The following is a 57,671-nucleotide window of genomic DNA, read 5'->3' on the forward strand; positions in this document are numbered from 1 at the left end:
ACTTATAGAGAAACTCAACTGGCTTCCCCTGAGGTTGTGGCACAGGACGGATATAAAGCCCTGATGAGAGGTGAGCGCAAAATTATCTCAGGTAATAAAACTAAATTACATGTGTGGATGAATGATCTCCTTGGCGCAAAGATTTCCGCATCTAATGCACATAAGGCCAATGAGCCAAGTCATAATACAGCAGGAGAGAAACTGCCGCAGCATGAAGCATCTTTGAATGAGCGGGAGTATATTACCCAGCATAATGGGGAGAGAGATGGGGACCTGATCACAGGGCGTAAATATAGAGAAAGGCCCAATCCGAATGAGCCTGTATTGACAAAAGAGAATTTACCTGATGCAACCAATGAATCTACAGGAGTAATTGGTTCTGGCCAAAGACAAGATTCAAACTAAAATGAAAAAAGACTTTCCGGTAGAGGACGTAAGACGATTCTTAGAACCCACTCCTACGGTCCTCGTTACATCTGCTTACAAAGGCAAACACAATATTATGACGATGGGATGGTACACTGTAATGGAGTTTGTTCCATCCCTTATCGGCTGTATGATCACTGGGAGTAATTACAGTTTCGACCTGATCTATAAAAGTGGGGAATGTGTGATCAACATTCCCACTGCTGATATCGCTAAGAAAGTAGTTGCTGTGGGGAACTGTACGGGTGCAGATACAGATAAGTTTGCAGAAATAGGCTTCACTGCCGAGGCAGCCAGTATCGTAAAAGCGCCATTAATAAAGGAATGCTTCGCCAGCTTTGAATGTAAAATTCATGATCGTAAGCTCATCAATACTTATAACTTTTTCATCTTTGAAGTGGTAAAGGCACATGTAGCTACCCGGCCTAAATTTCCTGAAACTATCGCCTACAGGGGTGATAGCCAGTTTGTACTTTCGGGGAAGAATATCAAAATTCATTCAGATAAGTAATAGGTTCATTACCTGCCACAGGTGTTGACACTGGGCCAGATCTCTTACAGGAGACAGGCCCAGTATTGTTTTGCGTATATGATTAACCATATTCAAATCAGGATGTGTTACCCCCGGATGAACGACTATACAGGCGATGGCAGTTTTTAAAATAGTTGCTTTTACCCGCATGCTTTCAGGAGAATATCTTGCCGGGTGTATATGAATGTATTGACCGGGTACATTGCCTTCCAGCAGTATCCATTTAGAAGTATCAGATAATATAATTTCTCTGTATGCTCCTTGTAGCCATGCAAGGTATGCTGCTTCATCTGCTGCCGGAATATGACTCAAAACTTCTTCAAATAACCCTTCCTGTGATAAATGTCCATAATAAATATCCATCTGGGAGTTGCCCAGTTTCTTCAATAATTCAGGCAAAGTGTCTGGTGTAGCAAGTGCAATCTGTTGATGAATATACCCACGGTGGTGCTTAAGGGCGTTGAATAAGATATTTGAGAATGCAGGCATCATGCGAAATTAATTGAATCCCGGGGAAAATCGAGTAACTTTGCGCCCCGCGCACGTATAATACATCAACATGGCTTACCTGAATTTATTTGACTTTAAGCAAAAAGTCGATTACAAGAACGAAATCCTGGCTGGCCTCACTGTAGCCATGACCATGATTCCTGAATCGCTGTCCTTTGCAATTTTAGCAGGTTTCTCTCCATTAACCGGTTTATATGCCGCTTTTATCATGGGCTTAGTTACTGCCGTTTTTGGTGGGCGCCCCGGTATGGTATCGGGTGGTGCAGGAGCAACAGTGGTCGTATTGATTGCATTAATGCAATCCCATGGTATCGAATATGTATTTGCCGCTGTTATGCTGGCAGGACTTTTACAAATCTTAGTCGGGGTATTTAGATTAGGGAAGTTTATTAAACTTGTACCTCAGCCGGTGATGTATGGATTTGTAAATGGGTTAGCCATCATCATCTTCACCGCACAATTACAACAATTTAAATTAGGCAGTGGGGAGTGGTTGTCAGGGTCTCCTTTATACATCATGCTAGGGTTGGTATTATTAACCATCGCGATTGTGTTCTTCTTTCCTAAATTGACAAAAGCAGTACCTGCATCACTCGTAGCTATCATCATCGTATTTGCACTCGTATTAGGTTTTGGAATACACACCAAAACTGTAAAAGATATTGCAGCCCTCAGTGGTGGTTTCCCTCCATTCCATATCCCCGCTATTTCCTGGACTTTTGATACATTAAAACTCATCTTCCCGTACTCCCTGGTAATGGCAGGTGTAGGTTTAATAGAATCGCTCCTTACATTAAATGTAGTAGATGATATTACCGGCACCAAAGGCCGGAATAATAAAGAATGCATTGCGCAGGGTTCTGCAAATATTTTAAATGGATTCTTCACCGGCATGGGTGGATGTGCTATGATCGCGCAAACTTTCGTGAATCTCTCCGCAGGTTCCAGAGCGCGGCTCTCCGGCATTATTGCAGCCATCACCATATTGATGGTGATCTTATTTGGTGCGCCTATTATAGAAAAAGTTCCCATGGCAGCACTGGTTGGTGTGATGATGATGGTGGCTATCGGTACCTTTGAATGGATCAGTATCCGCATCATCAACAAAATGCCCCGTCACGATGTCATCATTGGTATTCTCGTGGCCCTTATCACTGTATGGCTGCACAACCTTGCCCTCGCTGTACTTGCAGGCGTGGTGATCTCAGCGCTTGTTTTCGCATGGGAAAGTGCGCATAAATTACAGGTGAAAAACTATATCGATGCAAAAGGGATCAAACATTACGAAGTAAATGGTCCGCTGTTTTTCGGTGCTATCAGCACTTTCAATGCGAGCTTCGATCTTGAAAATGATCCGGAAGAAGTCATCATTGATTTCAATGGTAGCCGTGTCACTGATATGAGTGCTATTCAGGCATTAGGTAAATTAACTGAACGGTATAAACAAGCCGGCAAGAAACTCCATCTCCGTCATCTAAGCGATGACTGCATCGCAAAACTCACAAACGCAGAAGGTGTAATCGATGTAAACATTATATAAAAAAGAGAACGGTTATTTATAAAAAAAGAACGGTATTAAAAAACCAGGTTTAGATTTTTTTGAGGAAAATCTGAACCTGGTTTTTTAATACCGTTCGCTCCTCCGAAAGAATTGAGAATTTCCCGCAGGGGAATTCTCAATTCTTTCGCTATTTACGGCACATATACCTTAGACTTTAAAGCTGTTTGTACATCCGTCGGTAAGTTACTCAACAAACTATACCCTGTAGAATCTTCAATCGCCTTCACAGTAGTGATATACTCCTTCCAGTTCGTAGATACTGTCGTATTATCATTCGGCGTATCAATCGCCACAACAGTAGCACTGCTGGTGATACGGCTCAGATCATTATCCCCAATTGGAATTACTACTACCACCTTCCAAACCTTTCTTGGCACAGTCACATTGCCACCATCAATCGTAGTCGCCGCACCCGCAGAACCAGTACCACCAGTACCATAACTACCCATGACAATAAAACACTCATTCGCACTACCCGCCAGCGTATTCCTTGTATAATCCTCAAACGTCGCCCACGCCTTCTGGTTATTATTCGGCGCCTGCGGAATCATATTACTCATCAGGAAAGTAGCTTCATTCGCATCCACAGAGCTCGTTCTATCTCCTGAAGGACAGTTATGTCCCCTGTCAAATCCTGAACTGGTGAAACTCGTACTCTGTACCTGATAAAATGTAGAAGGCAACTCTGTATCCGCCCTGAAATCATCCGTTCTGCCGGAACTTCCCACATCACTCGCCTGCAAATGCCAGCTCACCCAATTCGGTCCGCCACGTAAACTATTATACGATCCTATCCAATAATCTCTGTCAATTAAATAGTTCGCCGGAAACTCTATACAAGGCTGTGCACTTGACGGATTTCCCAATAAGATATGACTATTGTCACTTGTATTAGCAGTATAAGTTCCGCATGTATCAGCAGAAGAAGACTCTCCACCTGAATAACGAATTGTGTCTGGTGTACTTGCAGCCGGTTTTACCGCCACATCTCCCTGTTTCTCACAGGCAGCAAGGATCAATAGTACGAACGCAGCTGGCAATAATAATTTTTTCGCTTGCATCAATTAGCTTTTATAAGAGTAATGAAAGTTGGAAAGTGGTCACTAAAACCCCCCATATAGTTATCAAAATCAAAAGTGCGCTTAGGATACCCCTGATATCTGCCAGAAGTCTGGATCATATCGTCCCTCTTGAAAATATTCGCTTTGTAAAAGTGATAATGCCCATCATCTTTATTCAATAAATGCTGAGACATCACAATCTGGTCAAACAATGCCCATGAATCCTGGTATGCCAGTGTACCAATCCCTTTCTTAAAAAACGCCATCCAGGGATTAAACAATTCATTCTCTTTCAATTTCTCCGCATCACCTTTTGCTTTCAATACCCTGGTCATACTTTCATTAGTAGGATTATCATTCAGGTCACCCATCAGGACCACATTTGTATTCGGATCTATCCGGAACAGGCTATCCATAATATGTCTGCTCACGCCTGCTGCAATGGCACGTCCCGGCGCAGAAGCAGCTTCTCCATTACGACGTGAAGGCCAGTGATTCACAAATATGTGATACACTTCACCATCCAGTTTACCTGTCACCCACAATACATCACGGGTTGGGTAACCGTCCGGAAGTTGCACCGTGAGCGACTTACTACTTATAACAGTAAAGTATGCAGGGTTATATAACAATGCCACATCGATACCGCGTTTATCAGGAGAGTCATAGTGTACGATCTTGTAAGGTAGCTTGCCTGTATTGATCAGATCCTTCAAAACTCCTTCATTTTCAATCTCTGCCACACCTAAAAGCGCCACGCCATCCGGGGAAAATTGTTTGCCCATGTCAGTTATCACACTGGCCATGTGCTTTACTTTGTCCTGATATACTTCACTCGTATATCCCTTGTTTCCTGTTGGTAAAAATTCATAGTCGTTTACATGTTCCTGATGAATTGTGTCGAAAAAATTTTCAAGATTGTAAAATCCGATGTTGATCACCTTGTACTCTTTTTTCTGTGCCCATAGGGATAATAAAGGACACAAGGTTAAGATAATCAACTGGTTGATAGCTCTTCTCGATAGCATTGAGATTATTTTAGTTCACGTATTCTGATATAAAAACGGCTGCAAAGAAAGTATAAGCATTCTAGGTAGTATGCGCTAAGAATGTTAACAAATTATTAAATGCGATGAAACGAATTTAACAATATTTTGTAATTTCAAAAATCGTATACTTTTGCGACCGCTAGTAAAATAAAACATAAATAAGCTGAGGAAGCATTATGTCATGAGCTTAGAGTAACTATCAACATATGTGAACACGCTGTTGATCCATTTTTCGTGAACTAATCGCACATCGCAAATACATTTTAATAACCGGATTCATTTCCGGGTAGGGGATTCTTTTGCATTTATTTTTTAAACAAACACCATTCGTAAATCCTTATGTCTATTTACAACAGAATAGTTGCGGTGGGATGCCTTTGTATGTTCATTTCCAGTGCAAGGTCACAGGTTCGTGATTCAGCCTATGTACGGGATTCTCTGATCAGAGAGGATGTAAAGGCCAACATTCCCATCATTGCTATTGATGAAACAGACTCTGACAATGGCAATGCCGCCGGTCAGAACATCTCCTCCATTCTATATGCAGGAAGGGATCCGTATTTTTCAAACGTGGCAAATTTCAATGCTGCAAGGTTCAAAGTAAGAGGCTATAATGCCGATTATTTTGAAACATATATCAATGGCATTCCTGTAAAGAACATTACCAATGGTTTCACACCATGGAGTTTATGGGGTGGTCTGAACGATGTGATGCGTAACAGACAAAGTGCCAATGGTTTGCGCCCTGTTGATTTCGGTTTAGGCGAAATCGGTGGTGTGAACAACATTGACACACGTGCTTTTCGTCAGCGTCAGCAACTGAGCATCAGCTATGCAGCGACCCGTGGTAACTACAATCACCGTCTTATGGCCAGCTGGAGTTCAGGTATGAGCAAGAAAGGGTGGGCTTTCTCTCTCGCCGCTTCCGGTCGTTATTCCAAAGATGGTTATGTAGAAGGAACATTCTACGAAGGTGCATCCTACTTCTTCGCAGTAGACAAAAAGATCAATGCAAAGCATATGCTGTCTTTCGTGACCTTCGGTTCGCCAACTGCTGATGGTGGTCAGTCCGCCGCTACGAAAGAGATGTACGACCTCGCAGGTTCACATTATTACAACTCCTCATGGGGATGGCAGGATGGCAAAAAGCGTAGTGCAAATTATACCACTACCTATCAGCCATATGCAATCCTGAGTCATGAATGGAAGATTGACGACAAGAGCCGTCTGAACACTGCCGTTGCTTTCTCGTATGGGGAGCGTGCACGTACAGGACTTGACTGGTACAATGCACCAGATCCAAGACCTGACTATTACCGCAACCTGCCAAGCTACCAGGAAAGCACTGCTGCAGCTGAATACATTGCCAACAAATATCGTACGGATGAATCTTACCGCCAGATCAACTGGACAAAGATGTACAACATCAACCGTATCAATGAAGAGACTGTTGAAAATGCAAACGGCATCACCGGCAACAGTGTAACAGGCAACCGTTCCCTGTACATCCTGCAGGACAGGGTGGTGCAGACAACAAAATTCAACTTCAACACTATTTACAATAAGAACCTGAACAAGCATGCCGACCTCACTGCCGGTATCTACTTCAACCACCAGCGTGACCGCAACTACCAGCGTGTACACGATCTGCTGGGTGGCGACTTCTATGTGAATGTGAATAAGTTTGCACAACAGACCAATACCAGCACAGAAGATGTTGAACAGTTTGACCTGGATAATCCTAACCGCATCCTGAAAAGAAAAGATAAATACGGTTACGACTATTCCATGAACGTAAACGATGCAAAAGTGTTTTTACAGGGTATGTTCCACTACGACCATGTAGACTTCTTCGTATCCGGTGCATATAACTATACATCTATGTTCCGCGAAGGATATATCAGAAATGGTTTGTATCCAACCAACTCAAAAGGTAAATCCGAAACTTTCAACTTCAATAACTACGCTTTCAAAGCAGGTGCAACCTACAAGATCGATGGCCGTAACTATGTATTCCTGAATGCATCAGCATCCACCCGCTCTCCTTATGTAGAGAACATCTTCACCTCTCCACGTAACCACAACGGTACACAGAGCGATGTGAAAGCAGAGAAAATATATAGCGCAGAAGCCGGTTACGTCATGAATGCGGAGAAAGTAAAAGTTCGTCTGAATGCCTACTACTCCCTGTTCCAGGATGGAATGGACATCATGAGCTATTACGATGACAGCTACGCCAGCTTTGTAAACTATGCACTGTCTAATATAGACAAGGTAAACTATGGTATGGAGTTCGGTATCGAAGTCCCTGTTTATGAAGGGCTGAAGGCGACTGCGGCTGCGAACATCGGTCGTTATTTCTACGACTCCCGTCAGCATGCGGTAGTAACATCTGATAACAGCTCTGATGTGATCACATCCGAAACAGTATATACCAAGAACTATCATGTAGGTCAGACACCCCAGGAAGCCTACACAGTAGGGCTGAACTACCAGGGTAAGAAAAACTGGTTCATAAATGTGAATGCGAACTACTTCGACAAGATGTGGCTGGAAATTAACCCGGTAAGACGTACAGAGAGAGCTACAGAAGATGTTCAACACAACTCTACACAGTGGCATTCCATCCTGGATCAGGAGCAACTGCCTGCGCAGTTGACCATGGATCTGTTTGGTGGAAAGACCTGGTATACCCACGTAGGAGGGCGTTCTGCATCAATTGTATTCACACTGGGTGTAAACAATCTGCTGAACAACCGGAACCTGATCAGTGGCGGTTATGAGCAGCTACGTTTTAACTATACTGACAAAGACGCGAGCACTTTCCCTCCGAAATTCTATTACGCATATGGCGCGAATTTCTTTGCCAGCCTTGCATTCAGACTTTAATTATTAAAAATATAATCAGCTATAACAATGAGAAATTTATTGCATTCTTACCGTACCTTATTGGGGATGCTGCTTTTATTATCCCTTACTTTTGGGGCTTGTAAGCGCCAGTACGATGAACCTCCTTATGCAACTGACCCAGACATTCAGGCAACTACTACCATTGCAGAATTACAGGCAATGTATACAGGTACGCCGGTAGAAATTACCGACAGCCTGATTATAGTAGGTGTGGTGACAGGTAACGACCAGGAAGATAACCTGTATAAAAAGATCACCCTGCAGGATGCAACCGCAGGTATCGAAATCGAAATCGATCAATCTTCTTTGTATGCTTCCTATCCTGTAGGTCGTAGACTCTTTATCAACCTGAAAGGTTTGACACTGGGTACTTACAATGGTCTGCTGGAACTGGGGCTGGGTGTAAATAGCAGCAACCAGCCACAGCGTATTTCCAGCTCCGTGATTGATGACTTCATCACCGTGGGTAGCACTGGCAACGTGGTAGAGCCGGTAGAAGTAACTATCAGCGAACTGTCTTCCACTTACCAGAGCATGCTCGTAAGCATCAAGGATGTGGAGTTTGCAGACAGCTATTTGAGTTCAACTTATGCAGACAGTGTAAATTCAACAACTGCAAACGTAACCCTGCAGGATTGCTCTGCCAATACGCTCTCAGTTCGTACCAGCGGTTATGCAAGTTTTGCAAACAAAACGGTGGCACAGGGTAAAGGTACCATCACAGGTATCTACTCTTTCTATAATTCAGATAAACAGTTCTACATCCGCACACTGGATGACGTAGCTGATATGACAGGTGTTCGTTGCGATGGTACAACTGCCAGCGACAGTGTAGAACAGATCAGCATCGATAGTCTGCGTAGCCTGTATAGCAGTGCAGACATCACAGTGCCAAGAGGTCGTTATATCACTGGTTATGTGATTTCTAATAGTGCAAAGGGTAACGTGAATACACAGAATCTGTACCTCCAGGAGGGTAACGATATGTCAGGTATCCTTGTGCGTTTCACAGAAGCACATAGCTTTACACAGGGGCAGAAACTGAAGATTGCAATAGGTGGTCAGACATTGACGAGCTATTATGGTCAGCTGGAACTGAACAACATTCCTTTGGATAGTGCTACAGCCACCGGCGATACCATGAGCATCACACCAAAGGTATTGACCATTACCGAACTGAAGGCACAGGCAGCGGCACTCTCCGGTACGCTGGTGACCATTAGTACAGTGACCCTGAGCAATACAGCTGGCAGTACTTATTCAGGTACAGTAGTCGTGACAGATGCAACAGGTACAGTGAACTCCTTTGTTCGTACAGGTGCTTCTTTCGCATCATCAACATTCCCAACAGCAGCATCTTCTTACACAGGTGTATTGAACATCAATAGTTCCAGCTATGAAGTAAATATCCGTGATACTACAGACGTGATCAGATCTACATCTTCCTCCTCAGGTGGTAGTGATTCAGGTAGCGGTGGCAGCGATAGCGGTTCTGACGATGGTAGCGGAAGTGGTAGTACCACCACTGTAGTATATACTGAAAACTTCAGCAAAGGTGGTAAAACAGGCTATGCAGATGCTGCATCCACTCAGGACGTAGGTTCATGGCAGTTTAGCCAGTCATTGGTAGCGGTATCCAGTACTTCTACAGCGAAGGACGTATTCACCAGCGGTAATACAAATACAGCTCGTCTGAGAGGTGCTAACAGTAGCACTGACGATGGTTATATCATGATGAACTTTGACCTGACCGGTGTGCAGACAATTGCCATCGATCACGCAGGTGCAAGCTATGATACCGGTGATGCTGTTACTTATGGTTTCACGCTGTTTGCTTCTTATGATGCAGGTGCAACCTGGACACAGGTAGGTAGCCCAATCAGCAGCACAGTGTCAGTAATGAATACAGAGACCTTTACGATTGGTGCAGCAGCGGGTACTGCTGTGAGATTCAAAATTCTGAATACTTCCAGCAATGGTTCCAGCGCACGTGTACGTATGAATATTGGTAGAGTGGTATTTACAACTTTACAATAAAACAGCATTTCTTCTTAGAAAGGAATTTTCTAAACTTCTTAGAAAAAAATCTTCCAAACGAAAAAGCTTTTGCCAAAGGCAAAAGCTTTTTCGTTTATTTGAAATCGTATCTTCATTCTATGAAAAAGATACTTTTATTCCTCCTGTTACCCTTTGCAGCCCAGGCGCAAACCAACTATCCATTAAAGCTGGACGCTTATATGCGTGCCCAGGCCACCATCTCCCATTTCAGTGGCAGCGTACTCGTAGCGCAGAAAGGTAAAGTCATTTACAGCGGTGCTTTTGGCGAAGCTGATAAGGAATGGCATGTGAAAAACACGGTAGCCGGTAAATACCGTATCGGCTCCATTACCAAACAATTCACGGCCGCCTGTATCCTTCATTTGGAGGAACAGGGTAAACTGAACCTGGATGACAAACTGAGTAAATACATTCCTGATTATCCACAGGGCAATCAGGTCACAATACACATGCTGCTGAACCAGACGACCGGTATTACAGATTATACCTCACTGCCAGAAACCGATTTGCATGCTGATGTATTGGATGTGGCCCCTGCTGACTTTATTAAAAGTTTCCAGTCACAACCTTACTTATTCACACCCGGTTCCCGGTGGGCGTATAGCAATTCCAACTATTTCCTGTTGGGATATATAGTGGAAAAGGTAACGGGTGAGTCATTTGCGAATTACCTTAAAAAAATCACTGACAAAGCTGGTTTGAAAAATACCGGCATGGATCGTCCTGATACCCTCTTGCCTTACCGTACACATGGTTATATGGAAGACTATAATATACCTTTTTATACCATGTCAGGTCCTTATGCTGCTGGTGGTATGTATTCAACCGTAGATGATTTGCTGGCCTGGGATCAGGCATTACTGGGCAATAAGGTATTGTCCGAAGCTACTACCAGGAAAATGACCACTGCTTATATGGGCCATTACGGCTATGGTCTGATGATAGACAGTCTGGTTAACCATCCCAGGATCTGGCACAGTGGGGGCATTCCCGGTTACCGGTCAGTGATCAGCTGGTATAAAGATGGCGATTTCAATGTGATCGTATTATCCAACAATGAATCCAATGCACAATATGTAGCCGGTGGATTGGCAGGTATCATGTTAAATATGCCAGTCGTAAATCCTTATGTTCACAAGGCGGCGGCTATCAATAATGCGGTAATAGATAATTATGTAGGTACTTATTTTGTTGGAAATAAAATAGAGTTAATCAGGAAAGAAGGTAAATTATACCGTAAGATAAATGGGGTGGATGATATAGAGCTGATACCTGAATCAGAGAAGAAATTTTATTACAGTGATGGAACGGACAGGCAGATAGAGTTTGTGACAGATGCAGCGGGAAAGGTGGTGAAAGCGAGTGTGATTATGGGCGGGTTGAAATTGCCACTAGAAAGGATAGCTGAGTAAAAGAGAATTCTTAATGAAGTTCTCCTTAATAAAAATTCTCTTTATAAAAATCCCCTAAATAGCAATCCCCGCTGACTAAGCGGGGATTGCTATTTAGAGAATTATTTATTTCTTTACCTCTTTCTTTACCAACGTAGGCTGAACTAACTTCTTCCATATCTGGTACCCATCCTTATTCAAATGCAGCATATCACTCTGGAAAATCTCAGGTCTTGAATTCCCATCCTTCGTCAACATCGGTGTATACACATCTATCCATGTAATCTTATGCTGCGTTTTCAGGTATTCCTTAATCAGTGCATTTGCCTGTTTCACAGTTTCCCTGTATTTATCACGAGAAGGACTTGGCTTAATAGATATATAAATAATAGGTGTCTCCGGCAGTTTTTCCCTGATGGCAGTGAGCAGCTTTTTCGTACGCTCGAGTACTGTATCAGCAACCGCTCCATCCGGAATATCATTTTCTCCTACATACAACACGATCTCGCGTGGATGATATGCAAATACCAGATCGTCCAGGTAAAAGGTGATATCATTCACCACAGCCCCCCCAATACCTCTGTTCATCACATCATAGGAGGCAAAGGTTCGTTCTGCATCTTCCCATTTACGGATAGAAGAGCTTCCGACAAAAAGGATCGGGTTAGCAGGCGGAGCGTACATTTGGTCATAGTGTTTAATCGTCTGTACATCATCCCAGAAACGTGGTTTATCCTGTGCTTTGCTGACCTGTATAACGGTCATGCCTATCAGCAGCAGGAGCATGGCTTTCTTCATAACATTCGGTTTAAAATGCCAAGGTAATAATTCTATACGGATAACAGTACTGCTACGTAGTGGCAAATAGCAGCTGCGAGCACAAAGAAATGCCATACGGCGTGGGTATAAGTCCTTTTCTCGCGAAGGTAAAAGTACACACCGATAGAATACAAAACACCGCCAATAGCGATCATGGTGATTACAGGCACCGGCAGGGAAGTGAAAAATGTTTTACCACCTACAATCATAATCCATCCCATAATGAGATAGATGATCGTGCTCAGGATATTGAACCGTCCTGTAAAGAAGGATTTAAAAATGACACCAACGGCGGTCAGTCCCCACAAAATACAGAGCAGTGTAATCCCGAATGCATTGTTCATAAACACCAGTAAAAATGGCGTGTACGTACCGGCAATGAGGAAATAGATACTGATATGATCCAGTACCACAAAGAGCTTTTTTACCTGTTGGTCCTGGGCCAGGTGGTATACCGTAGAGCAGGTGAAAAGCAGAATAAAACAAAAGCTGTAAATACCGGCGCCTACGATACCACGGGTATTTCCATGAGTAGCGGCAATACCGGTCAGAACAGGGAGAGCGCTGAGCCCAAAGAGGATGCCTACGGCGTGGATAATGCCGTGCACGATCTCCTGTTTACGGTTGTAGAATGAGTCTAAAACAATCATTGGTTAATCTTTTCGTCTGGGTGCAAAATTAACGAGAATAGCCGGGGAAGATTGTTAAAATAGCGTAAAAAAAGCTTACTCCTTCAGCAGCATCAGATCCGGTTGGGCATACTTGTAGACCTTAAAATAGATAGTCGTATTGGTCTGGTACACCCCCTCAATCTCTGACAATTGGTTGACGAACTGTACTAAATGATCATTATCTCTACACATAACATTGACTTCCAGGTCATATGCACCTGATGTCATAGCCAGAAAACTCACCTCCGGTAATTGTACAATCTGCTTCGCCACTTGCTCCTTAAAGGTGGCCGGCCGGATATACACTGCGATATGTGCATAAGACCTGAATCCTACCTTATCAGGGTCCACTCTGCCGATAATATTGATGGTACCTTCTTCAATCAATCTGTTAAACCGGGTCCTGATGGTACCAATGGATACATTCAGTTTCTCAGCAATCACGGTAAACGACACCCTTCCATCCTGTTGGAGGAATGATAAAATTGAAAAATCGAGATCATCCAGTTGAGTTGGTAACTTCTCGGGTATTTTATGCTTCGCCATAGTAAGGGTTATAATGCAAAAATGCAGAAATTTCAGAAAGTATGTATTAAATGTACATTTTTTTCAGTAAATTGATCTTATCGTATTAAAAATGTCAATGGCTGACCACCCACTCACAACTTTTTACCCAAACACCCCCAAGGCAAATGAAATACGACCAATTGCAGAATTTTGTAAACGGAAGTTTTACCAAAATCGCTTCCGACCGTACAATTCCCGTCATCTCTCCAATTGACGGTACATTATTGTCAGAACTGCCCTGCTCTACGGCCGCGGATCTGGACATCGCTGTACAGGCAGCAAAAAAGGCATTTCCGGGCTGGAGCCGCACACCTATTAAAGAACGGGTGCAGGTTTTTTTCAGGTACAAATTCCTGTTGGAGAAGAATCTGGATACACTCGCCAGTGTGATCAGTGCTGAAAATGGGAAGACGTATGGAGAAGCTGTACAGGAAGTAGAGAAATGTATAGAGTTGACAGAGTTCGCCACCTCACTACCACAGCTCATAGCAGGTGAAGTACTCGAGGTATCCAGTGGAGTGGAATGTCGTACATCCCATGTTCCTATTGGGGTAGTGGCATCTATCGTACCATTTAATTTCCCGGCCATGGTACCCAATTGGACGATTCCCAATGCGCTGGCTTTGGGCAATTGCATGGTCATCAAGCCATCGGAAAAGGTGCCATTGAGTGTGGGCCTGATCGCTTCTTTATTAAAAGAAGCCGGGTTGCCGGATGGGGTCTTTAACATCGTGAATGGCGATAGTGAAATCGTGAATGCCATCTGTGATCATCCTGACATTCAGGCTGTTTCTTTTGTAGGTTCTACCAAAGTGGCGAAGATCGTGTACCAGCGTGCTACACAAAGTCTGAAGCGCTGTCTGGCATTGGGTGGTGCAAAGAATCACCTGCTGGTACTACCGGATGCCAAACCGGATATGACCGCACAAAACATTGCTGCATCTATGAGTGGCTGCGCCGGACAACGATGTATGGCGGCATCTGCCATGGTGGGCGTAGGGAATGTAGATCACATCATCGCAATTCTTTGCGAGGAAGTGAAGAAAATCATTCCCGGAAAAAATTTAGGGGCGGTGATTAATAAAGATGCAAAAAACAGAATAGAGCAGTATATTACAGAAGCAGAAAAGAATGGCGCCCGCATATTAGTAGATGGCAGAGGCGCAGCAGTACCGGGTAAGGAAAACGGTACTTATGTAGGACCCACCATCATTGATTATGTTACCCCTGACATGTCCGTAGCGAAGGAGGAAATATTTGGACCTGTGATCAGTATACTTCGCACTTCCACCGTAGATGAAGCACTTGATATAGAAAATGCAAGCCCTTATGGCAATGCCGCGTCTGTGTTTACCCAGAATGGTAGCATGGCCCGTTATGTGGCGGAGAGGGCAAGTGCTGGTATGATCGGTGTGAATGTAGGCGTGCCCGTACCCCGTGAGCCATTCTCATTTGGAGGTTGGAATGAAAGTAAATTCGGCGTAGGCGATATCACGGGAAAAAGTTCAATTGAATTCTGGACCAGGCTAAAGAAAAGTACGACCAAATGGAACCCGGAAGAAGGGATTAACTGGATGAGCTAGGAGTATTTCAAGTCTGATAAAAATTATTGTATGTCAGCTATTGTTGACCTGTCAACCGCACAGGAGATTATTCAGGATAATCTCGACTATACACTATTTTCATGGAGTAGGCAGAAAGGCCTGCAACCTATTGCTGTAAAGCATGCGGAGGGAGTGTACCTGTATGATTATGATGATAAGCGATATCTGGATTTTTCGTCCGGATTGATAAATGTAAATATTGGCCATGGTAATCAGCGGGTCACTGAAGCGGTGATACGGCAGATGCAGGCGGTGAGTTATGTAACACCCGGTTGTGTGACGGCGGCGAGGGGGGAATTAGGGAAGAAGTTAGCCGCAATTTCTCCGGGTAATCTCACTAAAACGCTCTTTACAGTATGTGGAGCAAGTGCCATTGAAAATGCAGTGAAACTAGCCAGACTCTATACGGGCAGACATAAGATCATTACCCGCTACCGTGCCTTTCATGGCGCTTCTTATGTGGCGATGAGTGCCGGGGGGGATCCCCGAAAACTGGCAGCAGATGCCCAACAGGCCCCGAACTTTGTGCATGTGGAAGATCCTTATTGTTATCGATGTCCATGGGGGAAGGAGATGAGTTCCTGTTCAAGGGAATGTGTGAGTCATGTGGAAAGGGTGATTGAATTTGAAGGACCCGAAAATGTTGCGGCTATATTGATGGAAGGGGAAAGTGGGAGTTCTGGTTGTATTAAATATCCGCCTGATTATTTGCAAAAGATAAGAGCACTCTGTGATAAGCATGGTATCCTGCTTATAGCTGATGAGGTGATGAGTGGATTTGGGAGAACCGGTAAATGGTTTGCCTGCGATGTACACGGGGTAGTGCCTGATATGATCGCGACAGCAAAAGGGATTACAGCCGGGTATCTGCCATTGGGTGCATTGATCGTGAGTGATCAGATAGCGGCGCATTTTGATGAAAGGACTTTGTGGCTGGGATTGACTTATTCTGCACATCCGGTATGTTGTGCAGCAGGTGTGGAGGTGCTGAAGATATATGAAGATGAACACCTGTTGGAAAATGCGGCGTACATGGGTAAATATGTGACAGAACAGGTAGAACTGATGAAAGCACAACACCCTTGTATTGGAGATTTCAGAACGACTGGGTTATTAGGTTGTATAGAGCTGGTGAAGAATAGAGATACGAAAGAGCCGATGGCGCCATTTAATGCAAAGCCGGAGGAGATGATGGTGATGAATAAGGTGGCGGCACGGATAAAACAACTGGGGATGTATGCATTTGTACGGTGGAATTATGTGTTTATAGCACCGCCGTTGAGTATAACGAAGGAACAGATGGATGAGGGATTGGCGATAATTGATGATGCGCTGTGTATAGCTGATGAGTATGTGAGCTGAGAGCAATCAGGTCGATTAAGACAATTTAATAACCTGAGGACGAAAGACTAACCAGCGGATTTATTTTTTCTAAAAAAGAAGCCTCTCTAACCTGCTACTACTTTTTACACCACTAACCAATACGTAATCTGAGAACTAACTACTATTCATATGCCTACCAATTTGTACAGTGAAGACCTGGCCCCCGTAACTGCAGGCAGCAGGACCTGGAACACCTGGAATTATGCAGCTCTCTGGATCAGTATGAGCCTGTGTATTCCCACCTACATGCTGGCCAGTTCGCTGATAGAAGGAGGCATGAACTGGTGGCAGGCGATCCTCACCATTTTCGCAGGCAATACAGTCGTATTGATACCAATGATCTTAAACGGCCATGCCGGCGCCAAATACGGCATTCCTTTCCCTGTATTTGCCCGCGCCAGCTTCGGCACCAAAGGAGCGAATGTCCCTGCTTTATTACGCGCCATTGTAGCCTGTGGCTGGTTTGGCATACAAACATGGATTGGCGGCTTTGCTATCTATCAGATGCTAAGACTTTGGATACCGGCATTGGAGCAATTGCCTGCTATATTCCCTGCTTCATGGGGACTGGCCACAGGTCCGGCTATTTGCTTTATTCTCTTCTGGATATTGAATATGTATGTCGTGTATTTAGGCATTGACAGCATCAAAAAACTATTAGTATTCAAAGCGATCTTCCTACCTGTTGCAGCACTGGCTTTATTATACTGGGCCATCCACGCAGTGAACGGCGGATTAGGACCTATTCTCACCCAGCCTTCCCGTTTTCAAAATGCAGGTGCCTTCTGGGCATTCTTTATACCTGCACTCACGGGTATGGTAGGGTTCTGGGCCACACTCTCATTGAATATCCCTGACTTCACACGCTATGCACGTAGTCAGCAGGCACAGGTAAAAGGGCAGGCATTGGGATTACCAACATCCATGACGTTGTTTTCATTTATAGGAGTAGTAGTTACATCAGCTACGACTATAGTATATGGTACCACAATCTGGGACCCGGTAGTGCTGGCTGGTAAGTTTGATAATAAAATACTGGTGAGCATCGCCATGATAGCGGTCGCTATCTCCACATTGGCTACAAATATTGCCGCAAATATTGTAAGCCCGGCCAATGACTTTGCACACCTGAATCCAGCGAAGATCAGTTTCCGTACAGGAGGTTTCATTACAGGGATAATTGGTATTCTCATTTTCCCATGGAAGCTGGTAGCTGATCCCGGTGGATATATATTTACCTGGCTGGTGGGGTATTCAAGTTTGTTAGGCCCTGTAGGAGGAATAATGATTGCTGATTACTACCTCCTGCGCAGGCAACACCTGGAACTGGATGAATTGTACCAGCATGATGGCCGGTATAGTTACGCAAATGGGTACAACAGATATGCGCTACTTGCATTGTTATTAGGTGTTGCGCCGAATATTCCCGGTTTCCTGGCCACCATACATGTCATTGCTGCAGATGCATTACCTGCATGGATAACAGGCATATATAGCTATGCATGGTTTGTGGGTTTCTTTGTCTCAGGAATTGGTTATACACTGATGATGCGTTCAATAAAATCTATCGAATATGTCACTGCTGATTAAAAACGGAAGAATCATAACAGCTGCTGATGATTACGTGGCTGATATTTTTATAGAAGGAGAAGTGATCACTGCAATCGGAAAGAACCTACCTGTCACAGCTACCCGGGAAATAGACGCCAGCGGCAAACTTATATTCCCCGGTGGTATCGATCCGCATGTCCATCTGGCTATGCCTTTCATGGGTACATTTTCCAGCGACACCCATGAAACCGGTACCCGGGCGGCTTTATTTGGCGGCACCACTACCGTCATTGATTTTGTATTACAAACCCAGGGCCATTCACTCAAAGAAGCCCTCGATGACTGGAACAGCCGCGCACGCGGCAACGCCGTAGGTGATTATAGTTTCCACATGGCAGTTACTGATTTCAATGAAAATACAAAAGCCGAAATAAAAACCATGATCGAGGAAGAAGGCATCACCTCCTTCAAAACCTTCATGGCCTACAAAGGTGCTTTAATGATAGACGACCGGCAGATGGTCGCACTCATGCAGGAAGTAAAAAAATATGGAGGCATGGTAACCGTGCACGCCACCAATGGGGATATGATCGATTATCTCGTAGCACAGAACAGGGCGAATGGCAATCTATCTCCAAGATATCATTACATCTCACAACCAGAAGTAACAGAAGCAGAGGCTTCCGGCCGCTTTGCAGATATAGCTAATTATACCGGTTGCCCTGGATATATTGTACATCTTACCTGCGAAGGCGCTTTGAATGCAGTACGCAATGCAACCCGACGTAACCAGCATGTATTTGTAGAAACCTGTATTCAATATTTATTATTGGATAGATCATATTATGAAAGAGGATTTGAAAGTGCGAAGTGGGTAATGAGTCCTCCCCTGAGAGAACCCAAGGATCAGGCAACCCTGTGGGCGGGTATCAACCAGGGCCTGGTAAATGTAGTAGCAACAGATCATTGCCCATTTATGTGGAATCAAAAGCTCATGGGCAAAGATGATTTCTCAAAGATCCCCAATGGTCACCCGGCGATAGAGAACAGGATGGAATTATTATACAGTGAAGGTGTGCATGCAAAAAAAATCACCCTGAACAAATTTGTAGAAGTAGCCTGTACAAATCCCGCTAAGATCTTTGGGATGTTTCCCCGCAAAGGAACGATTGGTATAGGCAGCGATGCTGATATCGTCATCTTCGACCCAACTGAAGAACACGTATTATCAGTCAGCACCCACCACATGAATGTGGATTACTCCGGTTACGAAGGCTGGCCTGTTACGGGCAAAGTAAAGACAGTATTACTACGTGGCCAGGTCGCTATAGAGAATGGCGAGTGTTTGTTACCCAAAGGTGCCGGGCAGTTTATCCACCGAAATAAAGTTAATGGCATTATTTAACCAAAATCATAGAATCGCATGTCACGTATTATTAAATCAGGGTTAATCCAGATGAGTTTACCGAAAACGGAAGGCGAAGGTACGATTGAAGAAATCAAAGAGGCGATGTTTCAAAAGCATGTGCCGCTGATAGAAGCTGCGGGAGAGCAGGGAGTACAGATCCTTTGTTTGCAGGAGATATTTAATACACCTTATTTCTGTCCGGGACAGAACAGTGATTGGTATCAATCTGCCGAACCAGTACCTGGTCCGACTACCGAGCGAATGTCAGCCTATGCAGCAAAATATAATATGGTGATCATTGTGCCGGTGTATGAAAAGGAGCAGGCAGGCGTACTATACAACACCGCAGCGATCATAGATGCAGATGGGAAATATTTAGGGAAATATAGAAAGAATCATATACCACATACATCTGGTTTTTGGGAGAAGTTCTTCTTCAAGCCTGGAAATTTAGGATATCCTGTGTTTCAGACACGCTATGCGAAGGTGGGGATCTACATCTGTTATGATCGTCATTTCCCGGATGGGGCAAGGGTATTGGGGTTGAATGGGGCAGAGATCGTATACAATCCATCTGCAACGGTAGCAGGGCTTTCTCAATACCTCTGGAAACTGGAACAGCCTGCACATGCAGCGGCCAATGGGTATTTTATGGGATGTATCAATAGGGTAGGGGAAGAGAAGCCGTGGAATTTAGGAAGGTTTTATGGGTCTTCTTATTTCGTGGATCCTCGTGGACAGATATTTGCACAGGCTTCAGAAGATAAGGATGAATTGCTGGTGGCAGAGTTTGATTTGGGGATGATTGATGAGGTACGGAGTGTATGGCAGTTTTTCAGGGATAGAAGACCGGAGACGTATGGCAAGCTTACAGAGTTGTAGATCATAGTTATGGCTTTTTGAAATACCGGTTGAGGCATATGGTGAGCTTACAGAGTTTTAAATCATATTAATGGCTTTTCGTAATACCGTCTGAGACATGTGTCAATCCTTCAGAACTATAAATTATTCTTATGTCCCTTCGTAATAACAGGTTGACCACCGAAGAATACAATGCGCATTTCAGCGACATCCACCCTCCATTTGAAATCCACAGTGCTGCGCTGGTAGAGGCAAACCGCTGCCTGTTCTGCTATGATGCGCCGTGTACGAAAAGTTGCCCAACCAGTATCGATGTGCCCAAATTTATAAAACAGATTACAACAGAAAATCTGAAAGGAGCGGCATATACTATCCTATCTGCCAATATCATGGGTGGAGGATGCTCAAAAGTATGTCCTGTAGAAAAGTTGTGCGAAGGTGCCTGTGTATACAATCTCCTGGAAGAAGAAGCCATTCCGATTGCAAAACTGCAACGCTATGCCACAGAACGGGCTATCCGGGAGAAATGGCCATTATTTACCCGCCAGCCCTCCAATGGGAAAAAAGTAGCAGTAATTGGCGCGGGTCCTGCGGGATTGAGTTGTGCACATGCTTTGTCGAGAGAGGGGGTAGATGTAACAATTTATGAAAAGGAAAGCAAGGGTGGAGGGCTGATGACGTACGGGATTGCGGCTTATAAAGTGACACCACAGTTCTGTCAGGAGGAAGTAGATTATATCATTTCATTAGGCGGCATCAATGTGCTATACAATATGCAACTTGGCAAAGATGTATTGTTAGAAATATTACAACAACAATATGACGCTGTATACCTCGCATATGGTGTAGGGCTGGCAAGACAGTTATCTATAGCTGGTGAGCAATTAAATGGTGTGGTAGATGCGATTCATTTCATCTATGAGATTCGTACAAAGGGTTATCCTGAAGTGCCGGTAGGTGAGTCTGTAGCCGTGATTGGTATGGGCATGACAGCTATTGATGCGGCTACGCAGGCGAAAAGATTAGGTGCAAAAGATGTGACCCTCGTATATAGAAGAACCGAAGCAGAAATGCCTTGTACAGAGACAGAATTAAATATCGCAAAACTGGATGGATGCAAAATTATCTGGCTGGCAGCGCCGAAAGAAATTACAGGAGAGAATGGGCAGGTGAAACAATTAGTATGTGAAATGATGCGGTTAGATGAAAGGAAATCACCGGTGGGTATAGGAGAGTTGATTACACTGAATGTAGATATGGTGATTAAGGCAACGGGACAGTTACCCTATACAATGGCATCTCCGCAGATAGATAACGATCATGGTAAAGTATTGATTAATGAACATGCGGCGACTAGTTTGCCTGGGGTGTTTGCAGGAGGGGATTGTGTGAATGGGGGGAAGGAGGTGGTAGATGCGGTGCAGGCCGGGAAGGAAGGCGCGAAGGCAATATTGCAATACCTGATTGGTGAATAGCTTATTGTTTTATCTATTCTGAATGACAAACCATGATTGCTGGTAAGCAAAACTCCTTATTATTTTACCTGTTCTAAACAATAAACCATGATTGCTGGTAAGCAAAACTCTTTATTGTTTTACCTGTTCTAAACAACAAACCATGATTGCTGGTAAGCAAAATTTCTTATTGTTTTACCTGTTCTAAACAACAAACCATGATTGCTGGTAAGCAAAACTCCTTATTATTTTACCTGTTCTAAACAATAAACCATGATTACCTGTAAGAAAAACGCCTTATTATTTTACCTGTTTCAAAATTAACTTATGGCAGACCTTTCAACCAATTTTTTAGGCATCAAATCCCCCAACCCTTTCTGGCTGGCAAGCGCGCCCCCAACAGATAAACAGGTAAATGTGCTCCGCGCCTTTGAAGCCGGCTGGGGTGGTGTCGTATGGAAAACCCTCGGCAGCCAGGTAAAAAACGTCTCCTCCCGATATTCCTCCATAGATTACAATGGCAACCGTATAATGGGCATGAATAACATTGAACTGATCAGTGACCGCCCGCTGGACCTCAATCTAAAAGAAATTAAAGAATGCATCCGCTTATTCCCCGACAGGGCTATGGTTGTATCTCTCATGGCAGACAACAACAAAGAAAGCTGGCATGAATTAATCAAAAAAGTTGAAGACACCGGCGCCCACGGATTAGAATTAAACTTTGGCTGTCCTCACGGCATGACAGAACGTGGTATGGGAGCTGCCGTAGGGCAAGACCCTGAAATAGCAAAAATGGTATTAGAGTGGGTGATGGAAGCCGCTCATATACCCGTAATAACAAAACTTACTCCCAATGTACATTCAGTCGTACCCACAGGAAAAGCAGCAATCGCCGGCGGTACGAATGCATTGTCACTCATCAATACCATTCAGTCTGTAACAGGTGTAGACTTAAACACCTTCGTACCCAATCCAAATGTAGGCGGCCGATCTACTTTCGGAGGTTATTGTGGCCCGGCGGTGAAACCAATCGCATTAAAGTTTTTAACGACCATCAGTCAGGATCCGATTACTTCAAAAGTACCCATTTCAGGTATTGGTGGTATCAGTACCTGGAGGGATGCAGTAGAGTTTATGCTCCTGGGCGCCACCAGCTTACAGGTGTGCACAGCCGCTATGCGGTATGGATTTAGAATTATAGAGGACTTCTGTGAAGGATTAAATAACTGGATGGATGAAAAAGGATTTGCCACTATTTATGATTTTATCGGAAAGTCAGTACCAACCTTGACTCAGTGGGAAGAACTGGATATCAATTATCATATTGTAGCGAATATCAATCAGGATAAATGTATCCATTGTGGATTGTGCTATATCAGTTGTGAAGATGGTTCGCATCAGGCGATTAGTTTATCATATGGCAATCCGTATAATACATACGCTATTAAAGAAGATGAATGTGTGGGCTGTAATCTGTGTAAGTTGGTATGTCCGGTAGATGACTGTATCACGATGAAAGAACAGCGCCGGGGCGATGAGTATCTTAATTGGAAAGAGTTTCAGCGCCGGGGTCTACCATTGAATGATCATTGATAAATAATTCTACCTGATGCAAACCGGCCTCGATTCATTTTTATCCGGCAAATGGGAGTAGTTTGAAACCTTCGCCCACGACCTTATTCAGTAATGCGATTCCTTCAACTACGCCCTTATTTGGTAGATGGAGTTAATGTGATTCCTTCAACTATGCCCTTATCTGCTAGATGCAATAATGAAACTCCTTCAACTACGCCCTTATTTGGTAGATGCAATTAATGCAACTACTTCACCTACGCCACCTGTTTATTACCCTTTACCAATCCACAACCTAAATTGTTGCGCTGACCTGATAAGATGGAAGATCTGTCCCTAAAAAATAAGATTTCCCTTTAAAAAATAGATTTTACTATTTTTAAGCCGAACAATCAGCCAAAAAGGAGTTGTCATTCTGCATGGTGCAAAATGAGTTACATAACGAACAGGAACTTCTAAAGTTGGTAGTAGCGGGGGATACGGAGGCTTACAAAGTAATCTATACACATTACTGGGATCGGATCTATACTACTGCACTAGCTTTTACCAAATCGCCGGAACTATCGGAGGATGTGGCGCAGGAGGTATTTGCCCAAATCTGGGTAAAACGCGCGATGTTAAAAGAGGTAGAGCGGTTTGATGGGTTCTTATATATCACCACACGCAACCTTCTCTTAGATCGCTTACGCAGGAAAGTCTTTACTGGCAGCTTAGATGATTATTTTACTGAATATTTTGCAGATGTAAATGGCACACCCGCCCAACAGCTGGAATTTAAAGAATTTGATTCCCATATCCAGCGGGCCATTAGTCAATTGACTACCCAGCAGCAAACGGTGTTTAAACTAAGCCGGTTTGAGGGCCTCACCCATGAGGAAATTGCTAAAAGAACTGGTTTAGCCAAGCGAACAGTGAAAAACCATATGGTGAATTCAATTCTTTATTTAAGAAAATATTTGAAAGTACATGCTGGTAATTATTTGATTTTCATATGGATAACCTTTTTTTTATAAAGAATGGTTATCTCCCAGGTAGGAATCCTCGATGCTCGATGGTGTTCCCATTTTCATCCTTTTGGTATCCCGTTTTCATCCCCATTCGTGTCCCCGTAGGTGAATTCCCTCTTTCATAAATGTTTTTTATAAAAAATATTCCCACCACCCGGGTCCTATCATCTTCCAATCCCGTCTTTAATTATACCACCAATAAATTCCTCCAACATGCAAGACTTTTCATTGCTTTTGGAAAAATTCCTGTATGAATCTCTCAGCTCTGATGAGCTGAGGCTATTCCTTTCCCAGGCCCAAAAACCTGAAAACCAGGAAGCAATAGCCCGTGCCATACAGGAAAAACTGTCAAACAGGGCGTTCAACGGCCAATCAGGTGACAAAGACACCGACCAGCTCTTTCTGCAAATGATGCAGCGGGCAGCTGACCTGGAGTTCCCATCCCCGAAAGTCCGTCACCTCAACCGTCAGCAGGTATGGTGGGCTGCAGCCGCCATCTTCCTGCTTGTAGGTACAGGTGCCTGGCTGTGGTCTCACAGACCAACTCAGCCAGCGGTAAAAGAGATCGCCCGGATAAGTGGAGACGTGTTCCCTGGTACAAACAAAGCCGTCCTCACCCTTGCAGATGGAACTACAGTGGCTTTAGATAGTATTGCTCACCAACAGATCCGGCAAAACGGCGTCGCCATCAATCAACAGGGTGGCCGCCTCCAATACGTTGCTACCGGCACAGAAACAGTGGGGTATAACACCCTCTCCGTGCCCAGAGGCGGGCTATATGAAATCATATTGCCCGATGGCTCTCACGTATGGCTTAATTCCGCCTCTTCCCTCCGGTACCCTACTGCTTTCACGGGTACGGATAGAGTGGTAGAGCTGCAAGGGCAGGGATACTTTGAAATCGCCAGCAACAGCCGTCAGCCGTTCAAGGTAAAAGTGAACCAGCTGGAAGTACAGGTGCTGGGTACCAACTTCGACATTATGGCCTATACCGACGAAAACAGTGTGAATGCGACCCTTGTACAAGGTGCGGTGAAAATCGTGAAAGGGTCGGATTCACAGCTGTTACAACCCGGTGAACAGGCTGTATGTGACAAGGATAGTGCCCGCATCGCTGTGAAGAATGTAGATGTCAATAGTGTCATTGCCTGGAAAAATGGACTGTTCTTATTTAATCATGCCAAACTGGATGTATTGCTCAGGGAGATTTCCCGGTGGTATGATATTGAAGTTGTAAATGAAGTGAAAGGAGATAACCGCAGGTATAGTGGCGGTATCGGCCGCAACCAGCCGCTTGCAGATGTACTGGAATTGCTGGAAGCAAATGGCATCAATCATTTTAAAATTACAGGCAGGAAAGTCACCGTTTTACCATAAGTCTGGCAACAAGAGATGCGCAGATCAGCAACTACGTATCAATCAGGTCAATAAAAGGATCACAGAACAGACACCACGCATCACTCAGTAAAGTACTTAAAATTCACGTTCATGTACACCTAGTTCGGTTCCACGTTCAAGTCCATATGCCGAAAAAAAACAGGGAGAGAAGCAACACTTCGTTCAATAAAATCCAGCAGGAGCTACCAACACCTCTGGCAATTTTTAAACGGAATCTGTTAGGAACACCTTCGTTCAATAAAAACCAGAAACATACGCTCTGGCAATTAAAGAACGAACCTTTCCGGCGAATAAAAAACCAGAAATATACCTCTGGCAAATAAAAAACCGGTCGGTGCTACCAACACCTCCCGGTTATAACATCTGGACTTACTCACTTATCCGCTTAAAGATTTAATCAGCAATTCCAAACTCCACTAAGTTATGAAATTATTTATCACGGGCAGACGCCTGTTGAGAGGAAGGCTATTTACTCCTCCCTCTGTATTGAATGATGCAAAAATTAAACTTTTCCGGGTTATGAAATTAACCGCGCTTATCGCACTCATAGCCTGCATGCACGTAAGTGCCAATAGTTTCTCGCAGACAATTTCATTATCTGTCAGAAAAGTGCCGCTGGAGTCTATCCTGACCGAAATCATGCGTCAGGCAGGCGTGTCCATTATATATAATGACACCCTGTTGAACAACAAGCCTGCTGTATCCCTGCATGTTAAAGATGCTACCCTACAGGAAGCGCTGGATAAATGTCTCGCCAACCTTGACCTCGCTTTTACCGTAAAAGGTAGAAATATCATCTTACGACAAAAAGATCATAACATGCCCGCTCCACCAAAACCCGCAGCAGATACCGCTGCCCCTGTCATCATCACCGGCTCGGTGCTGAATGAAAAGGGTGAACCCATGCCGGGTATTACCGTTCGCCTCAAAGGAACTTCCCGTGGCGCTATCAGTGATACTTCCGGCAGGTTCAATATCCCTGTAAGTAATAAAGAAGACTCTCTCATCTTCACCTTCCTCGGATATAAACCCAAAGTGGTCTCCGCCGGCAATGCAAAAAATACGATCATCAGACTTGAACCTGACGATAACAGCAAAATGAGAGAAGTTGTCGTAGTCGGTTACGGCACACAGAAAAAGGTAAGTCTTACGAGTGCGGTTGGTATCATCAGTGCTGAAGACCTTTCTAAACGGGTTGTGAACAACACCCAGCAATCCCTGCAAGGCCTCAGCCCCGGCATGACTGTATTAGATCAGGGTGGTGCACCGGGTCGTGCCAGTGTCACTATGCGTATCCGGGGTATCACTACGCTCAGTGGCAATAATCCCCTCATCCTTGTAGATGGTATCGAACAGGGCATCAATAACCTGAACCCCGATGATATTGAAAACGTCTCTATCCTGAAAGATGCCGCCGCCACCTCTATCTATGGTTCCCGTGCCGCCACCGGCGTTGTGCTCATCACCACCAGGCGTGCAAAGGAAGGCCAGATCAATGTAGCTTACAATGGCTATTATGCCATTCAGCAACTGGGTAATCATCCTCAGGGTATGACGACCGAACAATATATGCGTCAGCAAAATGTAGCTTATGTAAACGCGGGGCAGGCTGCTCCTTATACAGAAGATTATATCAAAGAGTACATCAGCAGCTCCGATAAAATTAAGTATCCGGAAGCCAACGTATGGTACGATGTACTGTACAAAAAAGCACCTCAATACAATAATAACTTCACCCTGAGCGGCGGTAGCAAACAGTTCAAAGCCCTCATGGACATCCGCTATATGAAGCAGGAGGGTATCACCGACAAGTTCAGCAACGATGTGCGTGAAGTAAGACTGAATACAGACTTCATCCCTTCTGATAAATTTAAATTCAGCGTGGATGCAGACTATCGTATGCTCTACAGCACACAACCACAGGATGCCGCAAACGTGTTTTACAACACTCTGCATGGTGCACAGTTCGTAACTCCCCGCTATCCAGATGGTGGCTACGGCGTAAGTGCACAGGGCAATAACCCGTTAATCAGCCGCGATTTGTCTGGCTACGATAACGATTACTATAACCAGTTCACCGCGAATCTGCAAGGTTCATGGAATATTGTAAAAGGATTAACCTTCTCTACACAATATGGTGTTGTATCTACTAATGACAGGACCAAAGTATTCAAAGCCGCTTATGCGGTCGTAGATGAAAACTATCCTTCCCGTACAAAGACAGTTGCTACGAATAGCTTAACTGAAGGGCGCAGCAATGGTTATACGGAAACGCTGAACAGTTTGCTGCAATACAAACTCACATTAGGCAAACATAATTTCAGTCTGCTGGGAGGCTATTCACAAATTTATACTAATACCAACTCCCTGACTGGTTTTAGAAATACTTTCTACAACAACGACATCCAGGCTTTAAGCGCCGGTGCGGCCAGCTCAAAAGACAACAGTGGTAGCGATGCGATAGCTGGTTTGCGTTCTTATTTTACCCGTTTCAATTACAACTTTAATGACAAATACCTGCTGGAATTGAATGGCCGGTATGATGGTTCATCCAACTTCACAGGTGATAATCTCTATAGTTTCTTCCCGTCTTTCTCAGCAGGATGGCGGTTATCACAGGAAAAATTCTGGCGTCCGCTGAGTTACCTGATCCCTGAATTCAAACTCCGTGGTAGCTATGGCCGTACTGGTAACCAGACCGTGAGTGCTTACAGTTTCTACGAGTCACTGACCACATTGAACTACAACTTCAATGGCACTGCTGCTACAGGTTATGCACTGCTGGATTATGCGAACACCGCGATTGCATGGGAAACCACGACACAGACAGACCTTGGTTTTGATGCGACCATCCTCCATAATAAACTGGATGTGGTATTCGATTATTACAATAAAAAGACTACCGGCATCTTGTTAAGTCTGGCGATCCCCGGGGCTATCGGTCTGAATACACCCGTGCAGAATGCAGGTGTGGTATCTAACAAAGGATGGGAACTGGGGTTGAACTATCATGATCATTCACATCCTGTGCAGTATGCGATCAACTTCAACATTTCTAACAATATCAATAAGGTTGTAGACCTGGCAGGTACGGGTCCATACATCACAGGTTCTACCAATGATGGGCTCTATGCCAACCAGGTAGGTCTGCCTATCGGCGTACTATGGGGCTTCAAAACAAAGGGGCTTTACAAAGATGCTGATGATGTAAAGAACTCTGCAAAGTATGACAACAACACCTACCCGGGTGACCTGAAATACGTAGACCTGAATGGTGATGGCAAGATCAGTGCGGATGACAGAACCATGATCGGAGATCCATTCCCACATTATACATTCGGTTTTACCTCTTCATTGCAATATAAAAACTTCGACTTTTATCTCTTCATACAAGGAGCTATAAAGCAGGATGCCCGCGTATCCGGCGCATTTGCTGATGCTGGTAACAACCAGGGTTTCGTGATAGATATAGAAAACGATTACTGGACACCAGAAAACCCGAATGCAAGATTTGCAAGGCCACAGAAATTTACAGACAAGAATGCACAGATCTCTGACTTCTGGGTCGTGAAGATGGGCTATGCACGTGTAAAGAACCTGCAACTGGGTTATACATTACCCGCTTCTGTATTACAACATTTAAAAATCAAAAAAGCAAGATTGTACCTGAGTGGCAGCAACCTGTTTACATTCTCTCAGGCGAATGAATGGGGCATAGATCCTGAATTTCCAACAGGAAGAGGTAACTATTACCCTCAAACGAAAACGTTTACGTTCGGTGCTAACATTAATTTTTAAGCGGTATGAAAATCAGAAACACGATATATTTATTCTTAGGCATGACATTAATGGCGTGTCGTGAAAACCTGCTGGTGACGGTACCTACAGACAGGATTTCTTCTGAAATCTACTGGAAGACAGATGCTGATGTCACCAATGCAGTGAATGCGATTTACACCTATCTCGATGGTGGTAACCTGCTCTATTGGGATGGTCTGACAGACATCGGGCATTTCAATACAACCGGTAGCAGCTTTGCACCTGTAGACCAGGGTGTGGCAGATGCACAGAATGCTAATTTCTCAGAATATTACAATAATTATTACAAAGGCATTCACGCAGCTAATTATTTATTGGAAAATGTAGACAGGGTCACTATCGTAGATACCACTTTGGTAAATAGCCGTAAAGGCGAGGCAAGAGCTTTACGCGCTTATTTCTACATCAGGCTGGTCAACTTCTTTGGTGCGGTACCACTGGTGACAAAATCTATTACCATCAGTGAAGGGAACTTGCTCACCCGTACAGATGTATCTGCCATTTACGATTTTATATCCACAGAACTGGATGCAGCAGCGGTATTGATGCCAGTATCACAGTCAGACAAAGGCCGTCTCACAAAAGGCGCAGCGTATGCCCTGAAAGCAAGAGCGATGTTATATGCAGGCCGTTATGCGGAATCTGCTACTGCTGCCAAAGCAGTGATGGACCTGGGGAAGTATTCATTGTATCCTACATTCAAAACACTCTTCAGCTATGCGGCGGAGAACAATGTGGAAGTGATCATGGACAAGGAATTTACAAAGGATGTATATTCCAATGCCGTGTTTTCTAATATGGCGCCGGCTTCTATAGCTTCTGCCGTAGCGCAGGTAGTGCCTGCTGCCGGTATGGCCGATGAATTTGAAATGGCAAATGGGCTACCTATTACAGATGCGACCAGTGGTTATGATGCATACAATGCATACAGTAACCGTGATCCACGTTTGCATTATACGATCTACACTCCGGGCGATACACTGGTGAATAACAAAGTGTACAATTCCATCCCGGGTAGTGGCACAGCAGATGCGATCGGTGGGGGTAACCTCTATGCTACTACGACTGGCTTCAATGTAAGAAAGTATATCAATGCAGAGGATATTTCTACACCGGGTAACTGTGGTATCAATATTATTCTCATCCGCTATGCAGAAGTACTGCTCACCTATGCAGAAGCGAAGATAGAACAGAACAGCATCGACCAGACTGTGTACGATGCGATCAACACAGTACGTCAGCGTGGCGATGTGAATATGCCTGCGCTTGCGACAGGGTTAACACAGGCACAATTGCGTGCCGCCGTTCGTCATGAAAGAATTGTGGAATTGGCATTTGAAGGATTACATTTGTTTGACATCAGAAGATGGAGAACTGCTGAGAATGTGATGCCTGGTCCAATTAAGGGTATGACCTATGTGAAGGACGGAGTGCTGACTACCGTTGTGAATAATAGCTTTGTACGTGCGTTTAACCCGGAACGTGATTATCTGTGGGCGATTCCACAACAGGAGATTATCCTGAATCCTAATCTGACACAAAATCCCAACTGGTAATTTTAAAATGAGAGTATGCATAGAAAAAAGCTAATCTTTAGTGCTGTGACTGTTTGTGCAGGTGTAGTGCTGTTGTTTTCTCTCGGAGGCTTTAAGAAAGCCGCTCCACCCAAAAAGAAAACAAGACCGAACATTGTGGTGATCCTGGCTGATGATATGGGTTTCTCGGATGTGGGATGTTATGGTGGTGAGATCAATACACCGAATATCAATTACCTCGCAGAGAATGGGATCAGGTATACACAGTTTTACAATACATCGCGTTGTTGTCCTACCAGGGCATCGTTGCTGACAGGGTTGTATAATCATCAGGCAGGCATCGGTAAGATGACGGATGCGGAGGATGAGCCTGGCTATCTCGGTCATATTACGGAGAATGCGGTGACGCTTGCAGAAGTATTGAAAGCTGCAGGGTATCACACTGCCATGTCTGGTAAATGGCATGTATCCAATACGGATGGTCAGCCAGATCCAAAGGAACAACTGAACTGGCTGAACCATCATACGACTTATCCTGCTTTTTCACCCATAGAGCAATATCCTACCAGCAGAGGGTTTGAGAAATTCTTTGGCACCATCTGGGGAGTCGTGGATTTTTACGATCCATTTAGTCTGGTAAGTGGTACTACTCCCATCAAAGAAGTACCTAAAGATTATTATCATACGGATGCGATTGCAGATACTGCGGTAGCTTACATCAAAGGGTATGCAAATGATGATAAACCATTCTTCCTGTATGTAGCGGAGAATGCGCCACACTGGCCATTGCATGCATTGCCGGAAGATATCGCGAAGTATAAAGATACTTATAAAGGAGGATGGGAAGCCGTGCGTGAAGCCCGTTATAAAAAAATGGTAAAACTGGGATTGATTGATTCCACAACTACTAAATTGTCTCCACGATTTAAAGATGAGCAGAGTTGGGAGTCAAATCCAGACAAGGAATGGGATGCAGCAGCAATGGCTACGCATGCCGCGATGATTGACAGAATGGATCAGGGGATTGGCAGAATTATCAAAGCATTGAAAGAGACGAATCAGTTAGATAATACATTGATCGTATTCCTGAGTGATAATGGTGCGAGTGCGGAAATTTGTAATCATTATGGTCCTGGTTTTGACAGACCGAATGAAACACGTGATGGCAGGAAGATTGAGTATGCTGATAAGAAAGCGATGCCGGGGCCTGAGACCACGTATTACAGCATAGGACCACGTTGGGCGAATGTAGCAAATACACCTTATCGTTACTGGAAAGCAGAGTCATTTGAAGGGGGGATTCACACCCCGATGATTGCTTTCTGGCCAAAGGGGATCACTACAAAGAAAGGTGGGTATAGCAAACAGGTGGGGCATGTAATGGACTTTATGAATACATTCATTGAACTGGCGGGTGCTAAGTATCCTGCTAACTATAATGGTCATGCGATTCAGGCAGGTAGTGGGGTGAGTCTGGTACCTTCATTTAAAGGACAGGTAGTGACAGGACATGAGGAGTTGTTCAATGAACATTTTGGTGCGAGGTATGCACGTGTGGGTAACTGGAAGTTGGTAAGTGCCAGTAATGATAGTACGTGGCATTTGTTCAATTTAGAAAAGGATAGGAGTGAGACAAATGATGTGGCTGCACAGGAGCCTTTACGAGTGAAGGAGTTGGAAGGATTGTGGAGAGAGTGGGCTAATACGCATAGTGTGTTGCCAAAGCCAAAACCAAAGAAGAAATAATGAATTAGTTTTTGTAACTTAAAATAAGGGCAAATAAATGAAGGCAAATCTGTAATGGATTTGCCTTTATTTATTTAATTATTTGATCAGAATAATTCGCTTATGATCAAGTTGATTATCTAATGAAACCCGCTTGTGGATTGGGTTTTGTTGGTTAGATTTGCGAAAATTAATCACTTTATTAAAACAAAAATTGTTTACAATGATTTATGATGCAAATGCAATTGCTAATTGGTTTTTGGGACGTATTGATACAAATGCAGGAGATACGATATCCCATTTAAAATTGCAGAAATTAATCTACTACGCACAGGCATGGCATTTAGCTATTTATGGCAAGCCACTGTTTAAAGAAAAAATAGAGTCATGGCCAAATGGACCTGTAGTTGCCAGTATTTATCACAGATTCAAGGATATTCCCCGGGCTGCTGCCATTGATTCGTTCAAGGATTGGACAAAGACCGATTTTTCTGCTGAAATAGAGGAACTGCTGGAAGAGGTATATACCATTTATGGAGAGCACTCTGCTGGCTATTTACAGGAATTAACTAAAAGAGAGCTTCCATGGAAAAAAGCACGAAAAGGATTGGATATGTTCGAAAAAGTAGATAAAGCAATTACCCATAAAGATATGATTGACTACTATAAAAAAAGAATGAACAATGGGAAAAAAGCATCATAATAAAAGTATCATTCCAAAAAAGAAAGCCTCAGCTGCACCGCAGCCCGATGAATATTCTCAAATGAGTATGGAAGATTTTAATGGATGGAAATTGGAAGGGGATCGTGCGCATGTCATTGCCTCCATCAAATTCATTCAACATGATTTTCAATGCTTTTCTGATTGGAGTAAACAGGATATGAAGACATTTTGGAATTTCATTAACAAATTGCATAAATATAATTGGAAAAACCTTTTAGCTACAGGAGGAAAAGTTGCAAAAACAGGTTTAGCACCAACAGTTATTCCGATATATAAATATCCTGATAACAGATTTCGCAGATCAATACAAAATTTAGTTGAAATGTTTGAATTGCGTGTGGATAATACCAAGCGGGTTCACGGTTTTAGAGATGGACCTGTTTTTTTTATCTGCTGGCTGGATAAGAACCACCGGATTTGTGCATAAAACCCTTCGATATACATTTAACCCCTTCTTAAAACAACCACCAAGCAATCAACCCTCCCGCCAGCGTATTCAAAAAATTCACCGTACTATTCCCTATCATCTTCCTCCGCTCTAACGTCGCCCCCAACACCGAATCAATCACATTCCCCCCTACACCCGCCAGCGTTATAACCCACAAACTCCTATCCCACATATAAATAAACGCAATGATAAACGCACCAAACGCCCCTATTAACGTCCCTTCTATACTAATCACCCCATCCAACCCTTTCTCCTCCCTCCTGAACGTCAATATATTAAACGTCCTCCTCCCATATACCATCCCCAACTCAGAAGACAACGTATCTGCCGTCGCCGCCGCCAGCGAACCCGCAATCATCAACGTATATAACTCTGTATGATTATAATCAATCATCGCCAATACCGCCAATATCGCCGCTACCCCGCCATTCGCAAATACCTGCCACACATCCCGAATCTCCCCGTGATCCTTCCCTTTCAATAACCGGCCATGACGCGTAGCCAATACTGATAATACAAAAAATGTAAATAACTGTAACTCACCCACATACCCAGCGCCCGCAAAAATAACCCATCCCACCACAATCGCCGCTATACCCGCAGCAACAGTGAGTTTCTTCGTAATGATACTCAACACCGCTACGATAATGAGCACAGTCAGTATAATAATAGTATTGAACAATGAAGGAAATAACATAGCCCACAAAGGTAGGGGATTCTTATTTTCATTGTATAGCATCCGCCTGTCGCGCTTTGAGAGAAATGAAATGATATGATATGTGAAATAATAATACTATATTTGCGTCCGGATTAATCCCATTTTATCGATAACCCAGAGGACAATAATTCAATATAAACCTTACCTATGATTAAGTTTAGACCAGCAGTATTCTGGCTGCCCCTCCTTTTGTCTTTGTTAACAGTTTCCAAAGGGACAATTGCTCAAGACCGAGAACAAACAAAATCCGACATCGTATTCAAAATGCTTGATTACGACGCACGATTCAGAATGATCTTTGCCTATTCTGACACTGAAAGCCGTACCTATCTTGCGAACACCGCCAAGTCTCAGTACCTGGAATTCAAACAATTGTTAGAGCCCAACATGGCCTTCTTTTTAGGTAACGAAAAAGATAAGCTAAAGGAGACGGTAAAACTCACTGACAAAATTCTTTTGAATGATGAGGTTTTCAACACCCTTAACACGCCCAATTACCGCAACGAATCCAAACCTGAAAAAGGTGAGAAACTGGAAGACCGATGGATCGACATCCACAAAGCTATCCTGTATGTACTCATCAAAGACATGGTTGTAAGAGCAAACTTTAAGATCTACACCCGTTTCTCAGAATTTGCAGTCGCTGCAGACGTTTCAAAGAATGGCCCTGCTGCCAGCCATCACTATGCTGATAGTTTGCTGAAGACCGCTCCCGGTGAACTCATGCCTTACTATTATGCCCTGCAGGATGGTAACAACGAAGAATCAAAAGTCGCTATCAAAACCCTGATAGACAACTACAAAACCCGTACTGGCGACCTGTATGCGCAAACATTGGCACTGTACGAAAGACCTAACACCCTGCTGGTTTCTCCTGAAGGTCAGAAAGACGACCTGCAGCTGAAATCAAAATATGCTTCCAGCAAAGTATGGCAGGATGCCCTGATCAGAGAAATGCCTGAGACAGAGAAATTTGCTATCATGACGGTGCCAAATGACAGACCTGATCTGCACAACAACATTTACATCTTTGGTAAATACATGCGTGCGAAGAAAGGTGAAACACCGGACATCACTTTCAGGATCGTTTCTCCGGGTTTAACCGGCGTTGATTTCGGCAGAATACGCAAAGTACCTGTCGGCGATAACAGATACGGCTATGTATCTACCATCACCTATTATTGCCCTATCAAAATTGAAGTGGTGAACAAAGCTGGTGAGATCGAAAAAACATTGATCGTAATCGATGAAGGCAAGGAATTCAGACAGGAGTTTCACGAGAACTTCGTGCGCCCTATTCCAAACTATACTGGCGTAATTCCCTTCCGTAACGATACGCTGTATTACGATGCGCTGGATAAATTCAGAGGTAGTACTATCAACCGTCTGTACAATGAGCGATTCAGTGAAATGACCGTTGCCATGGCACAGTGGCTGAATGATGCGTATGGTTATTATAAAGTGCCGAATAACTTCTACTACCTGTATGATGTAAAGAATCCTGAAAATGGTTTCCAGGAAATCAAAGCACTGGTAGATAGTACTGACTATGCGATCGAGCATTTGGAAACACAGGAAACGTCTCTCGCAAACAAAGCTGTACTGGCAAGAATGTTAGAGAAATACCAGGAGATCCTGCAACGCCCGGGCATCAGCCAGAATGTAAAGAACCTGTGTGCAAGAAACTCCGTAACATGTGCATTGCTGTCTGATCAGGTAACCCGCGCACTGTATCTGCTTGAAAGATGTAAAGCCATCAATCCGAAAGATAGCAATGTAAAACCGTTCAATTTATCTTCTTTCGTGTTCCGCACACTGTTTGACGATAAGAATCAGAAAGTGGTGAAACTGCCTCCACGTTCTGAACTGTGGAAATACTAATTTGATAATTTCTTACAATTCTACCTGCCATCAGGTACCCTAATAAAAAAGGGCTGTCTCTGAGTCTTGAGACAGCCCTTTTTTTATGGCATAGTATTTACCACCGTCTTATTATGACAATTTTAGATAACCCTGTCTGGCATGCATTGCAGACAGTGCACCGCACATTGGCACAAGGCACACCTACCGTACAACGGTACAAACCAGGCGTATTACAACTAATGGGTGCCGAACATCCGGAAGCCGCGTCCTACAATGAACTGCACGACTGGCTTACAGTGGGAGAGAAGATGTATACAGTAGGCGATGTACCTGTATTGCCGAAAAACTGGCAATTTGTAAGGCAGGTAGATTGTCTACAAATGATGTGCGAGGTAAAAGCAGAGGTGCCACAAACTGGCATAGTAAAATTACAGGATACCCACCTGGCTGACATGTTGACATTGGTCAATCTTGTGCAGCCAGGCTTTTTTTATGAACAAACTCCATTACTGGGTGAATACTTTGGCATCTTCCAGTCAGGTAAGCTGGTGGCCATGGCAGGAGAACGCATGCGCATGAATGGCTATACAGAAGTGAGTGCGGTAGTGACCCATCCGGAATTTACAGGCCGGGGTTATGCACAGCAACTGGTAGCGCATATAGTGACAAAGAACCTGGATGCCGGCGTATTACCATTCCTGCATGTAACGGCTACTAATGAAAGGGCTGTAAAAGTGTATGAGAAATTAGGATTCAAAACAAGGAGAAAAATAGCCTTTACCCAGTTTGAATTGATTGCACCGGCAGAAAAGTAACCTTTACAAAGTTTGAATTGATTACACAGTTAGAGAAATAGCTTCTACCCAATATAAATTGAAGCCACGATTTCCCTTTGAAATGTGTAATTTTACCCCATGTCACAGTCAAATTATGAACTACTGAGATTTGAGCAGATCGGAGGTACCTTCCGCGTTGCTGCTACCGGAGAAAACAATTGCACCCTCTCATCCTACAACAGGCGTGATTTCTACAAGATCTCAGTGATCCTGTCAGGAGGAGGGGAGTTGTTTTACGCCAACAGGAATATCAAATTTGACCAGCCTGCTTTGATCTTTACCAATCCCATGGTGCCCTATAGCTGGGCAGATAACCCGGATGTAGAAGTAACCGGGTACTTCTGTGTATTTACAGAAACCTTTTTGCTGGAAGGCGGGCGCATGGAATCCTTAAAAGACTCCAGCCTGTTTAAACCGGGTGGAGATCCTCTCTATCTATTGAATCCTGCACAAACAGAATACCTGAAAGGTATTTTCCTCCGCATGCGCGAAGAGATGGATAGCGAATATATCTATAAGCATGAACTGATCCGCAACCATGTACAACTCATTATACATGAAGCTATCAAAATGGAGCCGGCAGTGGCCTACGCACCCCCTAAGAATGCCGCCAGCAGGATCACGCAGCTATTCCTGACCCTGCTGGAAAGACAATTTCCCGTAGACCCTCCCCAATTTACCCTGCAATTTAAGAAGGCAGGCGACTATGCCGACCAGCTGGCCGTCCATGTCAACCACCTGAATGCCGCCGTGCAGGAAGTAACAGGCAAGTCTACCACCACGCACATTAATGACCGTATCCTGGCAGAAGCCCGGTCATTATTAAGACACACAGACATGAGTGTGGCGGACATCGCCTATAGTCTTGGATTTGAATATGCCTCTTATTTTAATAGCTTTTTCAGAAAGCATGCGGGATTAACTCCCTTAGCCGTTCGCAAGGAAGTGAAACTTTAAATTAATCCTTTGAAAAGTATAATTTATCCCTAAGGATCAGTCCTAATTTTGATATCATAAAACAAAACATTGTTATGGCAATCAAAAGCGTAAAATTAGGCACCCAGGGGCTGGAAGTACCTGTGGAAGGACTGGGATGTATGGGAATGACGACTATCGGTGGCAACGACATCTATGGCAAAGCGGATGAGAACGAAGCCATCGCAACCATTCATCGTGCCTTTGAACTCGGCATCCACTGGCTGGATACTGCTGATGCATATGGCCCTCTCCTGAATGAAAGATTAGTGGCAAAAGCCATCAAAGGCAACCGGGCAAAATACACCATCGCCACCAAGTTCGGTTTCTACATCGATGATAATGACCAGATGGATTGGAGCGTGATCAACGGCCGTCCTGAATATGTTCGCAAAGCAGTAGAACGTTCACTCAAAAACCTCGGTACCGATTACATAGACCTTTATTACCTGCACCGTGTAGATCCTGCTGTGCCTATCGAAGAAACCGTAGGTGCGATGAGCGAGCTGGTGAAAGAAGGAAAAGTAAAATACCTCGGTCTTTCTGAAGTATCTCCTGAAACACTCCGCAAGGCACACGCAGTACATCCTGTTTCTGCATTACAGACCGAATATTCCCTTTTTGAAAGAGAAGCGGAGTCCAATGGTGTACTGGACACAATACGTGAATTAGGGATCGGATTTGTGGCTTATTCACCATTAGGCAGAGGCTTCATTACAGGTGAAATAAAGAGTCCGGACGATTTTCCTGCAGATGATTTCAGAAGATATATCCCACGTTTCCAGGGAGAGAATTTTTATAAAAATCTTGAGTTGGTAAAAGCCATCCAGACTCTTGCTGCTGAAAAGGGAATTACTCCTTCACAGCTGGCAATGGCATGGGTATTCTCGAAAGGCGTTACCGCCATCCCGGGTACCAAACGTGTTAAATATATTGAGCAGAATGCCGCCGCTGCGGAAATAGTATTATCACCAGCTGAGATCACACAATTGGAATCATTCGGTGTGGCAGTAGGCAACCGGTACGATTCACATAGTATGAATATGGTGAATGCCTAAAAAGTAGCATGCGTCGCCTTCAGGTACAGGCGCATGCTCTTTGCCTCTTCTTTGGCCCATACGTCGTACTCTGCTATGGTGTGCAGTCGCGCTGCTTCTGTGATGTAACCATCTGCTACGAGCTGATTGCCCCTGGTCTCCGCCACTTTTTTCCAGAGGGAGATGTGTGTATCCCAATTTTCCATCCCGCGTTCGGCATATTCATCCTGTTGCGTAACGGTGAGCTTTAATGCCTGTACATGTACCAGGTCTATCACATGATCGGCAATGGCATTGTCCATTCCCGCATCTTCACGCCATTTCAGAAAGGCAGCGTAGAAGTCCAGCATGGACTGAGGCGGAGCCGGGTCCCAGCGAATGGCTTCGTGATTGTAATCAAGTACACAGAGCAGTCCTTTGGGTTTTAACAGAGACACCATCTTTTTAATGACAGTGTATGGGTTAGCGATCCATTGCAGGGTGCGTGCAGTGGTAATGATATCGAATTTCTCAGCTGGTTGGTAATCCAGAATGTCTCCTAATTCAAAGGTGACATTGCCCGGGTTCACTTTTGCCAGTGAAATGAGTTCTTCACTTCTGTCTATACCGGTTACTTTACCTGCATATTTTGCAATACCTTTTGTGATAGTACCACTGCCACAACCTACATCGAGAACAGATAGTCCGGGTTGTAAAACGGTGAGGAGGTTAGCGTTGGCATTTTCTACGGTACGGGTATCAAGTACGGCGGCAGTGCCCTGGGGCATGGCGGCACGTTCATAAGAGGTGGATGTTTTCATCTATTAAATATAAAAAAATTCCCCGTCATCTGGTACCCTTACATTTTGATGTAGAAAGGCAGATCTTATTTGTGCACGGTTTTCTTTTGAATGATTTACAGCTTCGAGGTGTACGATGATGAGCTGGGCGTCATTCCACCAGCAGGAAATCAGGTTCACGGATCTATGGCGCAATATCCCTAAAGTAGCCAAGAAGGTCTTGCTGGAACACCTAAAGCCGATGGATTGATCATCCGTGAGGAAAGACAGGTATTTCCACCAGAAGTATACTACCGTATTCCTGAAAAAGGCAAGGCATTGGGACCTGCACTGGCTGCGCTGGAAAACTGGGCCAATGAACATGCAGCTGCACAGGTGCAGGAATTAAGAGATCAAAAGAAAGTGGCTAATGGCCAGCGTTGATCCTGTTTTTGACAAAGTAAATGAGGATGCCTAATAAAGTGACAGCCATCCCCGCCAGCATCATATAACCTGTGGATGCGAAGATCAATATCCAGATCATAATAGCGAGTATCACCGGTACCGGGTAAAGTGGCATTCTCCATTTTACAAAATTCCTTCCTTTGCGCTTGTTCAATACCAGCAGTCCGATAGCCTGACCAATGAACTGGATCATAATACGCATAGCCAGTATTGCTGTGATCACTTCTTTCAGTTTAAAGAACATACTGAATACAAAGGCGACACCACCTAGAAATAGCAGGGAGATATAAGGGAAATTCTTAGTAGGATGTAACTTCGCAAAGATCTTAAAAAACGCCCCGTCTTTTGCCGCTGCATATGGAATACGGCTATACCCCAGCGTGGCAGAAAATACAGAGGCAAATGCAATCCAGAGTATCAAAACAGTTGCAATCATAGCCGCGGTAGGACCTGCGAGTTGCTGGATGAATTCACTGATAACGAATTTGCTTTGTTCTATTTGTGAAAGTGGTAAAACAGCAGCCACACTGATATTCATGCAGAGATACAATACCGCGATACCCGCAATAGAGATGAACATACTGCGCGGGATGTTCTTTTGCGGAGCAATGATTTCACCCCCCAGGTGACATACATTGTAATAGCCCAGATAACTGTACACCGATTTTACACTGGCTGCACCTAATGCTGCGGCAAATGCCATGTTGAACTTAAAACCATCGTTGATATGTTTAATAGGTTCAAGGAAATGCCCTTGCGCCATACCACCGCCGATGATCCAGATCATAGTTACTAACACGCCTATCCAGAGCGTGACACTGATCTTGCCGATAGTTTCAATATTTCTATAGAGAAGGAATACGATGAGGATGATGACGGCTCCGCTCACGGCTTTGGTTTCCCAGAAACCAAGTGGGTAGAGGTACATAGTATATTGTGCAAAACCAATGGCGGCAGAGGCAATAACGAGTGGGGCCTGGATCATGGTTTGCCATACGAAGAGAAAACTCATCAGTTTGCCGGTGCGGGGACCAAAGCTCTCTTTCAGGAAGTTATAACTGCCGCCGGCTTCGGGGAAGGTAGTGCCAAGTTCACTCCATACCATTGCATCGATGAAGGAGAGGAGGGCGCCGGCGATCCATGCATAAAGGAACCAGGGACCGTGCATAATCTCTGCAACTACGCTGAGTACGACGAAAGGACCGATACCGACCATGTCGGTCATATTGATGGCGGTGGCTTGCAGTAAGGTAAGGTGACGGGAGAGTTGGGACTGACTCATATATACGTAAAAGTAAAGATTTTATCTCACTTTTTTACTGTCACCACTTCCTCACAAATTTTCTTCAGGTACTCCTCCGCAATTTCCACATAATGTTTTTGCTTCGCCGGTGGAATCTTCAACATTGCCAACCTTGCATTGTTCTTAATGAGTTCATGATGCACATGCATAAACCGCCAAAACAATGCATCCCATATTTCACACCACGGCCCCCGCTTGTAATCACTCATTTTCAATATGTAATTAGAAGAAGAAATATAAGGCTTTGTGCTCATCAACCCTCCATCCGCAAACTGACTCATACCATATACATTCGGCACCATTACCCAATCATATGCATCAATAAAGTGCTCCATAAACCATCTATACACCTCATCCGGATCAAACTCACACAACAACATAAAATTCCCCAACACCATCAATCTTTCAATATGATGCACATAAGCCCTATCCTCTAAATTGTGAATAATATTGTCAATAGGGGGAATACCAGTTTCGCCAGTATAAAAGCATATTGGGATTTTTCGTGTAAATCCAAAGAAGTTAGTCGTCCGTTGTTTCACCCCTTCCTTCGTATACACCGCTCTCATAAACTCCCGCCAGCCAATTACCTGCCTGATAAATCCTTCCAGCGCATTCAGCGGAATACGATATCTGGTGCCATAACTGATCGCTTTCTTTATAACCGTTTCCGGAGAGAGTAAACCAATATTCAACGAAGAGGATAAAATAGAATGAAACAGGTAATGTTCCTCCTTTACAATTGCATCCTGATATTCCCCAAAATGGGGCAATTTCTCTTTCAGGAAAAATATCAGCATGCGTTCGGCCTGCCTGTGTGTAACCGGGTAATTGAATTGGGTAATTTTTCCCCTGTTGTGCCCAAAATGCATCTGTATGTAATGTCTCGCCGCATCATAGTTATCATAATGAAAGATGGGCATAGCCGGCACTGCAACATTAGCCGGCATCTTCTTCCTGTTCTCCGTATCAAAGCTCCATTTCCCACCTGCAGGACGATTACCATTCATGAGCAGGTTTAACCGCTTTCTCTCAGATTTATAATAGGAAGCCATGAAATATTTACTACTCTTATCAAAATAAGACAGATCGCCAATGAAGTTAGGCGAAGCGCAGCGGTGCAGGGTGATATTGTATTGTTCCCCATAGCGCTGTATTCTCCGTTCCAGCAGGTAATCTGTGGTATCGATGTAGTGAATGTCCGTAACGTGATGAGCAGAAAGGTATTCGAATAAATGGTGTGTCTGTGCCCTTTTATCCTGCGCCTCTATATAATGTACTACATGCCCGCCAGCTTTGAGCCGGCCGGCATAGTACTGCATAGATGCCCTATGCAGCAATATCTTTTGCTGGTGGAAATTGTATTGGGAAAAGTACAGTTCGTCTTCCACTACATAAACATGCGGGGGCAGGTGGCAATAATGTTTATATAACTGATGTGGATATATGAGACCGATTTCCATTTGATCAGGAAGGACGGTCCTTCGTATTTCTGATCAGTCCGATACCTGAGAAAAAGAATACCATACCCAGCAGTGCGTAGATGACAATCATCTTTACACTCCGGGTGCCGCCGCCGGCATTCACAAAGCTCACAGCAGCCATGATTAATCCAAGGGCGCCTAATACGGTGAATACAACGCCCAGTACTCGTTTTTCCATAAAGATTGAGTTTTACTATAGAAAAGGTACAAATAATATGCCGCTGCGGCTGGCACATCGAATTGGATTTGCTATTTTTATACTATGAGTGATTTCAACCAGATAAAGGCCGCGGTATTCAGTTTTCAGCCACTCGACGACACAGAATGGGCGGAGTTTTCGCAGACCCTGCACCTCAAAACGTATAAAAAAGGTGACTTCCTGATCAGGGATGGGGAAGTGGAAAGCCAGATCTATTACTTGAACACAGGGGCTACCCGCCATTACTTTATCCGGGATGGCAAAGAATTTACGGTAGATTTTCAGTTTGCAGGCGATTTTGTGACCGCTTATTATTCCCTCATTACCCGGGAGCCAAGTACAGTATTTGTAGAAGTATTGGAAGAGACAATGGCCGTTCTCATCAACTACCGGGAATTACAGTCTTTCTACGCACATTCTCATCATGGAGAGCGGATTGGACGTCTGATGGCTGAATATCAGTATATAAAACGGCTGAGGCGGGAGATGGACTTATTATCCCGCACTGCGGAAGAGCGTTATGCAGGTTTACTAAAAAGAGCGCCAGCATTAATAAGCAATATCTCTGTGAAACATTTATCTTCTTACCTGGGTATACAGCCTGAAAGTTTAAGCCGGATCAGAAAACAGCTTTTGGGAAACTAACATACATCATTTTCGTTCAAATGTGAATCATTCAAATTTGTATTATGAAACCTTTGATCGTATTATTAGTTACTTTCTTATTGTCGCTGATCATTGCCCGTTTATCAACAGGGGAATGGTCGCTGCTATTTGCAGGCAATGTAGCCATGTGCTGTATGCTGTTACTGACAGCTTTCGGACATTTTAAATTTACAAACGGGATGGTGATGATGTTGCCCCCTGTGATTCCTTTTAAAACAGTGGTAGTGTATATAAGTGGGATTGTGGAAATTATACTGGGGATCATGTTGCTTTTTCCTCCTACAAGGAATATTGCAGGGAACCTGTTGATTATTCTTTTTATCGTTTTATTGCCTGCAAATATATATGCGGCCAGCATAAATCTAAATATAGAGATGGCGAACCATGAAGGACCGGGGTATGGTTATTTGTATTTCAGGGTGCCTTTACAATTGTTATTTATTGGATGGGTGTTATATTTTTCTACAGGGTGGTTCAGGTGATTCTTGGTACCATTTCATGTGCCGGCTGTCTTCCTCATTGCCACCGGAAGAGGGGATGTGATGTAATTCTTTGCCTAAAGTACAACGGCAAAAAGCTTCCCGGTAAGAGTGTGTATAGGTAAGGTGCAGGTGCCATACTTCGTCTACGATTTTGGAAGGAGAGGCGCCTTCGTCCAGTACACAACAGATTAATATAAAGCGCTTATATTCAAGGATGGCTCTTTGTGTGAATTTTTTAGTCCAGCGTTGTTCTTTGGCAAGTCGGGTTGAGAATGGGAGAGTAGCTGGCACGTCGTCGATTGGGAATTGTTCGATTTTTCCCACAGGGTTAAATGTGTTGCATTCATAATTGTACTCTAAGATAGGAGATTTTTATTAATCTAAATCGGAACCTGCATTATTTCAATGTTGCTTTTCCCTTATAGAAATACCCCCTGAAATGACATATTTATCCCCCTGTTTTAGGCTCGCTTATAATTGAATATTAGGTGAATAATAAAATTAACATATGCCTTATTATTAATTATTTATATATTTACCCAATGAATTACTCCCTAACCTATTTAAAGCTGACTTTTTGTGGTCTGGTTTTATGTGCTTCGATATCAAGTGGTTATGCGCAACAGTATAAGTCATTAGACGGGTCTACTCTAATTAGAAAGGAGAAGGAAAGGAGTCGTGTAAAGACAATTACCGTATTAAATAGAGATAGTTCTGCTCTGAAAGAGGGCTATTATGTGACTGAATGGCCAGACCAAAGCCGGTTTTATTTCTATGTGGATAATAATGGAACATTGGACAGAACTGCCAGGAAAATATTCAGTAATGATCAGTCATTTCTGATGATTACCATGGAGTTGCGTGATAATAAATTGAATGGTAAGCGTCAGGTATATGATAATAAGATCCTGATTTCAGAAGCGGATTTCAGGGAAGGGTATATTCAGAAGGAAAAGGTATTTAAGAATAAGGCCCTGATCCGTGAAAACTTTTACACCCCGGATGGAAGTCTGGATAGTACGAGGGAGTATGAGCAGGGTACGCTGGAATATACTTACAAGGAACTGGGTAATGGTGCAAACCTGAGAAGAAGCTTTTTCCCTGATGGGAAATTGCAGCAGTGGAAACAGGTAGACCAGATGCAGAAGGTGATGTTGACGAGGGAGTTTGATCCAACCGGGAGGTTATTGCAGGAAGAGTATGTGAAAGGAAAGGATTCAGTGATTACAAAGAAGTTTTATCCCAATGGCATCGTGAGTACATTGCATGAGATAGGACAGGGGCAGGGATATGTGAAGGAGTATGATGAAAAGGGGAAATTGATTAGTGAGAAAGTTGTAGAGCATACAGCAATGGCGGTGGCACCAATGGAGATGAAGATGGCGACGGATAGTAAGGGGATTACTACGGAACAATAAAGGAATTATATACCAAAAGGAAAGAGGGTGTAACCTAAATAAATGAAACTTCTTAGAATCGCATAAAATGGAATCTGGCTCCATCAGGTCTCCGAATTAAAAGAGGGTGTATCTAACTATGATACACCCTCTTTTCTTTTTATGACAATAGCCTGTGGCCGGTTGAAAGTGAAATCTCATTATTTTATTTGGAAGTTAATTGTGCACAATTTAATTTTGGTAAACCAAATGAGAAGTTATGAGTTTGCTGAAACTGGAAAATCAGGTTTGTTTTCCGCTCTACGCGGCCTCCCGGCAGATCACCGCCCTCTACCGGCCGTTGCTGGAAGAGCTGGACCTCACCTACCCTCAGTACCTGGTCATGATGGTGCTCTGGGAGCATAGCGTGATAACAGTGAAAGCCCTGGGTGAACTATTATTCCTTGACAGTGGTACCCTGACGCCATTACTCAAGCGACTGGAAGAAAAAGGGATGGTGAAGCGTACAAGGGACGAACAGGATGAGCGCGTGGTAAATATTGCCCTGACGCCAGTTGGCAAAAAGATGGAAAAGAGCGCAGAAAAAATACCCGCACAGCTGGCCTGTGAAATGGATATGAGTGAAAAAGAACTGAAGCAGCTGCGTGCTACACTACATAAATTATTAAATAAAGTAGGACACATTTAAAATATTAAATCATGGAACAAGCTTTGTATTCAACATCAGTAACCGTAACAGGTGGTAGGAATGGTCATGTTAAATCTACAGATGGCATCCTGGAACTGGACGTCAGGATCCCAAAAGAAATGGGTGGTCCTGGTGGAGCGACCAATCCTGAACAATTGTTTGCCGCTGGCTATGCAGCCTGCTTTGACAGCGCGTTGAACCTTATGATCAGGAATGCAAAAGTGGAAACCGGTACTTCTTCTGTGACAGCAAAGGTAAGCATCGGAAAACAAGGTGTGGGCTTTGCACTGTTTGTGGAAATGAGTGTGAATATTCCAGGTGTGGAAATTGAAAAGGCAAAAGAATTGGTAGAAAGGGCGCATGAAGTTTGTCCTTACTCCAATGCAACAAGAGGTAATATAGATGTCGCATTTCATGTGACAGTTGAAGGTGAATAAAGAGGAAGGCTTGCAGCCAGCTGCAAGCCTTCCTCTTTTCGATTCTTTCGATATCATCAGGTAGGATCTTCTTTAATACCCGGAGTTATCATTCCAGGAAGATCCATCAATAGTTGCATCCTTACAACACACATTCTATCAACAACCTATTCGCTGGCGATTGCTGATTATAATTCCCCGCCGTAATCACTGCCACCATATTCAATCCCGGCCATATAAAAATACGCTGCCCGCCATTCCCTTTGGCCGCTATACCCGGGATGTTTTTCAGCGTTTCCAGCCACCATGTATACCCGTAATCAATATCTTCCACAACTGATTGTTTTGAAAACGATTCCTGTACAAATGCTTCCGGAATCAATTGCTTCTCTTTCCACTTCCCCTTATTTAAGAATAACATTCCGATTTTAGCCATATCTCTTGGCCTTAGATATAACTGTCCGAATTCATCCTGCTGCGTCTTATCCGGCTGGAAATTCCATTTAAACCGGGTAATGCCCAAAGGCGCAAACAGATTATCTTTTGCAAATGCAGAAAGCGACTGCCCGGAAGCTTTTTCCACAATTCTGTCTATCAGCAGCGTATTCCCGGAACAATAGGCGGCCGTGGTACCCGGGATGTGTGTCATGGGCAGGTTGAGGATGTACTTGATCCAATCATCTGTCGGATATATTTTTACTTCATTCCCGGGAGAATTTGGATCTGTATCATCACAGGCAAAGCCGGATTGCTGTGTCATGAGATCGCGGATAGTAATGGTATTCTTAATAGAGTCTGTGATATTGTAATCAGGAAAGAAGCTCACCACTTTATCCTGCACGCTGTTGATAAGCCCTTTTTGAATAGCCAATCCAATCATAGCGGAGGAGACGCTTTTGGTCGCTGACCGCAGCTGGTGAGTCGTGTTTTCGGTATAGCCGTAAAAATACTCTTCGAGAATTAGTTTCCCATCTTTAACAAGCAGTATGCTGTGTACATCAGGATAGCTGTTATCTATGATGCGGGATATTAAGGTATGGATCCGCGCGGTATCTACACCTGAAGTATTGAGCGAACCGGGTGTAAGGCCATCATGCCTGTCGGCAGGGATACGATAATTCCAGTGGGTATCTTTTCTTGCATACCATTGAAAAGTAACCGTATTGTTAAGCCTTCGATAAGTGTGGCCATCTACTGTATAGCCAGTGATTTTATTATTATCTCTTTTAAAAATGACCTGTTGATTGGAGCCGTTTAGAAACGTATCCTTGTTATATACCTTCAGCAGGTATTTACTTTCTTTAATAATAGCATAGAGCTGGTGGTCTTTGGGAGAAGTGGCGATTTGCAAAGTAGCGGGATCGCTATATTCATAGGTGCCATTGTATTGTGCATGAGCATGGATGGTGAGCAATATAAGAGCCGTTGTAAAGATGCGCATGGGAAAACAATTTGTTATGAATATACAAAAAAAACCAGTCGGTGGGGAGGCTGGTGGTGTAGTTATGCTATATAAATAGTATTTTATCCCTGATACAGAAGCGATGAACACTACCCCATCTCCTCTCGTATAGCACGCATCGTCTTCCCACTATATTTTTTCATCATCCTGTTCAGATGACTACTATCCGTAAATCCCAATTCCAGCGCAATACCCTGAAAAGTCGCATCCGTATATTTCGCTCTTGATACCGCAATCCGGATCTTAGATCGTAGCACATAATCCTGAAAATTTTCATCCGCATTCCTCGAAAAATATTCACTAAAATAAGTAGTGGGAATATGAAATTCCTTAGCCAGATGTTTGACAGTTATTTTCTTTGCATCCAGCAAATTATAATTGATATATTCAATTAAATGCGTGAACCGCTGATCTTTATAAGACTGCGCACTTTGTATCTTTCTTTGGATATTCCTGCTGATGAGCGCAAGAATTGAAGCAAGTGTATTGCGAATGATAGAAGGCCCACAACTCTCATTCTTTTTATATTCATATTGAATGATATCGAGAAACCTTTGTAACTGCACTTTATCATCAGGATCAGTCACAAGCTCCCCCGGCAAATAATCATGATTGGCAAGAATGAAGTTCATACGATTCATCCATTGGGTATAGTCGATAATACCCGGTGCGAAGTAGTGCGTGGTAAAACGAATAAAAAGGAACGTAGTTTTTTCCTCGATATGATAGCTGTGGCATTTTGCCGCAGGCAGCAAAAATACCTCCTGTGGCTGATATGGAACAGGTATATGATTAGCGATATGCTGACCATGGCCATCCAATATGTAAACTAATTCAAAGAAATTGTTTTTCCTGTTTCTCTCCTTCCATTCTGTGCATTCCAGTATTTCGATGGAGAAGTTGTCTGCAATATGCTCCATCTTACAAAGATAAAGAATCCTGCGAGGATACTGGTTTATCCTGTTAGCGTACTACATCAGGAAATTACTGATTGATAATTTTGCTTTTAAAAAAATGGATTACAAAGAGATTGCAAAGAAGACAGTAGGGTATCTATACCAGGCACATGGTAGTATTCGTAACTCAGGGATAGATTCTTTATTGATTGCATTGGTAGAATTGCGGGTGTCTCAGATCAGTGGCTGTGCATATTGTTGTCAGTTTCATGCAGGCGAACTGAGAGAAATGGGGATGCCACAGGAGGTGATAGACCAGATACCGGGGTTCCGGCATTCAACGGATTTTACAGCAAAGCAACGATTGGTATTGGAATATGCAGAGGCGGTGACGGGCTTAAAAGGGAATATTCAATTGTTAACGAATTACTTTACGGAAAGAGAAATCGTGGAGTTGACAACCAGCATTGCCTTAATGGGAACGTTAAACAGATTGAGAATGATATTGACGGACATCACCTGATGTCCGTCAATATCATTATTTATTCGATAATTGATGCAGGGATTTCAGCAGTATCGGCTTCTTCTAATTCAGGATGGAAGAGTTCTATCAGGATGAAGTAGTGCAGTACAACAGCAAGGAATAATGCTAAAGAGGGCCTTCCTGTACCAGCTGCAGCAATAAACTGGATGAGAGAAGCTGCAGCGCCAAATACAACGTGCAAGACAACAGCATTTTTACTTTTATCCAAAATGAAATAGGTAATTAGTTTGACAAATATGGCAAAGGATAAAATGCCACTAACTGCTGAGGTTATATAGAAGAGGCCACTGTACGTCATCCATAATGACAGTATGCTGAATAATACACCTATTCCAATAATATAATTATTGATAGAAGCATCACGTTTTGTCTGATAAAATATACCATTTTCACTTTTGCTATCATGTTTTGGTGCCGCTTTGTACAGTTTGTACCATACAATGATATTCGCAAAAGGAATGAAATGTAAGAGGTACAACCAGCCATTGTTATTGCCAATAGTGTTCATTCTGCTGATCACAATATTCCTGGTCATAGTAGCGGTGATATAGAAGATACTTACTATCATGACAAAGGTAACCGCGTTGGTGAGGACCGCGGGAGACTGAAAACCACTGTATCCTGTTCTGAAATAATCATTTTGTGCATATGCTTTCAACAAAACTGCTGAATGGTATATGACTACCCAGCAGGAAATGGAAACCAAAGGATAAAGCACGCGATATTCCTTACCGCTTACCACCTGTATTTTGGAATTGATAATATTGCTGTACCCTTTTTCACTGAAATAATTTTCGGCGAGAAAGATCCAGCCATAAATCAGGAATGGTGTGAAGAAGTCTTTTAATGCAAATTGTAAATTAAAAGGCGATAGGCGAACGTAGGAAAGCGGTGAGAAAGGGAAATCAGTAGTATAGCAGATAATGAGACCTGCTACCAGACCGGTTTGCCAGAAATTCCGTTTCCCTGAGATAAAACAGACACCGATCACCTGAAGAATACTCCATATAATTTCTATGAATGTACCGTCAATGTAAGCGGGAAGCCGACCATACCCCCGATCTGCCAACCAGTTGACACCGAAATTTAAAATGATGAAGCCGGCGATGGTAAGGAGGGCTTTTTTGTAGTCCTTGGTGATGATATGTTCCCATCCATAGGCAATGGCCAGTTTAATGGAGGTGAATACTACCGCAACGGTGAAGGTTCCTTGCGATGTCACCCACATGAATGCGCCATTTACGTTGTAGAGGAAGGTGGCAATGAGGCCAAGTATAAATAAAATGATGCCTGGTATCCAAACGCTTTTTAATGTAAATCTTTGGCGGTCTGTGAAATAGGTTGTTAGTTCCATAGATAGGTAGGGGCGGTTATAGGTTAATGTAAAATATAATGTCCCGGGGTAAATGTATGTATTAAATTTAATATATTGATGTAGTGCTTAGCGGAAGGTTTTAAGTGAACCATTACATTTATCAAAGCGAATTTTATGTGCTGGAAATTGAATCGTGCAATTGGTAGTGGTATCTTTTCCCATGGCTGATTTTATATGTCTGCTAATAAATTTATGTTGACTCAGCTCATGACCGATCAATGCATGCCCTGCAAATTACGTTGTGCATAGTCTGGGAAAGATAGGAGAAATTTCGTATATTGATCGCTTACCAAAAGAACAACTGAATGGATACATTTACACTCATTGCGGCTTTGATCACTATCAGTGCGTTGATTTCATACCTTAATATCCGTTTTATCAAACTGCCTGGTGCTATCGGCGTGATGTTTGTCTCTATCCTGCTCTCGATCTTTATATTGGTGACAGGTAAGGCTTTTCCTACAGCTTTCAATTTCATACGTGAGTTGATGCACAGCATTGATTTTACAAAAACATTGCTGGATGTCATGTTAGCCTTCCTCTTATTCGCCAGTGCATTTCACTTTGAATATAAGAAACTAAAGGAGCAGAAGCGACCGGTATTGGTCTTAAGTACGATTGGTGTGGTCGGCTCTACAATCATTTTTGGGTTGCTGTTGGATATTACGACGACATTGCTGGGGATTGATCTGCCACTTGTATATTGCTTTCTTTTTGGGGCATTGATATCGCCTACAGACCCGGTGGCGGTGATGTCTGTATTGAAGAAGTCAAGGATTCCCTCTTCGCTGGAAACCATCATATCCGGAGAGTCATTACTAAATGATGGGGTAGGTCTGATCCTCTTTGTTACTATTGGCGAAGTGGCAGCACAGGAAGCGACTTTCTCTTTGTCGCATGCGTTGGATTTATTTGCCAAAGAAGTATTTGGAGGTCTGGCGTTGGGTACAGTCACGGCGGTAGTAACGGGTTATCTCACCAAGAAAATTCAGGAGTTCCAGACATCGGTGCTGGTATCGATTTCTATGGTGATGATGATCTCTATATTGGGTAGTTATCTGCACGTATCAATACCGCTGGCGGCAGTAGCGGCTGGTTTGATATTGGGTAGTTCTTCTATTGGTGCCAAGAGTAATAAAGAATTGCAGGATTACCTGCATCGTTTCTGGGAACTGATCGATGAATTGCTGAATATTATTTTGTTTGTGATGATTGGTTTGCAGATAGTGGTGTTGCCATTTATCGGGCATTACTGGTTTATTGGTTTAGTAGCGGTGTTGTTTGTATTGATCGCAAGAGGTGTCAGTATAGCAGTGCCTTCAATGATCATGAGGCGTTCATTGAAGACGAATTTCAATAATACGACTATATTGGTATGGGCAGGATTGCGCGGTGGTATTTCTGTGGCATTGGCGCTGTCGCTGCCTGAGTCGCCTTATAAGGAGCTGATCTTATCCGCTAGTTATATCATTGTTGTTTTCTCTGTCATTGTGCAGGGATTGACGTTGAATAAGGTGGTGAACAGGTTTGTAAAGTAATTGTTCTCTTTCTTTGAGCCACTGAAATTGTTCTTCTGTATCAGGTACTTTTAATCCACGAATGTGGCTGATGTGGGAGATGATTTCAGTGGCTTTTTTTCTGAAAATGGTTTTCATGTCCGTTGGAGAATTCCCTTTTTCATGAAGGTTTTTATTTTGATAAAGTAGTATACAGGCTGCAATGATGGAAGACCGACCTATACCCATGCGGCAGTGAATGACGATTTTAGATGGTATTGTCAATGTTTGAATGAATGCTTCTGTTTGACGGCCTTTAGGAGGCAAAGACCTATCCGGAATGGGGAAATTGATGAATTGTATGCTGTGTTTTTCACAGAGCAGTTTTTCCTGCCGTAAACCCAATTCAGTTATTTCAGATTGTTCCAGTAAAGACACGATTATATCCACTCCTTGTTTTTTGAAGGCAATGATTTCGTCTTCCAGCCATTCGTTGCCACGAGGCCGGGGCATGATGCCGATGGTGTCGGTGATCCAGTAAATTTTTGTTGACATGATGATTTTTGTTCGATTAAACTATACTATAGCCTTACTTTCATAAGTACACCATAAGGGCATTATAAGTACGTCTATGTATCAATTTGATATTGAGGTGCACATTTAGTGACATATTATTACTCAATTAGTATTAAAGCTGCACTGTATTTCGGGCGAAGGTTTTAGTATTGTTTCTGTAACCTCAAAATTGTTTTTTATGGCGCTTGTAAGGGATAACATACTCCTCCAACTTGTCCGGGGTACGCACGGCGATCAACTCACGATTTACGAACGAAATGGCCAGATTATTATGGCCAAGAAACGCGGGCCGTCAAAGAAAAAGCCGACAAAAAATCAGCAGGAAGCCAGGTATAAGATGTCAATAGCGGCGGCTTATACGTTTACCGACATAGGCTTATGGTAACGTGTAAAAAAGTAGGAATAGAATAAAAAACAGAATGCTATTATATTTTTGATAGCAAAATAGATATAAACGGAAAGGACTGATTTGGTATGAATAAAAAGGCAGTAAGGATCAGGCACCATCATTTTTTGAATATGTTTTATCTGGGCGCAGTTTATAGCATTGAAAATGCATGATTCGCGATTTGCGAATTGAAAATTAGTCCGTTTAGTTGAAATATGAGATTACATATAAGTTTTATCCGGAGCCTTCCACCGTAACCTTGCCTCCTTACTCATCAAGTACTCCCGACTATAAAATCGCAACATATACTCCTTCCCCACAAAATCCTGCTCCAAAAAATCTCCTACCACTTCCTCTGTAAAAACACTCACCCTATTCGTAATCACATAATCCGCAACCCTTCCAATATAAAACAGGGTAATCGTTTCATGGTACCCCGACTCATCCGTATTCTCACCACCCACACTCTCATTATACCTCTTTATCCCATTGCAAATCTTATCCACCGCCTCCGGCAATGGATAATGAATACAATACCATAATGCCATTACAAAATGTTTCTCATGTGTCCATTCTGCCTTCGGCAATGTGCAGGTTTCAAATTTTTCAATCAGGTTCATAGTTTGGCGTTTATTTCTTCTTTATAAGTACTCAGAATAATCGTTGTAGCTGTGCGCGTCACTCCCTTTATCCCCTTGATCTTATTCACCAGCAATTGTTCCAATGCCGCCGTATCATGCACCAACACTTTTAACAACAAATCAGCATCCCCCGCCACATGGTGGCATTCCATCACTTCCTCCATGGCCAACAGCTGGTCTTTTATAGGGTGATTCTTTGTGTGGTCAATCCATACATGAATAAACGCCATGAGCCGTAACCCCAATTGCTCCCTGTTCACCTTGATGGTATAGCGATCAATAACCCCGGAACGGTCAAGTTTCCGCAGTCTTTCTGTCACCGCCGGCAAAGAAAGATTAATTTTTCTGGCGATGTCCGCCCCCGTGATCCGGGAGTTCTGTATAAGCAGCCGTAGTATTTTGCTATCGTATACATCCATAACGAATGATTATAGGATAAAGATAGCAAAGGCTTTATTTAATTGGGATATTAGCCGATTATTAGAGCGGAAATTAGTTAAAATAGAAGAAATAATGAATATTAGCTGGCTACACTTGCCGGAAGGCCTGTTGCATAAGTGGTCGGCTTGAAATTGAAGCGTTTTTCAAATTTACTGCTATCAAATATATAATCCCGGTCATACTGGTAAGACATTTCCTTTATTTCCTTTACAATAGGCACAAAGAGGCCCATTAATCCCATCATCCACCTGGCAAGGATATAGTACTTAGGTTTGACCTGCATGATCCCTGCTATCCTTTCAATAAACTCCTTTCCGGTTACTTTTTCAGAAGAAGTAGGTAAATGCCATACCTGACCAAAGGCATCGGGGGTATTCCCTATAATAGCAGTTCCTTTAGCCGCATCCGGGGTATAAGTAAAAGTATGTATTTTATTAGGATCCAACTGCCAGTAAGCCTTTTTCCCTTTTTTAAACTCTTCCTGTACGGTAATCGTCAGCATCCCATTCTTTACACCAGGACCATAAAAATCCGCACTTCTGGCAATCGCCACCTTCAATCCTTTTGCCTGCAGGAGCATATGGTGCAAGGCTGCTCTCACTTCGCCTTTTTTACTGGGTGGTGCAATGGTAGAGCTTTCTGTCATATGAGGGATCTCATTCTTACCATACATGTACACATTATCCAGAAATACAAGACGGGCATTGTGCTTCACACACGCATCGATCACATTCTTCATGATTACAGGCCAGTCGCGGCGCCATACCTTGATATTATATTCTAATCCTACGGTAAGGTACACCACCTCCGAACCGGCAACCGCACGATCCACATCCGCAACGTTTGTCAGATCAGCCGTAATCAGCTCATCATCCCCATTCACCTGCACAGGCTTCCTGGCTACCAGGCGGATCTTATCTGTATAAGCTTTCAGTTCGCGTGCCAGTGGGGTACCAATAGCACCACCAGATCCAAGTATTGTTTGCATATCAATTTGTTTTATGCAAATGTATAGCCTGTATGAGGTGAAAAATAATGATCCGGGTTAAGGTTTTTTAGCCGGAATTAGCCGTTTTCTGATCCGACTCAAGCTCTCCGGCGCAATGCCCAGATATTGAGCGATATAGCGCTGCGGAACGCGTTGAATAATTTCCGGCTTTTCTTCCAGCAGGTCCAGGAACTGTTTTTCCGGGGTAGAAGACAGCAGGGCTTTCGTACGACGAATACTGACGGCGGCAATACGCTCTACCAGCAGAAAGAAAAAGTCATTCATGGCCCTGGATTCCTTCATCAGGGGGACCAGATCTGAACAGGTGATCGTCAAACAGGTGGTAGGCGTCAGGGTCTTGATCGTAGAAGGAGACACCGTCTTTTTAGAAAAACTCTCCAGGTCTGTCGCGAACTCATTTTCAAAGGTAAAATTACAGGTGCGCTCATTACCAGCTTCATCATTATAAAACTGGTGCAGACTCCCCCGGGTCACAAAGAATACCTCATGCGCCACATCTCCGGCATGGAGTAACACGGTATTCCGCCTGAATTGTTGTTCTTTAAAATAAGAAAGGATATAGGCAGCTTCATCATCCGCCATCACTACATCCTTCCTCATTGTCGAAATAAGTTCGTATGACATAATTTACTGTTTCCTACACTCTTTTTACGGTACCTCCAGCGATTTGCCCCTGATCTCAGGCAAATATCTGATCAAAAATACGAGCGGGCACGCATTCAAGATAGCAAAAATAAAGAAGGTATTACCACCAAAGGTATGCAATACTGAAGGAAACAATCATGTAACAAGTCCATTAATAATCCATTGGAAAGCGACTGGTATACCTGTGGCTAATACACGTATGTGCATAGGAATCGACAGCACTGTAATCATAAGAAGCCGCATTCTTTGTTACTTCTTCTTCAGGGCTTCCTGTTGCCTGATGCTTTCTTTATGAATCGCTTCATAAAGCGCTCTGATAAATTCTTCTGAAAGACCTTCTGCTTTACCGGTTTCTATCGCCTTTTGCAATACTTCATTAAAACGATTGGATTGCAGCACTTCCATGTTATGTGCCTGCTTGTAAATACCAATCGCCCTGGCAGCTTCCATTCTTTCGCCCAGAAGATGAACGATCTCTTTGTCTAACTGGTTAATTTTGTCCCTGTTAATAGTTAATGTGTCTTTTTGTTGAGCCTTTGCGGCTACCAGACCCATGGCCAGGAACATTGTTGAGAAGATCCGTCTTTTCATAATATATATTGGTAATTATTTAGGATCGAGCGTGACCACGATACCACTATAAGGAAGTGGCCCCGGTATGGTCGTTCTGAATGAAGTAACCCCTGCGGGAATTACTTCTGTAATGATATTAACATCAAAGTACACATGCACTACTGTCGGTGTAGTAGGAGTGGTAGCGAATGTGATGTAGTAGGTAAAGGTATCACCTGCGTCGTCAAATTCAATGATCGTGCTACCGGAGCCAGTGCCTGGAACTACATTGCTGTATACCAGTTTATCTTT

The 57,671-nt window shown here is 43.5% G+C and carries 55 protein-coding genes (2 of these 55 running past the window's edge); 33 read left to right on the forward strand and 22 right to left on the reverse strand.

All coding sequences use genetic code 11. The features are described from left to right. Positions 1–405: the final stretch of an SDR family NAD(P)-dependent oxidoreductase gene (locus tag QQL36_RS16105; RefSeq protein ID WP_083722711.1), read on the forward strand. 621 nt of this gene lie to the left of the window's left edge; 405 of the gene's 1,026 nt are visible here — the last part of the coding sequence; the start codon falls outside the window, past its left edge; it ends in the stop codon at positions 403–405. 1 nt (position 406) lies between these two features. Next, positions 407–937, forward strand: a complete 531-nt coding sequence (locus QQL36_RS16110; RefSeq protein WP_321570266.1) for a flavin reductase family protein — start codon at positions 407–409, stop codon at positions 935–937. On the opposite strand, the gene QQL36_RS16115 is transcribed toward QQL36_RS16110, so the two are convergent. Further along, positions 926–1,450 carry a hypothetical protein gene (locus tag QQL36_RS16115; RefSeq protein ID WP_321570267.1) on the reverse strand — a complete coding sequence of 175 codons (525 nt, stop codon included), beginning with the start codon at positions 1,448–1,450 and terminating at the stop codon, positions 926–928. The genes QQL36_RS16110 and QQL36_RS16115 overlap by 12 nt on opposite strands. A 67-nt stretch (positions 1,451–1,517) precedes the next feature. Between QQL36_RS16115 and QQL36_RS16120 the strand changes: the two genes are divergently transcribed. Further along, positions 1,518–3,008, forward strand: a complete 1,491-nt coding sequence (locus tag QQL36_RS16120; RefSeq protein ID WP_321570268.1) for a SulP family inorganic anion transporter — start codon at positions 1,518–1,520, stop codon at positions 3,006–3,008. A gap of 152 nt (positions 3,009–3,160) precedes the next feature. On the opposite strand, the gene QQL36_RS16125 is transcribed toward QQL36_RS16120, so the two are convergent. Further along, positions 3,161–4,090 (reverse strand): DNA/RNA non-specific endonuclease, encoded by a 930-nt coding sequence (locus QQL36_RS16125; RefSeq protein WP_321570269.1) that lies wholly within the window; start codon positions 4,088–4,090, stop codon positions 3,161–3,163. After that, complete coding sequence (locus tag QQL36_RS16130) at positions 4,090–5,118, reverse strand: endonuclease/exonuclease/phosphatase (protein ID WP_321570270.1); 1,029 nt, start codon at positions 5,116–5,118, stop codon at positions 4,090–4,092. Before QQL36_RS16130 ends, QQL36_RS16125 begins: the two co-directional genes overlap by 1 nt. 360 nt (positions 5,119–5,478) lie before the next feature. Here QQL36_RS16130 and QQL36_RS16135 point away from each other — a divergent pair, with 360 nt between their 5' ends. The 3 genes from QQL36_RS16135 (at position 5,479) to QQL36_RS16145 (ending at position 11,519) form a co-directional block, all read left to right on the forward strand. After that, positions 5,479–8,028, forward strand: a complete 2,550-nt coding sequence (locus QQL36_RS16135) for a TonB-dependent receptor (protein ID WP_321570271.1) — start codon at positions 5,479–5,481, stop codon at positions 8,026–8,028. Positions 8,029–8,055: 27 nt separating this feature from the next. Continuing rightward, positions 8,056–10,086: a DUF5689 domain-containing protein gene (locus QQL36_RS16140; protein WP_083722705.1), complete on the forward strand. Its 2,031-nt coding sequence runs from the start codon at positions 8,056–8,058 to the stop codon at positions 10,084–10,086. Between the two features lie 119 nt (positions 10,087–10,205). Beyond that, positions 10,206–11,519, forward strand: a complete 1,314-nt coding sequence (locus QQL36_RS16145) for a serine hydrolase domain-containing protein (RefSeq protein WP_321570272.1) — start codon at positions 10,206–10,208, stop codon at positions 11,517–11,519. Between the two features lie 105 nt (positions 11,520–11,624). Here QQL36_RS16145 and QQL36_RS16150 read toward each other — a convergent pair whose 3' ends face one another. The 3 genes from QQL36_RS16150 to QQL36_RS16160 form a co-directional block, all read right to left on the reverse strand. Beyond that, positions 11,625–12,296, reverse strand: a complete 672-nt coding sequence (locus QQL36_RS16150) for a GDSL-type esterase/lipase family protein (RefSeq protein ID WP_321570273.1) — start codon at positions 12,294–12,296, stop codon at positions 11,625–11,627. 32 nt (positions 12,297–12,328) lie between these two features. Next, positions 12,329–12,967, reverse strand: a complete 639-nt coding sequence (trhA, locus tag QQL36_RS16155) for a PAQR family membrane homeostasis protein TrhA (protein WP_083722702.1) — start codon at positions 12,965–12,967, stop codon at positions 12,329–12,331. A 75-nt stretch (positions 12,968–13,042) separates the two neighbouring features. Then, a complete protein-coding gene (locus tag QQL36_RS16160; protein WP_321570274.1) occupies positions 13,043–13,534 on the reverse strand; it encodes an Lrp/AsnC family transcriptional regulator in 492 nt (163 codons plus the stop codon). A 146-nt stretch (positions 13,535–13,680) separates the two neighbouring features. Between QQL36_RS16160 and QQL36_RS16165 the strand changes: the two genes are divergently transcribed. The 14 genes from QQL36_RS16165 (at position 13,681) to QQL36_RS16230 (ending at position 34,026) form a co-directional block, all read left to right on the forward strand. Next, on the forward strand, positions 13,681–15,138 hold the full coding sequence (locus tag QQL36_RS16165) for a CoA-acylating methylmalonate-semialdehyde dehydrogenase (RefSeq protein ID WP_083722700.1): 1,458 nt from the start codon (positions 13,681–13,683) through the stop codon (positions 15,136–15,138). Between the two features lie 30 nt (positions 15,139–15,168). Beyond that, on the forward strand, positions 15,169–16,521 hold the full coding sequence (locus QQL36_RS16170) for an aminotransferase class III-fold pyridoxal phosphate-dependent enzyme (protein ID WP_083722699.1): 1,353 nt from the start codon (positions 15,169–15,171) through the stop codon (positions 16,519–16,521). A gap of 150 nt (positions 16,522–16,671) precedes the next feature. Continuing rightward, positions 16,672–18,132, forward strand: a complete 1,461-nt coding sequence (locus QQL36_RS16175; protein WP_321570275.1) for an NCS1 family nucleobase:cation symporter-1 — start codon at positions 16,672–16,674, stop codon at positions 18,130–18,132. Beyond that, on the forward strand, positions 18,116–19,498 hold the full coding sequence (hydA, locus tag QQL36_RS16180) for a dihydropyrimidinase (RefSeq protein ID WP_321570276.1): 1,383 nt from the start codon (positions 18,116–18,118) through the stop codon (positions 19,496–19,498). The genes QQL36_RS16175 and hydA overlap by 17 nt, the downstream gene beginning before the upstream one ends. Positions 19,499–19,516: 18 nt before the next feature. Then, a complete protein-coding gene (locus tag QQL36_RS16185; protein ID WP_321570277.1) occupies positions 19,517–20,383 on the forward strand; it encodes a nitrilase-related carbon-nitrogen hydrolase in 867 nt (288 codons plus the stop codon). A 131-nt stretch (positions 20,384–20,514) separates the two neighbouring features. Then, positions 20,515–21,837, forward strand: a complete 1,323-nt coding sequence (locus tag QQL36_RS16190) for an NAD(P)-dependent oxidoreductase (RefSeq protein ID WP_321570278.1) — start codon at positions 20,515–20,517, stop codon at positions 21,835–21,837. A gap of 306 nt (positions 21,838–22,143) precedes the next feature. Then, positions 22,144–23,412, forward strand: a complete 1,269-nt coding sequence (gene preA, locus QQL36_RS16195) for an NAD-dependent dihydropyrimidine dehydrogenase subunit PreA (RefSeq protein WP_321570279.1) — start codon at positions 22,144–22,146, stop codon at positions 23,410–23,412. A gap of 398 nt (positions 23,413–23,810) precedes the next feature. Continuing rightward, entirely contained in the window at positions 23,811–24,404 is a 594-nt protein-coding gene (locus tag QQL36_RS16200) for an RNA polymerase sigma-70 factor (RefSeq protein ID WP_321570280.1), read from the forward strand. Between the two features lie 207 nt (positions 24,405–24,611). Further along, positions 24,612–25,775, forward strand: coding sequence for a FecR family protein (locus tag QQL36_RS16205; protein WP_321570281.1), 1,164 nt, complete (start codon positions 24,612–24,614; stop codon positions 25,773–25,775). A 444-nt stretch (positions 25,776–26,219) separates the two neighbouring features. Then, positions 26,220–29,594 carry a TonB-dependent receptor gene (locus QQL36_RS16210; RefSeq protein ID WP_321570282.1) on the forward strand — a complete coding sequence of 1,125 codons (3,375 nt, stop codon included), beginning with the start codon at positions 26,220–26,222 and terminating at the stop codon, positions 29,592–29,594. 5 nt (positions 29,595–29,599) lie between these two features. Further along, entirely contained in the window at positions 29,600–31,171 is a 1,572-nt protein-coding gene (locus QQL36_RS16215; protein ID WP_321570283.1) for a RagB/SusD family nutrient uptake outer membrane protein, read from the forward strand. A 15-nt stretch (positions 31,172–31,186) separates the two neighbouring features. Further along, complete coding sequence (locus QQL36_RS16220; RefSeq protein ID WP_321570284.1) at positions 31,187–32,896, forward strand: arylsulfatase; 1,710 nt, start codon at positions 31,187–31,189, stop codon at positions 32,894–32,896. A gap of 202 nt (positions 32,897–33,098) precedes the next feature. Beyond that, a complete protein-coding gene (locus QQL36_RS16225) occupies positions 33,099–33,578 on the forward strand; it encodes a Panacea domain-containing protein (protein ID WP_321570285.1) in 480 nt (159 codons plus the stop codon). After that, positions 33,559–34,026 (forward strand): MAG6450 family protein, encoded by a 468-nt coding sequence (locus tag QQL36_RS16230; protein WP_083722691.1) that lies wholly within the window; start codon positions 33,559–33,561, stop codon positions 34,024–34,026. Before QQL36_RS16225 ends, QQL36_RS16230 begins: the two co-directional genes overlap by 20 nt. Positions 34,027–34,054: 28 nt before the next feature. On the opposite strand, the gene QQL36_RS16235 is transcribed toward QQL36_RS16230, so the two are convergent. After that, the gene (locus QQL36_RS16235; RefSeq protein WP_083722800.1) at positions 34,055–34,744 is read right to left on the reverse strand and encodes a DUF92 domain-containing protein; all 690 of its coding nucleotides are present in this window, start codon (positions 34,742–34,744) and stop codon (positions 34,055–34,057) included. Positions 34,745–34,912: 168 nt separating this feature from the next. Between QQL36_RS16235 and QQL36_RS16240 the strand changes: the two genes are divergently transcribed. From QQL36_RS16240 to QQL36_RS16255, 4 genes are all read left to right on the forward strand, one after another. Next, positions 34,913–36,646 (forward strand): hypothetical protein, encoded by a 1,734-nt coding sequence (locus QQL36_RS16240; RefSeq protein WP_321570286.1) that lies wholly within the window; start codon positions 34,913–34,915, stop codon positions 36,644–36,646. 113 nt (positions 36,647–36,759) lie between these two features. Further along, the gene (locus tag QQL36_RS16245; protein ID WP_321570287.1) at positions 36,760–37,443 is read left to right on the forward strand and encodes a GNAT family N-acetyltransferase; all 684 of its coding nucleotides are present in this window, start codon (positions 36,760–36,762) and stop codon (positions 37,441–37,443) included. A 99-nt stretch (positions 37,444–37,542) separates the two neighbouring features. Next, positions 37,543–38,421: a helix-turn-helix domain-containing protein gene (locus QQL36_RS16250; RefSeq protein ID WP_083722688.1), complete on the forward strand. Its 879-nt coding sequence runs from the start codon at positions 37,543–37,545 to the stop codon at positions 38,419–38,421. Between the two features lie 74 nt (positions 38,422–38,495). After that, positions 38,496–39,497, forward strand: coding sequence for an aldo/keto reductase (locus tag QQL36_RS16255; protein WP_321570288.1), 1,002 nt, complete (start codon positions 38,496–38,498; stop codon positions 39,495–39,497). On the opposite strand, the gene QQL36_RS16260 is transcribed toward QQL36_RS16255, so the two are convergent. After that, positions 39,494–40,276: a class I SAM-dependent methyltransferase gene (locus tag QQL36_RS16260; protein ID WP_321570289.1), complete on the reverse strand. Its 783-nt coding sequence runs from the start codon at positions 40,274–40,276 to the stop codon at positions 39,494–39,496. The genes QQL36_RS16255 and QQL36_RS16260 overlap by 4 nt on opposite strands. Before the next feature lie 225 nt (positions 40,277–40,501). On the opposite strand from QQL36_RS16260, the gene QQL36_RS16265 reads away from it, so the two are divergent. Then, positions 40,502–40,678, forward strand: coding sequence for a winged helix-turn-helix transcriptional regulator (locus tag QQL36_RS16265; RefSeq protein WP_083722685.1), 177 nt, complete (start codon positions 40,502–40,504; stop codon positions 40,676–40,678). Here QQL36_RS16265 and QQL36_RS16270 read toward each other — a convergent pair. Genes QQL36_RS16270 through QQL36_RS16280 form a run of 3 tightly spaced genes read right to left on the reverse strand, consistent with a single transcriptional unit; the run spans position 40,662 to position 43,664 of the window. Next, on the reverse strand, positions 40,662–41,981 hold the full coding sequence (locus QQL36_RS16270; protein ID WP_321570290.1) for an APC family permease: 1,320 nt from the start codon (positions 41,979–41,981) through the stop codon (positions 40,662–40,664). The two genes, QQL36_RS16265 and QQL36_RS16270, sit on opposite strands and share 17 nt — an antisense overlap. 26 nt (positions 41,982–42,007) lie before the next feature. Then, a complete protein-coding gene (locus QQL36_RS16275; protein ID WP_321570291.1) occupies positions 42,008–43,465 on the reverse strand; it encodes a cryptochrome/photolyase family protein in 1,458 nt (485 codons plus the stop codon). Positions 43,466–43,469: 4 nt separating this feature from the next. Further along, the gene (locus tag QQL36_RS16280; RefSeq protein WP_083722682.1) at positions 43,470–43,664 is read right to left on the reverse strand and encodes a hypothetical protein; all 195 of its coding nucleotides are present in this window, start codon (positions 43,662–43,664) and stop codon (positions 43,470–43,472) included. Positions 43,665–43,748: 84 nt separating this feature from the next. On the opposite strand from QQL36_RS16280, the gene QQL36_RS16285 reads away from it, so the two are divergent. Together QQL36_RS16285 and QQL36_RS16290 are read left to right on the forward strand one after the other, a co-directional pair. Beyond that, positions 43,749–44,330 (forward strand): Crp/Fnr family transcriptional regulator, encoded by a 582-nt coding sequence (locus tag QQL36_RS16285; RefSeq protein WP_083722681.1) that lies wholly within the window; start codon positions 43,749–43,751, stop codon positions 44,328–44,330. A 44-nt stretch (positions 44,331–44,374) separates the two neighbouring features. Further along, a complete protein-coding gene (locus tag QQL36_RS16290) occupies positions 44,375–44,833 on the forward strand; it encodes a hypothetical protein (protein ID WP_321570292.1) in 459 nt (152 codons plus the stop codon). On the opposite strand, the gene QQL36_RS16295 is transcribed toward QQL36_RS16290, so the two are convergent. Next, the gene (locus tag QQL36_RS16295) at positions 44,804–45,157 is read right to left on the reverse strand and encodes a hypothetical protein (protein WP_321570293.1); all 354 of its coding nucleotides are present in this window, start codon (positions 45,155–45,157) and stop codon (positions 44,804–44,806) included. The genes QQL36_RS16290 and QQL36_RS16295 overlap by 30 nt on opposite strands. Before the next feature lie 218 nt (positions 45,158–45,375). On the opposite strand from QQL36_RS16295, the gene QQL36_RS16300 reads away from it, so the two are divergent. The 3 genes from QQL36_RS16300 to QQL36_RS16310 all read left to right on the forward strand — a co-directional run bounded on the left by QQL36_RS16300 (position 45,376) and on the right by QQL36_RS16310 (position 47,355). Continuing rightward, complete coding sequence (locus QQL36_RS16300; RefSeq protein WP_321570294.1) at positions 45,376–46,251, forward strand: hypothetical protein; 876 nt, start codon at positions 45,376–45,378, stop codon at positions 46,249–46,251. Between the two features lie 238 nt (positions 46,252–46,489). Continuing rightward, positions 46,490–46,918: a MarR family winged helix-turn-helix transcriptional regulator gene (locus tag QQL36_RS16305; RefSeq protein ID WP_083722678.1), complete on the forward strand. Its 429-nt coding sequence runs from the start codon at positions 46,490–46,492 to the stop codon at positions 46,916–46,918. A gap of 11 nt (positions 46,919–46,929) precedes the next feature. Then, entirely contained in the window at positions 46,930–47,355 is a 426-nt protein-coding gene (locus QQL36_RS16310) for an organic hydroperoxide resistance protein (RefSeq protein WP_083722677.1), read from the forward strand. A 121-nt stretch (positions 47,356–47,476) separates the two neighbouring features. On the opposite strand, the gene QQL36_RS16315 is transcribed toward QQL36_RS16310, so the two are convergent. Continuing rightward, positions 47,477–48,775, reverse strand: a complete 1,299-nt coding sequence (locus QQL36_RS16315; RefSeq protein WP_321570295.1) for a serine hydrolase — start codon at positions 48,773–48,775, stop codon at positions 47,477–47,479. A 110-nt stretch (positions 48,776–48,885) separates the two neighbouring features. Then, complete coding sequence (locus QQL36_RS16320; RefSeq protein ID WP_321570296.1) at positions 48,886–49,716, reverse strand: helix-turn-helix transcriptional regulator; 831 nt, start codon at positions 49,714–49,716, stop codon at positions 48,886–48,888. A gap of 94 nt (positions 49,717–49,810) precedes the next feature. Between QQL36_RS16320 and QQL36_RS16325 the strand changes: the two genes are divergently transcribed. Next, entirely contained in the window at positions 49,811–50,215 is a 405-nt protein-coding gene (locus tag QQL36_RS16325) for a carboxymuconolactone decarboxylase family protein (protein WP_321570297.1), read from the forward strand. A gap of 19 nt (positions 50,216–50,234) precedes the next feature. Here the strand turns inward: QQL36_RS16325 and QQL36_RS16330 are convergent, their stop codons facing one another. Beyond that, positions 50,235–51,590, reverse strand: a complete 1,356-nt coding sequence (locus tag QQL36_RS16330) for a hypothetical protein (RefSeq protein WP_321570298.1) — start codon at positions 51,588–51,590, stop codon at positions 50,235–50,237. A 326-nt stretch (positions 51,591–51,916) separates the two neighbouring features. On the opposite strand from QQL36_RS16330, the gene QQL36_RS16335 reads away from it, so the two are divergent. Continuing rightward, complete coding sequence (locus tag QQL36_RS16335; protein WP_321570299.1) at positions 51,917–53,149, forward strand: sodium:proton antiporter; 1,233 nt, start codon at positions 51,917–51,919, stop codon at positions 53,147–53,149. Here QQL36_RS16335 and QQL36_RS16340 read toward each other — a convergent pair. Next, positions 53,063–53,662 carry a hypothetical protein gene (locus tag QQL36_RS16340; protein ID WP_321570300.1) on the reverse strand — a complete coding sequence of 200 codons (600 nt, stop codon included), beginning with the start codon at positions 53,660–53,662 and terminating at the stop codon, positions 53,063–53,065. The genes QQL36_RS16335 and QQL36_RS16340 overlap by 87 nt on opposite strands. Positions 53,663–53,861: 199 nt before the next feature. Between QQL36_RS16340 and QQL36_RS16345 the strand changes: the two genes are divergently transcribed. Further along, complete coding sequence (locus tag QQL36_RS16345; RefSeq protein WP_321570301.1) at positions 53,862–54,068, forward strand: hypothetical protein; 207 nt, start codon at positions 53,862–53,864, stop codon at positions 54,066–54,068. A 224-nt stretch (positions 54,069–54,292) separates the two neighbouring features. Here QQL36_RS16345 and QQL36_RS16350 read toward each other — a convergent pair whose 3' ends face one another. The 6 genes from QQL36_RS16350 to QQL36_RS16375 all read right to left on the reverse strand — a co-directional run. Then, positions 54,293–54,691, reverse strand: coding sequence for a hypothetical protein (locus tag QQL36_RS16350; protein WP_321570302.1), 399 nt, complete (start codon positions 54,689–54,691; stop codon positions 54,293–54,295). Further along, a complete protein-coding gene (locus QQL36_RS16355; protein WP_321570303.1) occupies positions 54,688–55,131 on the reverse strand; it encodes an Lrp/AsnC family transcriptional regulator in 444 nt (147 codons plus the stop codon). The genes QQL36_RS16350 and QQL36_RS16355 overlap by 4 nt, the downstream gene beginning before the upstream one ends. A 101-nt stretch (positions 55,132–55,232) precedes the next feature. Beyond that, entirely contained in the window at positions 55,233–56,141 is a 909-nt protein-coding gene (locus QQL36_RS16360; protein ID WP_083730561.1) for an NAD-dependent epimerase/dehydratase family protein, read from the reverse strand. Positions 56,142–56,198: 57 nt separating this feature from the next. Next, positions 56,199–56,786: a Crp/Fnr family transcriptional regulator gene (locus QQL36_RS16365; RefSeq protein ID WP_321570304.1), complete on the reverse strand. Its 588-nt coding sequence runs from the start codon at positions 56,784–56,786 to the stop codon at positions 56,199–56,201. A 270-nt stretch (positions 56,787–57,056) separates the two neighbouring features. Next, positions 57,057–57,398 carry a chorismate mutase gene (locus QQL36_RS16370; protein WP_321570305.1) on the reverse strand — a complete coding sequence of 114 codons (342 nt, stop codon included), beginning with the start codon at positions 57,396–57,398 and terminating at the stop codon, positions 57,057–57,059. Positions 57,399–57,413: 15 nt separating this feature from the next. Continuing rightward, on the reverse strand, positions 57,414–57,671 hold the 3' portion of the coding sequence (locus QQL36_RS16375; protein ID WP_321570306.1) for a hypothetical protein. 165 nt of this gene lie beyond the right edge of the window; the window shows 258 of its 423 coding nt (coding positions 166–423); the start codon falls outside the window, past its right edge; it ends in the stop codon at positions 57,414–57,416.

It is taken from the genome of Chitinophaga sp. LS1 (genome assembly GCF_034274695.1).
Classification (GTDB): Bacteria; Bacteroidota; Bacteroidia; order Chitinophagales; family Chitinophagaceae; genus Chitinophaga.

Excerpts from the sequence above, each read along its gene's own strand:
- QQL36_RS16320 (WP_321570296.1), bottom strand. The coding sequence starts at position 49,716 with ATGGAGCATATTGCAGACAACTTCTCCATCGAAATACTGGAATGCACA.
- QQL36_RS16255 (WP_321570288.1), top strand. The coding sequence starts at position 38,496 with ATGGCAATCAAAAGCGTAAAATTAGGCACCCAGGGGCTGGAAGTACCT.
- QQL36_RS16210 (WP_321570282.1), top strand. The coding sequence starts at position 26,220 with ATGAAATTATTTATCACGGGCAGACGCCTGTTGAGAGGAAGGCTATTT.
- QQL36_RS16310 (WP_083722677.1), top strand. The coding sequence starts at position 46,930 with ATGGAACAAGCTTTGTATTCAACATCAGTAACCGTAACAGGTGGTAGG.
- QQL36_RS16135 (WP_321570271.1), top strand. The coding sequence starts at position 5,479 with ATGTCTATTTACAACAGAATAGTTGCGGTGGGATGCCTTTGTATGTTC.
- QQL36_RS16220 (WP_321570284.1), top strand. The coding sequence starts at position 31,187 with ATGCATAGAAAAAAGCTAATCTTTAGTGCTGTGACTGTTTGTGCAGGT.
- QQL36_RS16270 (WP_321570290.1), bottom strand. The coding sequence starts at position 41,981 with ATGAGTCAGTCCCAACTCTCCCGTCACCTTACCTTACTGCAAGCCACC.
- hydA (WP_321570276.1), top strand. The coding sequence starts at position 18,116 with ATGTCACTGCTGATTAAAAACGGAAGAATCATAACAGCTGCTGATGAT.
- QQL36_RS16130 (WP_321570270.1), bottom strand. The coding sequence starts at position 5,118 with ATGCTATCGAGAAGAGCTATCAACCAGTTGATTATCTTAACCTTGTGT.
- QQL36_RS16245 (WP_321570287.1), top strand. The coding sequence starts at position 36,760 with ATGACAATTTTAGATAACCCTGTCTGGCATGCATTGCAGACAGTGCAC.
- QQL36_RS16175 (WP_321570275.1), top strand. The coding sequence starts at position 16,672 with ATGCCTACCAATTTGTACAGTGAAGACCTGGCCCCCGTAACTGCAGGC.
- QQL36_RS16165 (WP_083722700.1), top strand. The coding sequence starts at position 13,681 with ATGAAATACGACCAATTGCAGAATTTTGTAAACGGAAGTTTTACCAAA.
- QQL36_RS16150 (WP_321570273.1), bottom strand. The coding sequence starts at position 12,296 with ATGAAGAAAGCCATGCTCCTGCTGCTGATAGGCATGACCGTTATACAG.
- QQL36_RS16350 (WP_321570302.1), bottom strand. The coding sequence starts at position 54,691 with ATGAACCTGATTGAAAAATTTGAAACCTGCACATTGCCGAAGGCAGAA.
- QQL36_RS16360 (WP_083730561.1), bottom strand. The coding sequence starts at position 56,141 with ATGCAAACAATACTTGGATCTGGTGGTGCTATTGGTACCCCACTGGCA.
- QQL36_RS16285 (WP_083722681.1), top strand. The coding sequence starts at position 43,749 with ATGAGTGATTTCAACCAGATAAAGGCCGCGGTATTCAGTTTTCAGCCA.
- QQL36_RS16200 (WP_321570280.1), top strand. The coding sequence starts at position 23,811 with ATGGTGCAAAATGAGTTACATAACGAACAGGAACTTCTAAAGTTGGTA.
- QQL36_RS16145 (WP_321570272.1), top strand. The coding sequence starts at position 10,206 with ATGAAAAAGATACTTTTATTCCTCCTGTTACCCTTTGCAGCCCAGGCG.
- QQL36_RS16140 (WP_083722705.1), top strand. The coding sequence starts at position 8,056 with ATGAGAAATTTATTGCATTCTTACCGTACCTTATTGGGGATGCTGCTT.
- QQL36_RS16160 (WP_321570274.1), bottom strand. The coding sequence starts at position 13,534 with ATGGCGAAGCATAAAATACCCGAGAAGTTACCAACTCAACTGGATGAT.
- QQL36_RS16275 (WP_321570291.1), bottom strand. The coding sequence starts at position 43,465 with ATGGAAATCGGTCTCATATATCCACATCAGTTATATAAACATTATTGC.
- QQL36_RS16340 (WP_321570300.1), bottom strand. The coding sequence starts at position 53,662 with ATGTCAACAAAAATTTACTGGATCACCGACACCATCGGCATCATGCCC.
- QQL36_RS16185 (WP_321570277.1), top strand. The coding sequence starts at position 19,517 with ATGTCACGTATTATTAAATCAGGGTTAATCCAGATGAGTTTACCGAAA.
- trhA (WP_083722702.1), bottom strand. The coding sequence starts at position 12,967 with ATGATTGTTTTAGACTCATTCTACAACCGTAAACAGGAGATCGTGCAC.
- QQL36_RS16330 (WP_321570298.1), bottom strand. The coding sequence starts at position 51,590 with ATGGAACTAACAACCTATTTCACAGACCGCCAAAGATTTACATTAAAA.
- QQL36_RS16230 (WP_083722691.1), top strand. The coding sequence starts at position 33,559 with ATGGGAAAAAAGCATCATAATAAAAGTATCATTCCAAAAAAGAAAGCC.
- QQL36_RS16240 (WP_321570286.1), top strand. The coding sequence starts at position 34,913 with ATGATTAAGTTTAGACCAGCAGTATTCTGGCTGCCCCTCCTTTTGTCT.
- QQL36_RS16325 (WP_321570297.1), top strand. The coding sequence starts at position 49,811 with ATGGATTACAAAGAGATTGCAAAGAAGACAGTAGGGTATCTATACCAG.
- QQL36_RS16170 (WP_083722699.1), top strand. The coding sequence starts at position 15,169 with ATGTCAGCTATTGTTGACCTGTCAACCGCACAGGAGATTATTCAGGAT.
- QQL36_RS16315 (WP_321570295.1), bottom strand. The coding sequence starts at position 48,775 with ATGCGCATCTTTACAACGGCTCTTATATTGCTCACCATCCATGCTCAT.
- QQL36_RS16235 (WP_083722800.1), bottom strand. The coding sequence starts at position 34,744 with ATGTTATTTCCTTCATTGTTCAATACTATTATTATACTGACTGTGCTC.
- QQL36_RS16205 (WP_321570281.1), top strand. The coding sequence starts at position 24,612 with ATGCAAGACTTTTCATTGCTTTTGGAAAAATTCCTGTATGAATCTCTC.
- QQL36_RS16250 (WP_083722688.1), top strand. The coding sequence starts at position 37,543 with ATGTCACAGTCAAATTATGAACTACTGAGATTTGAGCAGATCGGAGGT.
- QQL36_RS16370 (WP_321570305.1), bottom strand. The coding sequence starts at position 57,398 with ATGAAAAGACGGATCTTCTCAACAATGTTCCTGGCCATGGGTCTGGTA.
- QQL36_RS16365 (WP_321570304.1), bottom strand. The coding sequence starts at position 56,786 with ATGTCATACGAACTTATTTCGACAATGAGGAAGGATGTAGTGATGGCG.
- QQL36_RS16355 (WP_321570303.1), bottom strand. The coding sequence starts at position 55,131 with ATGGATGTATACGATAGCAAAATACTACGGCTGCTTATACAGAACTCC.
- QQL36_RS16305 (WP_083722678.1), top strand. The coding sequence starts at position 46,490 with ATGAGTTTGCTGAAACTGGAAAATCAGGTTTGTTTTCCGCTCTACGCG.
- preA (WP_321570279.1), top strand. The coding sequence starts at position 22,144 with ATGGCAGACCTTTCAACCAATTTTTTAGGCATCAAATCCCCCAACCCT.
- QQL36_RS16120 (WP_321570268.1), top strand. The coding sequence starts at position 1,518 with ATGGCTTACCTGAATTTATTTGACTTTAAGCAAAAAGTCGATTACAAG.
- QQL36_RS16280 (WP_083722682.1), bottom strand. The coding sequence starts at position 43,664 with ATGGAAAAACGAGTACTGGGCGTTGTATTCACCGTATTAGGCGCCCTT.
- QQL36_RS16225 (WP_321570285.1), top strand. The coding sequence starts at position 33,099 with ATGATTTATGATGCAAATGCAATTGCTAATTGGTTTTTGGGACGTATT.
- QQL36_RS16110 (WP_321570266.1), top strand. The coding sequence starts at position 407 with ATGAAAAAAGACTTTCCGGTAGAGGACGTAAGACGATTCTTAGAACCC.
- QQL36_RS16125 (WP_321570269.1), bottom strand. The coding sequence starts at position 4,090 with ATGCAAGCGAAAAAATTATTATTGCCAGCTGCGTTCGTACTATTGATC.
- QQL36_RS16215 (WP_321570283.1), top strand. The coding sequence starts at position 29,600 with ATGAAAATCAGAAACACGATATATTTATTCTTAGGCATGACATTAATG.
- QQL36_RS16300 (WP_321570294.1), top strand. The coding sequence starts at position 45,376 with ATGAATTACTCCCTAACCTATTTAAAGCTGACTTTTTGTGGTCTGGTT.
- QQL36_RS16190 (WP_321570278.1), top strand. The coding sequence starts at position 20,515 with ATGTCCCTTCGTAATAACAGGTTGACCACCGAAGAATACAATGCGCAT.
- QQL36_RS16260 (WP_321570289.1), bottom strand. The coding sequence starts at position 40,276 with ATGAAAACATCCACCTCTTATGAACGTGCCGCCATGCCCCAGGGCACT.
- QQL36_RS16345 (WP_321570301.1), top strand. The coding sequence starts at position 53,862 with ATGGCGCTTGTAAGGGATAACATACTCCTCCAACTTGTCCGGGGTACG.
- QQL36_RS16290 (WP_321570292.1), top strand. The coding sequence starts at position 44,375 with ATGAAACCTTTGATCGTATTATTAGTTACTTTCTTATTGTCGCTGATC.
- QQL36_RS16335 (WP_321570299.1), top strand. The coding sequence starts at position 51,917 with ATGGATACATTTACACTCATTGCGGCTTTGATCACTATCAGTGCGTTG.
- QQL36_RS16115 (WP_321570267.1), bottom strand. The coding sequence starts at position 1,450 with ATGATGCCTGCATTCTCAAATATCTTATTCAACGCCCTTAAGCACCAC.